The 57,671-nt window shown below is 37.6% G+C and carries 47 protein-coding genes, 13 tRNA genes and 6 rRNA genes (2 of these 66 cut by a window edge); all 66 read left to right on the plus strand.

Annotation, left to right across the window (positions count from 1 at the left end; all coding sequences use genetic code 11):
- Positions 1-168, plus strand: partial view of a sporulation peptidase YabG gene (gene yabG, locus MY490_RS00270; RefSeq protein ID WP_069033952.1) — the 3' end only. The gene continues 711 nt to the left of window position 1, outside the view; only the last 168 of its 879 coding nucleotides appear in the window; its start codon lies beyond the left edge, outside the window; it ends in the stop codon at positions 166-168.
- A gap of 204 nt (positions 169-372) precedes the next feature.
- Entirely contained in the window at positions 373-642 is a 270-nt protein-coding gene (gene veg / locus MY490_RS00275) for a biofilm formation stimulator Veg (protein ID WP_069033953.1), read from the plus strand.
- Positions 643-761: 119 nt separating this feature from the next.
- The gene (locus tag MY490_RS00280) at positions 762-920 is read left to right on the plus strand and encodes a small, acid-soluble spore protein, alpha/beta type (RefSeq protein ID WP_069033981.1); all 159 of its coding nucleotides are present in this window, start codon (positions 762-764) and stop codon (positions 918-920) included.
- A 192-nt stretch (positions 921-1,112) separates the two neighbouring features.
- Entirely contained in the window at positions 1,113-1,973 is an 861-nt protein-coding gene (gene ispE / locus MY490_RS00285; RefSeq protein ID WP_432707056.1) for a 4-(cytidine 5'-diphospho)-2-C-methyl-D-erythritol kinase, read from the plus strand.
- 53 nt (positions 1,974-2,026) lie between these two features.
- On the plus strand, positions 2,027-2,869 hold the full coding sequence (gene purR, locus MY490_RS00290) for a pur operon repressor (RefSeq protein WP_056474490.1): 843 nt from the start codon (positions 2,027-2,029) through the stop codon (positions 2,867-2,869).
- Between the two features lie 51 nt (positions 2,870-2,920).
- Entirely contained in the window at positions 2,921-3,292 is a 372-nt protein-coding gene (locus MY490_RS00295) for a RidA family protein (RefSeq protein ID WP_282439829.1), read from the plus strand.
- A gap of 207 nt (positions 3,293-3,499) precedes the next feature.
- The gene (spoVG, locus tag MY490_RS00300; RefSeq protein ID WP_056474486.1) at positions 3,500-3,790 is read left to right on the plus strand and encodes a septation regulator SpoVG; all 291 of its coding nucleotides are present in this window, start codon (positions 3,500-3,502) and stop codon (positions 3,788-3,790) included.
- A gap of 141 nt (positions 3,791-3,931) precedes the next feature.
- Positions 3,932-5,290: a bifunctional UDP-N-acetylglucosamine diphosphorylase/glucosamine-1-phosphate N-acetyltransferase GlmU gene (glmU, locus tag MY490_RS00305; RefSeq protein ID WP_248267565.1), complete on the plus strand. Its 1,359-nt coding sequence runs from the start codon at positions 3,932-3,934 to the stop codon at positions 5,288-5,290.
- Between the two features lie 44 nt (positions 5,291-5,334).
- On the plus strand, positions 5,335-6,288 hold the full coding sequence (locus MY490_RS00310) for a ribose-phosphate diphosphokinase (RefSeq protein ID WP_069033957.1): 954 nt from the start codon (positions 5,335-5,337) through the stop codon (positions 6,286-6,288).
- Between the two features lie 105 nt (positions 6,289-6,393).
- The gene (pth, locus tag MY490_RS00315; protein WP_088014772.1) at positions 6,394-6,957 is read left to right on the plus strand and encodes an aminoacyl-tRNA hydrolase; all 564 of its coding nucleotides are present in this window, start codon (positions 6,394-6,396) and stop codon (positions 6,955-6,957) included.
- 88 nt (positions 6,958-7,045) lie between these two features.
- Positions 7,046-7,279: an anti-sigma-F factor Fin gene (locus tag MY490_RS00320; protein ID WP_056474476.1), complete on the plus strand. Its 234-nt coding sequence runs from the start codon at positions 7,046-7,048 to the stop codon at positions 7,277-7,279.
- A gap of 175 nt (positions 7,280-7,454) precedes the next feature.
- Complete coding sequence (gene mfd, locus MY490_RS00325) at positions 7,455-10,985, plus strand: transcription-repair coupling factor (protein ID WP_248267566.1); 3,531 nt, start codon at positions 7,455-7,457, stop codon at positions 10,983-10,985.
- Between the two features lie 221 nt (positions 10,986-11,206).
- Positions 11,207-11,743: a stage V sporulation protein T gene (gene spoVT, locus MY490_RS00330; RefSeq protein ID WP_248267567.1), complete on the plus strand. Its 537-nt coding sequence runs from the start codon at positions 11,207-11,209 to the stop codon at positions 11,741-11,743.
- A 215-nt stretch (positions 11,744-11,958) separates the two neighbouring features.
- Entirely contained in the window at positions 11,959-13,548 is a 1,590-nt protein-coding gene (locus MY490_RS00335; protein WP_248267568.1) for a putative polysaccharide biosynthesis protein, read from the plus strand.
- 18 nt (positions 13,549-13,566) lie between these two features.
- Positions 13,567-15,021 carry a bifunctional methyltransferase/pyrophosphohydrolase YabN gene (gene mazG / locus MY490_RS00340; protein WP_248267569.1) on the plus strand — a complete coding sequence of 485 codons (1,455 nt, stop codon included), beginning with the start codon at positions 13,567-13,569 and terminating at the stop codon, positions 15,019-15,021.
- 34 nt (positions 15,022-15,055) lie between these two features.
- Positions 15,056-15,325 carry an RNA-binding S4 domain-containing protein gene (locus MY490_RS00345; protein ID WP_056474461.1) on the plus strand — a complete coding sequence of 90 codons (270 nt, stop codon included), beginning with the start codon at positions 15,056-15,058 and terminating at the stop codon, positions 15,323-15,325.
- A 90-nt stretch (positions 15,326-15,415) separates the two neighbouring features.
- A complete protein-coding gene (yabP, locus tag MY490_RS00350; RefSeq protein ID WP_056474457.1) occupies positions 15,416-15,721 on the plus strand; it encodes a sporulation protein YabP in 306 nt (101 codons plus the stop codon).
- Positions 15,718-16,329, plus strand: coding sequence for a spore cortex biosynthesis protein YabQ (yabQ, locus tag MY490_RS00355; RefSeq protein ID WP_248267570.1), 612 nt, complete (start codon positions 15,718-15,720; stop codon positions 16,327-16,329). The genes yabP and yabQ overlap by 4 nt, the downstream gene beginning before the upstream one ends.
- Positions 16,330-16,707 carry an FtsB family cell division protein gene (locus tag MY490_RS00360; RefSeq protein WP_248267571.1) on the plus strand — a complete coding sequence of 126 codons (378 nt, stop codon included), beginning with the start codon at positions 16,330-16,332 and terminating at the stop codon, positions 16,705-16,707. It begins immediately after the preceding gene.
- 85 nt (positions 16,708-16,792) lie between these two features.
- Positions 16,793-17,263: a S1 domain-containing RNA-binding protein gene (locus tag MY490_RS00365; RefSeq protein WP_248267572.1), complete on the plus strand. Its 471-nt coding sequence runs from the start codon at positions 16,793-16,795 to the stop codon at positions 17,261-17,263.
- A gap of 152 nt (positions 17,264-17,415) precedes the next feature.
- A tRNA-Met gene (locus tag MY490_RS00370) sits at positions 17,416-17,492 on the plus strand.
- Positions 17,493-17,503: 11 nt separating this feature from the next.
- Positions 17,504-17,575 (plus strand) — tRNA-Glu (locus MY490_RS00375).
- 324 nt (positions 17,576-17,899) lie between these two features.
- On the plus strand, positions 17,900-20,374 hold the full coding sequence (gene spoIIE, locus MY490_RS00380) for a stage II sporulation protein E (protein WP_069033965.1): 2,475 nt from the start codon (positions 17,900-17,902) through the stop codon (positions 20,372-20,374).
- Positions 20,375-20,453: 79 nt separating this feature from the next.
- A complete protein-coding gene (locus tag MY490_RS00385) occupies positions 20,454-21,188 on the plus strand; it encodes a VWA domain-containing protein (RefSeq protein WP_248267573.1) in 735 nt (244 codons plus the stop codon).
- A complete protein-coding gene (locus tag MY490_RS00390) occupies positions 21,157-22,278 on the plus strand; it encodes a protein kinase domain-containing protein (protein WP_248267574.1) in 1,122 nt (373 codons plus the stop codon). Before MY490_RS00385 ends, MY490_RS00390 begins: the two co-directional genes overlap by 32 nt.
- 71 nt (positions 22,279-22,349) lie before the next feature.
- Complete coding sequence (gene tilS, locus MY490_RS00395) at positions 22,350-23,738, plus strand: tRNA lysidine(34) synthetase TilS (RefSeq protein ID WP_248267575.1); 1,389 nt, start codon at positions 22,350-22,352, stop codon at positions 23,736-23,738.
- A gap of 9 nt (positions 23,739-23,747) precedes the next feature.
- Positions 23,748-24,287, plus strand: coding sequence for a hypoxanthine phosphoribosyltransferase (gene hpt, locus MY490_RS00400; protein WP_088014785.1), 540 nt, complete (start codon positions 23,748-23,750; stop codon positions 24,285-24,287).
- 81 nt (positions 24,288-24,368) lie between these two features.
- Complete coding sequence (gene ftsH, locus MY490_RS00405; protein WP_248267576.1) at positions 24,369-26,285, plus strand: ATP-dependent zinc metalloprotease FtsH; 1,917 nt, start codon at positions 24,369-24,371, stop codon at positions 26,283-26,285.
- Positions 26,286-26,538: 253 nt separating this feature from the next.
- The gene (locus MY490_RS00410; RefSeq protein WP_056474433.1) at positions 26,539-27,303 is read left to right on the plus strand and encodes a type III pantothenate kinase; all 765 of its coding nucleotides are present in this window, start codon (positions 26,539-26,541) and stop codon (positions 27,301-27,303) included.
- A gap of 13 nt (positions 27,304-27,316) precedes the next feature.
- The gene (hslO, locus tag MY490_RS00415; RefSeq protein ID WP_248267577.1) at positions 27,317-28,192 is read left to right on the plus strand and encodes an Hsp33 family molecular chaperone HslO; all 876 of its coding nucleotides are present in this window, start codon (positions 27,317-27,319) and stop codon (positions 28,190-28,192) included.
- 154 nt (positions 28,193-28,346) lie between these two features.
- A complete protein-coding gene (cysK, locus tag MY490_RS00420; RefSeq protein ID WP_248267578.1) occupies positions 28,347-29,267 on the plus strand; it encodes a cysteine synthase A in 921 nt (306 codons plus the stop codon).
- A 144-nt stretch (positions 29,268-29,411) separates the two neighbouring features.
- Complete coding sequence (locus tag MY490_RS00425) at positions 29,412-30,842, plus strand: anthranilate synthase component I family protein (RefSeq protein WP_248267579.1); 1,431 nt, start codon at positions 29,412-29,414, stop codon at positions 30,840-30,842.
- Positions 30,839-31,426 (plus strand): aminodeoxychorismate/anthranilate synthase component II, encoded by a 588-nt coding sequence (gene pabA / locus MY490_RS00430; RefSeq protein ID WP_248267580.1) that lies wholly within the window; start codon positions 30,839-30,841, stop codon positions 31,424-31,426. Before MY490_RS00425 ends, pabA begins: the two co-directional genes overlap by 4 nt.
- Entirely contained in the window at positions 31,423-32,295 is an 873-nt protein-coding gene (gene pabC / locus MY490_RS00435; protein WP_248267581.1) for an aminodeoxychorismate lyase, read from the plus strand. Before pabA ends, pabC begins: the two co-directional genes overlap by 4 nt.
- Positions 32,296-32,360: 65 nt before the next feature.
- Positions 32,361-33,134, plus strand: coding sequence for a dihydropteroate synthase (gene folP / locus MY490_RS00440; protein ID WP_248269289.1), 774 nt, complete (start codon positions 32,361-32,363; stop codon positions 33,132-33,134).
- Positions 33,127-33,489 carry a dihydroneopterin aldolase gene (folB, locus tag MY490_RS00445; protein ID WP_248267582.1) on the plus strand — a complete coding sequence of 121 codons (363 nt, stop codon included), beginning with the start codon at positions 33,127-33,129 and terminating at the stop codon, positions 33,487-33,489. Before folP ends, folB begins: the two co-directional genes overlap by 8 nt.
- Positions 33,486-33,983, plus strand: coding sequence for a 2-amino-4-hydroxy-6-hydroxymethyldihydropteridine diphosphokinase (gene folK / locus MY490_RS00450; RefSeq protein WP_248267583.1), 498 nt, complete (start codon positions 33,486-33,488; stop codon positions 33,981-33,983). Before folB ends, folK begins: the two co-directional genes overlap by 4 nt.
- Positions 33,935-34,135 (plus strand): helix-turn-helix domain-containing protein, encoded by a 201-nt coding sequence (locus tag MY490_RS00455; RefSeq protein ID WP_056474403.1) that lies wholly within the window; start codon positions 33,935-33,937, stop codon positions 34,133-34,135. The genes folK and MY490_RS00455 overlap by 49 nt, the downstream gene beginning before the upstream one ends.
- Before the next feature lie 30 nt (positions 34,136-34,165).
- Positions 34,166-35,164: a tRNA dihydrouridine synthase DusB gene (gene dusB, locus MY490_RS00460; RefSeq protein WP_248267584.1), complete on the plus strand. Its 999-nt coding sequence runs from the start codon at positions 34,166-34,168 to the stop codon at positions 35,162-35,164.
- 134 nt (positions 35,165-35,298) lie between these two features.
- The gene (lysS, locus tag MY490_RS00465; protein WP_248267585.1) at positions 35,299-36,780 is read left to right on the plus strand and encodes a lysine--tRNA ligase; all 1,482 of its coding nucleotides are present in this window, start codon (positions 35,299-35,301) and stop codon (positions 36,778-36,780) included.
- Positions 36,781-37,138: 358 nt separating this feature from the next.
- Positions 37,139-38,688: ribosomal RNA gene (locus tag MY490_RS00470) — 16S ribosomal RNA — on the plus strand.
- A gap of 152 nt (positions 38,689-38,840) precedes the next feature.
- Positions 38,841-41,778 (plus strand): 23S ribosomal RNA (locus MY490_RS00475).
- Between the two features lie 119 nt (positions 41,779-41,897).
- A 5S ribosomal RNA gene (gene rrf / locus MY490_RS00480) occupies positions 41,898-42,013 on the plus strand.
- Between the two features lie 5 nt (positions 42,014-42,018).
- Positions 42,019-42,094, plus strand: a tRNA-Val gene (locus MY490_RS00485).
- Positions 42,095-42,097: 3 nt separating this feature from the next.
- Positions 42,098-42,170: transfer RNA gene (locus tag MY490_RS00490), tRNA-Thr, on the plus strand.
- A 7-nt stretch (positions 42,171-42,177) separates the two neighbouring features.
- Positions 42,178-42,253 (plus strand) — tRNA-Lys (locus MY490_RS00495).
- Positions 42,254-42,273: 20 nt separating this feature from the next.
- A tRNA-Leu gene (locus MY490_RS00500) sits at positions 42,274-42,356 on the plus strand.
- 29 nt (positions 42,357-42,385) lie between these two features.
- Positions 42,386-42,460: transfer RNA gene (locus tag MY490_RS00505), tRNA-Gly, on the plus strand.
- 8 nt (positions 42,461-42,468) lie between these two features.
- Positions 42,469-42,555: transfer RNA gene (locus MY490_RS00510), tRNA-Leu, on the plus strand.
- Between the two features lie 10 nt (positions 42,556-42,565).
- Positions 42,566-42,642 (plus strand) — tRNA-Arg (locus MY490_RS00515).
- Between the two features lie 5 nt (positions 42,643-42,647).
- Positions 42,648-42,724 (plus strand) — tRNA-Pro (locus MY490_RS00520).
- A 9-nt stretch (positions 42,725-42,733) separates the two neighbouring features.
- Positions 42,734-42,809 (plus strand) — tRNA-Ala (locus MY490_RS00525).
- Between the two features lie 82 nt (positions 42,810-42,891).
- Positions 42,892-44,441: ribosomal RNA gene (locus MY490_RS00530) — 16S ribosomal RNA — on the plus strand.
- Positions 44,442-44,533: 92 nt separating this feature from the next.
- Positions 44,534-44,610 (plus strand) — tRNA-Ile (locus tag MY490_RS00535).
- Between the two features lie 21 nt (positions 44,611-44,631).
- Positions 44,632-44,707 (plus strand) — tRNA-Ala (locus MY490_RS00540).
- A 79-nt stretch (positions 44,708-44,786) separates the two neighbouring features.
- A 23S ribosomal RNA gene (locus MY490_RS00545) occupies positions 44,787-47,724 on the plus strand.
- 55 nt (positions 47,725-47,779) lie between these two features.
- Positions 47,780-47,895: ribosomal RNA gene (rrf, locus tag MY490_RS00550) — 5S ribosomal RNA — on the plus strand.
- Together the 16S, 23S and 5S rRNA genes with 11 tRNA genes alongside form the textbook arrangement of a ribosomal RNA operon.
- Before the next feature lie 406 nt (positions 47,896-48,301).
- Positions 48,302-48,763, plus strand: a complete 462-nt coding sequence (locus MY490_RS00555) for a CtsR family transcriptional regulator (RefSeq protein WP_129692055.1) — start codon at positions 48,302-48,304, stop codon at positions 48,761-48,763.
- Positions 48,764-48,782: 19 nt separating this feature from the next.
- The gene (locus MY490_RS00560) at positions 48,783-49,331 is read left to right on the plus strand and encodes a protein-arginine kinase activator protein McsA (protein WP_248267586.1); all 549 of its coding nucleotides are present in this window, start codon (positions 48,783-48,785) and stop codon (positions 49,329-49,331) included.
- Positions 49,332-49,336: 5 nt separating this feature from the next.
- Complete coding sequence (locus MY490_RS00565) at positions 49,337-50,404, plus strand: protein-arginine kinase McsB (protein WP_248267587.1); 1,068 nt, start codon at positions 49,337-49,339, stop codon at positions 50,402-50,404.
- 20 nt (positions 50,405-50,424) lie between these two features.
- Positions 50,425-52,866, plus strand: coding sequence for an ATP-dependent Clp protease ATP-binding subunit (gene clpC / locus MY490_RS00570; RefSeq protein WP_248267588.1), 2,442 nt, complete (start codon positions 50,425-50,427; stop codon positions 52,864-52,866).
- 179 nt (positions 52,867-53,045) lie between these two features.
- Entirely contained in the window at positions 53,046-54,422 is a 1,377-nt protein-coding gene (gene radA, locus MY490_RS00575) for a DNA repair protein RadA (RefSeq protein ID WP_248267589.1), read from the plus strand.
- 2 nt (positions 54,423-54,424) lie between these two features.
- A complete protein-coding gene (gene disA, locus MY490_RS00580) occupies positions 54,425-55,498 on the plus strand; it encodes a DNA integrity scanning diadenylate cyclase DisA (protein ID WP_129692059.1) in 1,074 nt (357 codons plus the stop codon).
- Between the two features lie 49 nt (positions 55,499-55,547).
- The gene (locus tag MY490_RS00585; RefSeq protein WP_248267590.1) at positions 55,548-56,618 is read left to right on the plus strand and encodes a PIN/TRAM domain-containing protein; all 1,071 of its coding nucleotides are present in this window, start codon (positions 55,548-55,550) and stop codon (positions 56,616-56,618) included.
- A gap of 20 nt (positions 56,619-56,638) precedes the next feature.
- The gene (ispD, locus tag MY490_RS00590) at positions 56,639-57,325 is read left to right on the plus strand and encodes a 2-C-methyl-D-erythritol 4-phosphate cytidylyltransferase (RefSeq protein WP_248267591.1); all 687 of its coding nucleotides are present in this window, start codon (positions 56,639-56,641) and stop codon (positions 57,323-57,325) included.
- A gap of 11 nt (positions 57,326-57,336) precedes the next feature.
- Positions 57,337-57,671, plus strand: the 5' portion of a protein-coding gene (gene ispF, locus MY490_RS00595; RefSeq protein ID WP_056467343.1) for a 2-C-methyl-D-erythritol 2,4-cyclodiphosphate synthase. Its footprint extends 145 nt past the window's final position; 335 of the gene's 480 nt are visible here — the first part of the coding sequence; its start codon is at positions 57,337-57,339; its stop codon lies off the right edge, out of view.

Below are 57,671 nucleotides of genomic sequence, written 5' to 3' on the forward strand. Positions count from 1 at the left end.
GATCCTGTTTATGTTGTTGGGAAGATAAGCTTCACATCATTTATGGATCGAGTAAATGTTTATGAAGTGGTTCGCAATACAATTACAGGTGAGAAGGGATTAGGCGGAGTGGAAACAAAAGGAATTTTAAGAACAGGGCTACCTTTCCAATCAATGGAAGAGGAATAAGGAAAAGATTTTCTACATTAACGAGAAAACTCGTATGTAGAAAATCTTTTTTGTATTCATACATAAATTTTCTGATTTTCACAAATAATAATCGAGTGTTTTTAAAAAAATATTGACAGGTAACCAGTATCGTTGGTATAATTTTATCTTTTTTTGACTTAGTTTACATAAGATGGTATACTTGTCATAGTGAGGTGGTATGAAATGGCAAAAAAATTATCTGAAATAAAGGATACTTTAGATAGTCATGTTGGACAACGACTTACATTGAAAGCAAATAGCGGACGTAGAAAGACTGTGGAACGTTCCGGTGTATTAGCAGAAACATATCCATCCATATTCGTAGTACAATTAGATCAAGAAGAGAACGCATTTGAACGCTTATCTTTTAGTTATGCAGATATTTTAACAGAAACAGTTGAATTGTTTTTCTGTGATGACCATACAAGTGGACTGATGGCGAATGGGCAGTAGAATTTTCTACTGTCCCTTTTCTTTTTGTTATTAATGAAATGAAACAAACTTACACATACTAACAATGTCGAAGTGGAAAAAGGGGGTTGCTTTTTTTGGGTAGAAGAAAAAGAGGTATAATGTCACAGAGCTTTAAAGAGGAACTTGCAAAAGACCTTGGTTTCTATGACGTCGTTCAAAAAGAAGGCTGGGGAGGCATTCGAGCGAAGGATGCCGGCAACATGGTTAAAAGGGCAATCGAATTAGCTGAGTTACAATTATCTAATAAGCAACAATAAACAATCTTCACTTCGACAAGCGAATTTGTCTATACATCAAACCGAAGCTAAATGCTTCGGTTTTTGTGAATCTTCCCAAAGAAAATTTACTGATCTAGCTCACTTTCATTGGGGTACATTTTTCTTATGAGTTAATTATGATACAATAGCAAAAAAGTAAGTGTTCATAAGAAGGTGAGAATAGTGAAATTAATGGTGAAGGCTCCTGCGAAAATAAATCTTTCATTAGATGTAGTAGGCAAAAGAGGCGACGGTTATCATGATGTAAAAATGATCATGACAACGATCGATTTAGCCGATCGAATTGAGTTAGAGCTTATTCAAGAAGACAAGATTGTTGTGACATCACATAATCGTTATGTGCCAGATGATCAACGTAATTTAGCTTACCAAGCTGCGATGATACTAAAAGAAATGTTCGGAGTTAAATTAGGAGCGCATATTTTTATTACAAAAAATATTCCTGTTGCTGCTGGTTTAGCCGGAGGTAGTTCAGATGCTGCGGCAGTATTAAGAGGTCTAAATAAGCTTTGGAATTTAAATTGTTCGTTAGATGAGTTAGCGGTAATTGGTTCTAAAATCGGGTCGGACGTATCATTTTGTGTTTACGGCGGAACAGCTATAGCGACAGGTCGTGGTGAAAAAATTGAACATATCGATACACCACCACCTTGTTGGGTTATTTTAGCAAAACCAACACAGGGCGTTTCAACAGCAACTGTTTATCAAAAGCTTAAATTAGATAATATTCAACATCCTGATGTAGATCGTATGGTTAATGCCATTTCGAATAAAAATTACGACGATATTTGTCTGTCATTAGGAAATGTATTAGAAACAGTTACACTGCAATTACACCCTGAGGTTGCAATGATTAAGGATCAAATGAAACGTTTTGGTGCAGATGCTGTTTTAATGAGCGGAAGTGGTCCTACAGTATTCGGATTAGTTCGCCATGATTCTAGAATGAATCGTGTTTATAATGGATTAAAAGGTTTCTGCGATCAAGTATACGCCGTTCGGATGTTAGGTGAAAGGGAAAAACTTGATTAAAAACGAATATTATTATAAAATTTTTATAAAATATTCGTGATTTGAGGTGCTGCATGAAAATTAGAAGAAGCTCTCGTCTTGTAGGTATGACACACTATTTGTTGCATCATCCACAACAATTAGTATCATTAACTTTTTTTGCTGATTTATATGCGTCTGCTAAATCATCAGTAAGTGAAGATTTAGGTATTATAAAGCAGACGTTCGAACAGCAAGGAATTGGGACACTATTGACTGTGCCAGGAGCAGCTGGTGGTGTAAAGTATATTCCTAGTATTAGTAATCAAGAAGTAAATACAGTTATTGAAGAATTATGCGATCTACTTCAAAAACCAGACCGAGTGTTGCCCGGTGGATACTTATACATGACTGATATCTTAAGCAATCCTAACTATGTTAATAGTGTAGGCCGTATGTTTGCATCTATATTCAGTAATCAAAAAATAGATATCGTTATGACAATCGCAACAAAAGGAATTCCTTTAGCTTATGCTGTTGCAAACTTTTTAAATGTACCAGTTGTAATTGTTCGTCAAGATAACAAGGTTACGGAAGGATCAACAGTAAGTATTAATTACGTATCTGGTTCTTCAAAACGTATACAAACAATGTCATTGGCAAAAAGAAGCATCGAGGCAGGTTCAAATGTTTTAATTATTGATGATTTCATGAAAGCTGGTGGAACGGTTACTGGTATGAAAAATTTGCTTAAGGAATTTCAGGCAAATGTTGCGGGAATAGGTGTATTAGTTGAGGCAGTAAATATTGAAGAAAGATTAGTTGAAGATTATATATCACTTGTAAAGTTATCTGAGGTAAATGAAAGAGAACAGCTTATTCGAGTTGAAAGAGGCAATTTCCAAGAAGAATCATTTATTAAAACTGAAAGCTTATAGTCATTAAATAGATAAGCTAATTGTATATAATGAAGAAGGGGAAGATACATAATGCAATTAATTCATACTGATCATGCACCGAAAGCAATTGGACCATATTCTCAAGCAATAATTGCTAATGGATTATTATACACTTCTGGACAAATTCCTTTAACTGTAGAAGGAAATATTGTAGAAGGCGGAATTGAGGAACAAACAAAGCAAGTGTTTGCTAACCTTAAGGCTGTTCTAGAAGAAGCTGGAACAGACTTATCAAAAGTTATTAAAACAACTGTATTTTTAAAAGATTTAACTACTTTTGTTGACTTTAATGCTATTTATGAAGAGTTTTTCAATGGACACAAGCCTGCAAGAAGCTGTGTCGAAGTTGCAAGACTACCTAAAGACGTCCTAGTAGAGATCGAATGTATCGCATTAGTATAAGAAAAAAACCTGAAATTATTTTCAGGTTTTTTTATTTTCATTAAAATTCAATTAAAATCTACCGATAAATAAGTTAAAGACATTAATTTAGTAAACATTTGTAAAAATTAAATAATTTAAATAAAAAATTTTCCAAAAAGAAGGAAATTATTGATAATTGTTGAAACTTACTAATTATGGTTTAAGTTGATAAAGGTGGTGAACAAGATGGAAGTGACAGACGTAAGACTACGCCGCGTAAACACGGAGGGTCGTATGAGAGCTATCGCATCAATTACATTAGATCATGAATTTGTTGTTCATGATATTCGCGTAATCGATGGTAATAACGGTTTATTTGTAGCAATGCCAAGTAAACGTACTCCGGATGGAGAGTTCCGTGATATCGCTCATCCGATTAACTCTTCAACTCGTAGCAAAATACAGGATTCTGTATTAGCTGAATATCACCGTGTAGGTGAGTTGGAAGAAGACTTTGAAGAAGCAGGTGCTTCTTAAAAATATGACCAAAAAGAACCCATTATTGTATAATGGGTTCTTTTTTTATGGTATAATAAAATGGATGTATTTTGTGGAAAAATATTAAAATTACCAGTTTGAGCTACCAGGTATAGGTATTTAGATTGATGGAGGATGACTATGTCAAATAAATATGCGATTGTTCTAGCTGCAGGAAAAGGTACTAGAATGAAATCAAAATTATATAAAGTACTTCACCCTGTTTGTGGGAAGCCTATGGTTCAACATGTTGTAGACCACGTAATGTCAGTTGGTGTACAAAATATTGTAACTGTTGTAGGTCACGGAGCGGAATTAGTTAAAACACAAATAGGTGATCATAGCGAATATGCTCTACAAGCTGAGCAATTAGGTACTGCACATGCTGTTATTCAAGCGGCGCCAATGTTGAAGGATAAAGAAGGAACTACTTTAGTAATCTGTGGAGACACACCATTAATTTCACCAGAGACAATTCAAGCATTATTCGATGAGCATGAAAAATTACAGGCAAAAGCTACAATTTTAACAGCCCATCTTGAGGATTCAACTGGTTATGGTAGAATAATTAGGGGCGAAAATGGGTCTGTATTAAAAATTGTGGAGCATAAGGATGCAAGTCCAGAAGAGCTAACAGTTCAAGAAATCAATACAGGTACATATTGCTTTGATAATAAAGCATTATTTGAAGCATTAAATGAAGTAAACAATAATAACGCTCAAGGTGAGTACTACTTACCAGATGTTATTGAAATACTAAAAGCAAAAGGTGAAATAGTAGCTGCATATAAAACAGCAAATTTCGATGAAACATTAGGTGTAAATGATCGATATGCATTATCTATTGCAGAATCAGTCATGCGCAAAACTATTAACAAAAAGCATATGTTGAACGGTGTAACAATTATCGATTCAGCTAGCACATATATCTCTGCAGATGCAAAAATTGGTTCGGATACAATTATTTACCCTGGTACAATGGTCTATGGAAATAGTATAATTGGAACGGGTAGTACAATTGGCCCAAACACTGAAATTATCGATAGTGAAATTGGTAATGATACAGTTATTAAGCAATCAGTTGTACATGAAAGTAAAATTGGTGATTCAACTACAGTTGGCCCATTTGCTCACATTCGTCCTGCGTCAACATTAGGTGATGAAGTTCGAATTGGAAATTTTGTTGAAACGAAGAAAGTTACTTTTGGCAACGGAAGTAAAGCATCTCATTTAAGTTATATTGGTGACGCGGAAATTGGTCAAGGTGTTAATCTTGGTTGTGGCTCAATCACTGTGAACTATGATGGTAAAAATAAATTTAAGACAACGATCGAGGACAATGTCTTTGTTGGTTGTAATTCAAATCTGATTGCACCTGTAACTGTGAAAAAAGGTTCATACATTGCAGCTGGTTCAACAATTACTGATGAAGTTCCAGAAGATTCACTAGCAATTGCAAGAGCAAGACAAGTGAACAAAGAAGGTTACTATAAAAATTAATTATAGATAAAAAGAAAAGAAAAAAAGCGGAGGGTACACGAAACATGCCTAATCATTATCCAGACAAGCATTTAAAAGTATTTACTCTAAACTCGAATCCTAAATTGGCTGAAGAAATTGCAAAACACATTGGTGTAGAGCTTGGTAAATGTTCGGTTTCTCGTTTTAGCGATGGAGAAGTGCAAATTAACATTGAGGAAAGTATCCGTGGTTGTGATGTATTTATCATTCAATCAACAAGTTTCCCTGTAAATGAAAGTATTATGGAATTATTAATTATGATTGATGCTTTAAAACGTGCATCGGCAAAAACAATTAACATTGTAATTCCTTACTACGGTTACGCTCGTCAAGATCGTAAAGCTCGTTCACGTGAGCCGATTACATCGAAGTTAGTTGCAAATCTACTTGAAACTGCGGGATCAACTCGAGTGATTACACTTGATTTACATGCTCCACAAATTCAAGGATTCTTTGATATTCCGATTGATCACTTATTAGGTGTACCTATCCTTTCAGATTACTTTAGAAAAAAACAGCTTGAAGATATCGTAATTGTTTCTCCTGACCACGGTGGAGTAACGAGAGCTCGTAAAATGGCAGATCGTCTAAAAGCTCCGATTGCTATCATTGATAAACGTCGTCCAAAACCAAATGTTGCTGAAGTTATGAACATCATCGGTAATATTGATGGTAAAACGGCTATCTTAATTGATGATATTATTGATACAGCGGGTACGATTACACTTGCTGCTAATGCATTAGTAGAGCATGGTGCAAAAGAAGTATATGCATGTTGTACACATCCTGTATTGTCTGGACCGGCAATTGATCGTATTGAAAACTCTTGTATTAAAGAATTAGTTGTAACAAATTCAATTTGTCTTACTGAAGATAAAAAGACTGATAAACTTGTTGAGTTATCAGTTGCTGGCCTATTAGGTGAAGCGATTATCCGTGTATATGAAGAGCAATCAGTAAGTACTTTATTTGATTAATATAAAAATTACATCTTTGCTTTGAAACTTATAAGAGGACGTAACCAGAAGTGGTTACGTCTTTTCGTAATATAAACCAAGTGAATTAGAATGGAGGATAATAAAATGAAGTTGTTTGTAGGATTAGGCAACCCAGGTAGAGAGTATGAAAGAACGCGACATAATATTGGATTCATTGCGATCGATGAATTAGCTCACCGATGGGGCTTTTCATTAACCCAACAAAAATTTAATGGTATTTATACTTCAGGAATTGTGAACGGAGAAAAAGTTTTTTTGCTAAAACCTTTGACATATATGAACTTGTCAGGTGAATGTGTAAGACCATTTATGGATTATTTTAATATTGATATAGAAGATCTTGTCGTTCTATATGATGAAATGGATATTCCAACCGGAAAGCTACGTCTACGTACAAAAGGAAGTGCTGGGGGTCATAATGGTATAAAGTCATTAATTCAGCATTTAGGAACACAAGAATTTCAACGTGTTCGAATTGGTGTAGATCGTCCATCAAATGGAATGAGTGTTGTAAATCATGTGTTATCAAACTTTTTTGAAGAAGAAATTGCTGAAGTAGTTGATGGTGTAAAAAGAGCTGCAGATGCATGTGAATATTTTTTAAAGCATTCTTTCGTGGATGTAATGAATCAATATAATAAAAAATAAAAAACAGGAATTTAAGCTTTCACATTGAATAAGTATAGTTAGTACAATCCATACTGTATATATGAATTTATGTAGTATGGAGGAAGTAATGGAATTATTAGATTGTCAGTGTCGGTATTGTAGTAAACAAATGGGTAGTATTGAAAAACAACAGTTGTTACAAGTTTCATCTTCGTATTGTCATTCTTTCGATGAAGAATTAAGCGATTTTGTAAATTTTATTCAATCTCCTAATCAAGTAATTTATATTGTGTGCGAGGATTGCGAAATGACTCTATCTGAGTTTCCACATTACCATGAATATAAGAATTTCATAAATTAAATTGCCTTTGGTTTATAACTGAGGCGTTTTTCTGTTTTTTTCTAGACTCTGTTAAGATGAAGTGTGTGTAGCTATACAAATGACACTAAAAAGAGCAAATTACAAAAAAACTATAAATATAAACTTCAACTAAGATTATTGTTACTTAGATTGACTGTTAGGGGAGATTGACTTCGTGATTGGTTTAATTGAACAATTTAACCAGTATAAAGATATTAAGAAAGTAATAAATGGCCTGAAAAATGGTCTAAAAGAACAATTGGTTACAAACTTAACGGGATCTGCAAAGACGTTGCTTGCTGGAGCTGTTTTTAAAGAAACTGGACAAACGCAGTTAATCGTAACAAATAATCTTCTCCAAGCACAAAAAGTATCGGAAGACCTAAAATCAGTAGTTGGGGAAGATAAAGTATTTTTATATCCTGCAAATGAATTAATTGCTTCAGAGATTGCAGTATCAAGTCCAGAGCTTAGATCGCAAAGACTAATCGCATTAAATAGTTTGATGTCAAAAAAACCGTCCGTTGTAGTAACACCTGTTTCAGGATTAATTGGCTTTTTGCCATCTCCAGAATTATGGAATAACTATCAGATCAATTTTGAAATTGGTGAAGAAATTAACTTATCGAATTTGATTTCAAAGTTTGTCCAAATGGGCTATGAACGTGTTGGTATGGTCGAAAGTAAGGGAGAGTTTAGCGTACGCGGAGGAATTCTTGATATCTATCCGCTAACTTATGAAGATCCTATTCGAATTGAACTCTTTGATACAGAAATCGACTCAATCCGTTCGTTTTCTCCTGATTCACAAAGGTCTATTACAAAATATGAGAGTGTCCATATTGGTCCAGCGACGGAAAGGATTATTTCCAAGACTGATTTGCAATTAGGAGTTCAACGAATTGAACAAGCATTTAAAACAACTCTATCAAAAATAAGTGATCAACAAGTAAAAGAGTTATTGGTTGAAAAGGTAACCTATGACCTTGAGCAACTAAAGCAAGGGCAATTAATAGATCAAATATACAAATACTTTGGTTTAATCTATGAAAACCAATTTAGTTTACTAGATTACGTTCCAAAGGAAACTGTTGTTGTTATTGATGAAATTTCGAGGGTTCAAGAAATAGTAGAGCAGCTAAAAAAAGATGAAGCAGAGTGGTATACGTCATTACTTGCTGAAGGAAATGCATTACATGGAGTAAGTTTTTCACATGACTTTTTTGAATTACTACATTCGAGAAAGCGTCAACAAATTCATACGAGTCTTTTCCCTAGAAGAGTACCTCATACGCATCCTGAACAAGTAGTTTCGATTCAATGTAAATCGATGCAAGAGTTTCATGGACAAATGAATCTGTTGAAAAATGAATTAGATCGATGGAAGAAAAATAACTATACAATTGTTATGCTCGGTGAAAGTGATGAAAGAACAAATAAAATTGAAAATATATTAGAAGATTACAAAATCGAAGGTAAAATTGTCTCTTCTTTAGAGCAAATAAAAAATGGTGAAGTATACATCTTGAAGGGTGATCTTCGTTCTGGATTCGAACTTCCTTTGGAGAAATTTGTTCTAATAACAGAGCGTGAGTTATTCACTAAAAAAGCTAAGAAGAAAAAAAGAATCAATACAAAATTATCAAATGCAGAACGAATAAAAAATTACTCAGAATTAAAAGTTGGAGATTATGTTGTTCATGTAAATCATGGTATTGGTAAGTTTTTAGGAATTGAAACATTAGAGATTAATGGTATTCATAAAGATTATTTACATATTCGATATCATGGGGACGACAAATTATTCGTACCGATAGAACAAATTGATCAAGTGCAAAAGTATGTTGGATCTGAAGGTAAGGAACCAAAGATTTATAAACTTGGTGGTACTGATTGGAAAAAGGTTAAGAAGAAGGTTGAAGGCTCCGTTCAGGATATTGCTGATGATTTAATTAAGCTTTATGCAGAACGCGAAGCATCGAAAGGCTATGCTTTTTCACCTGATGGCCTCGAACAACAAGAATTCGAATCTTCATTTCCTTATCAGGAAACTGACGATCAACTTAGATCAATTCATGAAATTAAAAAGGATATGGAAAGAGAACGTCCAATGGATCGACTGCTTTGTGGTGACGTAGGATACGGAAAAACTGAAGTAGCTATCCGGGCGGCTTTTAAAGCAATTGTTGAAGGAAAGCAAGTTGCTATTTTAGTTCCTACTACAATTTTGGCACAGCAGCATTTCGAAACATTAAGAGAAAGGTTTCAAGATCATCCAATTAATATCGGTTTGTTAAATCGTTTCCGCTCTCGCAAACAGCAGCTTGAAACGATGAAAGGCTTAAAAGAGGGCTCTGTTGATATAGTAGTTGGAACACACCGCTTATTATCAAAGGATATTCTATATAAAGATTTAGGACTTTTAATTATTGATGAAGAGCAAAGATTTGGTGTATCTCATAAAGAAAAAATAAAACAACTAAAAGCAAATATAGATGTTTTAACTTTAACTGCAACTCCAATCCCTCGTACATTGCATATGTCGATGCTAGGAGTTAGAGATTTATCAGTCATTGAAACGCCACCAGAAAATCGTTTTCCAGTTCAAACTTATGTAGTTGAATATAATGCTGCATTAGTGAGAGAAGCGATTGAAAGAGAGCTTGCTCGAGATGGACAAATATATTTCTTATATAATCGAGTAGAAGATATTGAACGTATGGCTGAACAGATTTCGATGCTTGTACCAGATGCAAAAGTAGCTGTAGCACATGGTCGAATGAATGAAGGGGAACTTGAATCAGTTATGTATGCCTTTTTAGATGGTCAATATGACGTATTAGTAAGTACGACGATTATCGAAACAGGCGTGGATATTCCAAATGTTAATACATTGATTGTATATGATGCAGATCGAATGGGTCTATCAACGCTTTATCAATTACGAGGGCGCGTAGGTCGTTCGAATAGAGTGGCATATGCGTACTTCACATATAAACAGGATAAAGTATTGACTGAGGTTGCCGAGAAGCGTCTGCAAGCAATTAAAGAATTTACAGAACTAGGTTCAGGTTTCAAAATCGCAATGCGTGACTTATCAATACGAGGTGCAGGAAATTTACTTGGAGCACAACAACATGGATTTATTGATTCGGTTGGTTTCGATTTATATTCTCAAATGTTAAAAGATGCAATCGAACAGCGTAGAGGGGTTAAGAAAGAAGATATTATTTCAATTGAAATTGACATTGAAGTAGATGCTTATTTACCTGACACGTACATCCAAGATAGTAAGCAAAAAATTGAGATGTACAAGCAATTTAGACGTGTTGAAACGTTTGAAGAGTTAAACGATTTACAAGATGAATTAATGGATCGTTTTGGTGATTTCCCGTTAGAAGTAGGTTACCTATGTCAGGTTGCTCATATTAAACTTTTAGCTATTGCAGAGAAGATTGAACTGATTAAACAAGTTAAATCAGAAGTGAGTGTTTATTTCTCTGAGAAGGCAAGTGCTAATATTGATGGTGGTAAGTTATTTCAACTATGTAATTCATTCGGTAGAGGCATTGGTCTAGGTATGGATGGATCGAAATTAAAAGTAACGTTTGACGTAAAAGGAAAAAATCCAGCTGATTGGCTTACTACGCTAGAAGGTTTAATTAATGGATTAAAGAACGTGAAAAAAGAGAGTGTAAACGCTTAGGAAATGATTGCTTTAATTAGGCGATAAAGTAATTAAAAGTTACCAAAAAGTGCTTACAGTACTATATTTTTAGTAAAGGTGTTAAAAAATCTCACTTATTTTGTATAGAACTTTCGTTGTGAAGGATACTATCATTAATTAAGGGTGACCCTACCTCATTGTCACTCGGATATCTTTCATCAACGTAGACATGCAAGTAAGTGAGGAGGCGCTTTACAAGTATGAAAGCAACAGGTATAGTTCGTCGAATTGACGATTTAGGTCGAGTAGTAATACCAAAAGAAATTAGGAGAACTTTACGGATTCGTGAGGGTGATCCATTAGAAATATTTGTGGACCGAGATGGAGAAGTCATTTTAAAGAAATATTCACCAATTAGTGAATTAAGTGATTTTGCGAAGGAGTACGCTGATGCACTTTACGACACACTTGGACATACTGTCATTATAAGTGACCGAGATTCAGTTGTAGCAGTTGCGGGGGCTTCCAAAAAAGAATACTTAAACAAAAACATTGGTGATATTATCGAAAAAACTATGGTGGAGCGTAACTCAAAAGTAGTTAGCGAGCCTGGGGAAGCTTCATTTATCGAAAGTGTAATTGAAAAATACCAATCCTATGCAGTAGGAGCAGTCATCGCAAGTGGAGATCCAATTGGAGCTGTTGTTATCTTTTCAAAGGATAAAACAATTTCTGAAGTGGAAAAGAAAGCAATCGATACTGCTACTAACTTCTTAGCTAGACAAATGGAGCAATAATCATATATGAAGTAAACATGGGCCAGTAAAGGAATATTACCTTGACTGGTCTTTGTTTTTCCCTTTGATATAAACTACCGTATTCACATTTGAACAAACCCATTACTTGCTAAAATTGGAAAAGAGAGGTTTTTTCTTTTGGCAACTCTTTACATAAGCCCTATTAATGTAATACATTAAAGGGTGAACCGTCTATCAAAGGAGTTGTTATCCTTTTGCAAAAAGCTAAGCAAAAAGCAGCCCTACAAGGGGCTTTGTTCATAACAATAGCATCATTATTATCGAAAGTACTAAGTGCGTTTTATAAAATTCCTTATCAAAATATTGCCGGCGATTTAGGTTACTATATTTACCAACAGGTTTATCCTGTCTACGCAATTGCTTTAGCTTTTTCTACATATGGCTTTCCTTTAGTTTTATCATCTTATGTTGCTGAAAGATTGGCGAAAAAAGACGACAAAGGGGCTAAAGATTTGGTGTATGCAACATTTATGATGTTGTTGGTCATTGGTATATTGTGTTTCTTTACTTTATACATAGGAAGTAATAGTATAGCGAAGTTTATGCGTGATGATCATCTAGCGATGTTAATTCGTGTTGTTAGTGTTGGCTTTTTATTTGTTCCAATTACTTCAGCATTTCGAGGATATTATCAAGGTTTAGGGGATATGGGACCAACTTCAGTCAGTCAGGTGATTGAGCAATTAATTCGAGTTATTACGATTTTAGTGCTGTCACTTTATTTAATTCAAACGACCGACAATCTTTATATTGTCGGTGCAGGGGCTGTTTCAGGTTCAATACTTGGTAGTATAGCAGCGATACTGTACTTCTTTTATTGGGTTTCTTTTCGTGGATCTGGTTTGACCATACCCTCATTTGGTTTACTTAAAACCTATCGATTAGAATTAAAAACAATTTTGTATCAAGGTATCCTACTGAGCTTAAGTAGTTTAGTACTTGTATTCATTCAGTTTATCGATTCACTCTCTTTTTATCCGTTATTAGTACAGTATGGATATCATGTTGAAGGTGCTAAGCTAGTAAAGGGTATTTATGATCGTGGATTTCCGCTCATTCAATTAGGCTCTGTCATTGCTTCATCATTTTCACTGGCCTTAATTCCGTACTTATCAAGTGAATTAGTTCGTAAAGAACATCATTCTATTAATAATCGAATCTCAGGTGCCATTAGAGTAAGTATTGTAGTAGGAGCAGCAGCAACAATTGGTTTAATTTCAATTATCCATCCGACCAATATCATGCTTTATCGAAATGATTTAGGAACGGATGTCTTAACTGTTTTATGTATATCGATCTTCTTTGCTGGGGTATCGATTACGACATCTTCAATCGCACAAGGATTAGGTAAAAGTTTAATTCCAGCTTTAAATGTAATTGCTGGAGGTTGTGTTAAATTTATTGGAAATGTTATTTTAATGGAGCAAATCGGATCTAAGGGAGCAGCTTATTCAACGGTATCTGCTTTAATTATTGTTACGATTTTGAACTTAGCTTATATATATAAATTGTCAAAAGTAACATTTTTTGACTTTAAGTTTATTGTGAAATTACTAGTATCTGTAGCCATTTTGTATGGTTGTGTATATGGTTATGAATATGTATTTGAAAAATATGCGATGTTTATTAACCCACTTCGTTTGAGAATGTTAGTTGAGGCACTATCTTCAGCGGTTGTAGGTGCAATCGTATTCGCGATTGTATTAATAAAAATTAAGTTATTTACAGTAGAAGAGCTAAGCTCAATCGTTAAAAGTGAAAAATTAAGAAAATGGCTTTCTTAAAAGAACAGGAGGATCAAAATGAACAAGATTACAGTTTTAGGTTTAGGAGCAGGTGACCTTAATCAGCTTCCATTTGGTATCTATAAAGAGTTACAAAAAACTGACAATCTTTATTTACGTACAAAAGACCACCCTGTTATAAGTGAATTAGAAACAGAAGGATTAACGTTCCAATCATTCGATGCAATTTATGAAAAACATGATCGTTTTGAAGAGGTATATGAAGAAATTGTTCAACTACTGGTGAAAGCTTCTGAAGCAGGTGCAATTACATATGCTGTACCAGGCCATCCTCTTGTAGCGGAAAAAACTGTTCAGCTATTAATAGAGCTTGCAGATAAAGGAAATATCCAGCTAGACATCAAAGGTGGACAAAGCTTCTTAGATGCGATGTTCACAAGTTTAAAAATTGATCCGATCGAAGGCTTCCAGTTTGTAGATGCAACAGATTTAGAGGCAGAGTCGATTACGTTTAGACAGCATTTGATCATCTGCCAGGTTTACGATCAAATGACTGCCTCTCATGCGAAATTAATGCTAATGGAGCAGCTACCCGATGATTATGAAGTCGTAATAGTCACGGCAGCGGGTAGTTCAAGTGAGCAAATAAGAAGGGTACCATTATTTGAATTAGATCGCGATACATCAATTAATAATTTGACAAGTGTTTATGTACCTCCAGTTAAAAATGAAGAGGATCTGTATCATCAATTTGAAACACTTCGTTCTGTCATTGCTACTTTAAGAGGCCCTAATGGATGTCCGTGGGATCAAAAGCAAACCCATGAATCATTAAAGAAGTACTTATTAGAAGAGGCTTATGAGCTACTTGAAGCAATCGATGAAGAAGATGACGATCATATTATTGAAGAGCTAGGAGATGTATTACTTCAAGTCATGTTACACGCCCAAATTGGAGAAGATGAAGGATATTTCTCAATCCAAGATGTAATTCAAGGATTAGTAAGTAAGCTAATTTATCGTCACCCACATGTATTTTCAACCGTTCATGTGAATGATGAGGAAGACGTATTAAAAAATTGGCAAGAATTAAAACAAGCTGAAAAAGGACATGTCGTTGAATCTGTTCTTTCAGGAATACCAAAGGATCTTTCAGGAATATTAAAAGCAGAGAAACTTCAAAGTAAGGCCGCGAAAGTAGGGTTTGATTGGAAGGAACTACCGCCAGTGGTAGATAAGGTTAACGAAGAGTTAGCTGAAGTGCTTGATGCCATCAAATTGAATGATCAGTCTAAAGTTGAAGCGGAACTTGGTGATCTGTTATTTAGTATTGTTAATTTAGCACGTTTTATTGATGTAAATCCTGAAGAAGCTATTTTAAAAACAAATATGAAATTTACAAAACGTTTTCAATATATTGAATCAAGACTTCGTGAAATAAATAAGACATTTTCTGATGTATCTCTTGAAGAAATGGATGAGATATGGAATGAAGCTAAAAAATACGAATAATGTCTAATTGAATGAAAATTAAGGAGAATAAATGATGAGACTTGATAAATTTTTAAAAGTATCGAGAATTATTAAGCGTCGTACACTTGCAAAAGAAGTAGCTGATCAAGGAAGAATAACGATCAATGGAACAGTTGCAAAAGCATCTACAGAAGTCAAAGTAAATGACGAGTTAAAAATTCGATTCGGGCAAAAAATTGTTACAGCAAAAATTAATTTACTTAAAGAAACCGTTCGAAAAGAAGAAGCAGATGCAATGTATACAATCATTAGCGAGGAAAAACTGTCAGATAGCTTGTTCTAAAAAAGTTGTCCCTTCATATACTTGTACAAATAACACTGTATTAGGAATCGATTTACAAGCGGTACAGTTTATGTAAATGGAGGGACTAGTATGAATAATCCGTATGAGTTAAATGCGAAAAATACAAGCCAAATAATCGAGCAGGATTTATCGTTAAAAAGTAGAAGATATCTTGAGATTACTGGAGTAAAACAGGTTGAGAGCTTTGATAGTGAAGAGTTCCTATTAGAAACAGCTTTAGGCTTTTTGCATATTAAAGGTCATAATTTACAAATGAAAAACCTCGATGTAGAAAAAGGTCATGTAGCAATCAAGGGAAAGATTAATGAACTTTGTTATATTGACGAGTACAATTCGGGGAAAGCTAAAGGAATCTTTAGCAAGCTATTTAAATGAGCTTAAACGTTCAGTTCTACTCAATGATAGCGATGGTCGGTATGGGTGCATATCTTGGTATGGCACTAGATACATACCATCGTTTTTTATATCGAGGTACTCGTAATCGATTGATTGTATTTGCAACTGATATATTATTTTGGATTTTTCAAGCTCTACTAGTTTTTTATGTATTATACTTAGTTAATGAAGGTGCACTTAGGTTTTATTTACTATTAGCTTTACTATGTGGTTATGCGGCATATCAAAGTCTTTTTCGAACTATTTATAAAAAAATACTAGAACTTGTTATTCAACTAGTTATTAGCATTTATCGCATTATAGTAAAGTTGATCGTAATATTTATTGTAAAACCTATAAAGTGGATTATTCAGGTAATAATTATCATTCTTTTGTTTATTTATGGACTTCTTATTCGACTAATCCGTTTAGTTTACAACGTTGTACTATCAATTCTTTTGTTTTTCGGCAGAGTATGTTGGTTTTTTGTGCCAAAACGAGTCAAAAACTATTTCATACAATTTAAAGGAGTTTTCGGAAAATTCAAGAATATCTTCCTTACTACTATTAAAAAAGTAAAGGACCTTTTAGATAGGAGGAAGAAATAGGTGGAACATGCGAGAAAATTGGATTTAACTAGACAAGTTCAAGATAAACAAAATATTACTTTAGTTGAGGAACATGGTGTTAAGCCTAGGAGAAGGAGTTTTAAAAAGTTTTTAGTACGAATTTCATTATTCTGCTTTTTAACTGTCCCCCTATTCTTTTTATTACAATCTCATTATGTAACACAACAACATGTGTATTCATCTAAAGTAAAGCAGTTAAGGCTAGCAAAGGTTGATCTAAAGAAAACAAAGAGTACGGTAGAGGATTCAAAGCGCATGATTGACCAATTGAACGATGATCAATATATTATTGAGTTAGCTAGAAAAAACTTATTTTTTTCTAAAAAGGGAGAAATAATTTTTCCTAATATCAAGTAATTATCGTTTCATTGACACTTGTTTTTATTATTTTATATAATATAGTAAATCCAGTTAAACATTTTTAAGGAGGAGCATTTTTTTTATGTCAATTGAGGTAGGCAGCAAAGTTAGTGGGAAAGTTACAGGGATTACAAATTTTGGTGCTTTTGTAGAGTTACCAGAAGGAGTAACTGGACTTGTTCACATTAGTGAAGTAGCTGACAACTATGTTAAAGATATTAACGAACATTTAAAAGTTGGCGATGAAGTAGAAGTAAAAGTAATCAATGTTGAAAAGGACGGTAAAATCGGTCTTTCAATCAAAAAAGCGAAAGAACGTCCACCAGTAAAAGAGGGAGAGCGTGAGCAAAGACCTCGTCAAAGCAGACCTTCATATGGAGGCGGCGGTGGTGGAAACCGTGGCAAAAATCAAAACCGTTCGGAACAACGTCCGGTTAAAGAAACATTTGATCAAAAAATGAGTAAATTTTTAAAAGACAGTGAAGACCGTCTAGCTTCATTAAAACGTAACACGGAATCTAAACGTGGTGGCCGTGGAGCTCGTCGAGGCTAATCCTACCTTGTCAGGACATAAATAGGTATATAGAACACGCACTCTTTAATGGGTGCGTTTTTGTATGGAAAAAATAATTAAATAAGATTCTAAAAAACTGTTGACGGTTAATTGGTACCATGATAATATAAATCTTGTCGTTTAAAGATAATGGCGGTGTAGCTCAGCTGGCTAGAGCGTACGGTTCATACCCGTGAGGTCGTGGGTTCGACTCCCTCCGCCGCTACCATTTCCTTTAACGGCCCGTTGGTCAAGTGGTTAAGACACCGCCCTTTCACGGCGGTAACACGGGTTCGAATCCCGTACGGGTCATACAACAACAAAAACGTTTGGTCTCTATAAGAGAGGCTAGGCGTTTTTTTTAAGGAACATGCATCCCCATCTCTTAAATCCATTCTTCTTCCATACTTTTTCTCTTTATTCTGAATTTCGATTGACATAAAATTTAATAATTGCGTTTCTTTTACCCTATTAGAGAAATTATGCTGCTAGCTTTTCTCATATTTTGTAAAACAGTTGTACGTAAAAGCTTTTTCCGTCGAAGAAAACTTTTATTTGCCTTTGTCATTTTGACATAATCCTTCAATTGGACAAGTTAAAATATGTTCAATAAACCAATTCGGATGAGGTGGAAATATGACGAAACTGCAAAGAGGGTCATCTAATTCTTCAGCAAGCTTGGTCCCTACTAATGGATTTCAATCAGTATTTCGGCAATCTTCTAAATCAATTAAATCCAAATTAGAGAGAGCATTCTTTGATTGGGGGTTACTAATCTTTTTAACGGGATTTTTATTAGGACGAGCGTTGATACTATCACATATTCTCCCGTTTGTATTACCGTTTTTTGCCTCAGTTTATATGATGAAACGTGAGCGTACTGGAATAGCTTTTGTTGCTCTTATGATTGGTTCATTAACTGTGTCAATTGAAACAGTTAGTTACGCGTTTGCCACAATTATCCTATTTTTTATCCTTAATATTTTCTTCGCTAGAGTTAAACGACACTATATAGGTTTAGTACCTTTTCAAGTTTTTTTATCAGTATTTATTAGTCATCTTTTAATTACTTATGCTTTTCAACAAGAAGTTCTAATGTATGATGTTTTGATGGCCTCAGTTGAAGCGGGATTAAGTTTTATTTTAACGATGATCTTTTTCCAAAGTGTACCTCTACTCGCGATTCCTAAAAGAAAACAGCTTTTAGGTGTTGAAGAAATCGTATGTTTAGTTATTCTTTTAGCTTCGGTTGTGACGGGGACAACTGATTGGTATATTCAAGATTTATCTATTCAGCATATTGTTACTAGATACATTGTCTTACTATTTGCCTTCGTAGCCGGAGGAACGGTCGGTTGTACAGTAGGGGTTGTAACAGGCCTTATACTAAGTTTAGCGAGTGTTTCGAGTCTATATCAAATGAGCTTATTAGCATTCTCTGGATTACTTGGTGGCCTCCTTAAAGAGGGAAAAAGATTAGGTGCGGCAGCTGGCTTATTAATTGGGACATGCCTCATTAGCTTTTATGCTGAAAAACAATCAGATATTATTTTTTCAATCATTGAATCAGTAATTGCGATTGTCTTATTCTTAATAACACCATCTTTCCTACTAAAACAATTAGCTAAACTAGTACCAGGAACAGAAGAACATTCTACAGATCAACAACAATACTTGCGTAAAATAAGAGATTTGACGGCTAATCGGATTACTCAATTTTCAAACGTGTTTGAAGCATTATCTGCAAGTTTTTCACAGCCTAGCCAGTTTGCACATATTGAGGACGAACTAACTGATGAAGAACTGTTTATTTGTAGTATTTCAAATAAGTGCTGTAATAGTTGTATGAAAAAGGATCATTGTTGGTCAAACAATGGTGATCGAACATATCAATACATGGAAAATATGATGCATTTAGTTGAAAAGGATCAGCTCATTAAGAATGGCCAATTTATGAGAGAGTGGGAGAAATATTGCCAACGTTCTTCAAAAATGGCAGATTTAATGAAGCAAGAGGTTTTCTACTTCCGTGCCAATCAAAGGCTAAAAAAACAAGTTCAAGAAAGTAGAAGATTAGTGGCAGAGCAATTACGCGGGGTTTCAAAAGTAATGGTCGATTTTGCAAAAGAGATTCAACGAGAAAAAGAAAATCATCAATTGCAGGAAGACCAAATCTTACAAGCTTTATTAAACTTTGGAATTGATGTTAGCCAAGTTGAAATTTATAACTTAGAGCAAGGTAATATTGATATAGATATATTAATTCCGTTTGAAAACGAGTACGGTGAATGCCAAAAATTAATTGCGCCAATTCTATCAGATATTTTAAAAGAGACGATTGTCGTATTAAAAGAAGAGGCAGCGACAATACCCAATGGAGGTAATTACTTAGTTACATTTGGATCAGATAAGGCATTTGTTATTGAAACCGGGGTTGCGACTGCAGCTAAAGGTGGAGGCTTTATTTCTGGTGATGCATTTAAAATAATGGATGTTGGAGCAGGGAAGCACGCTATTGCGATTAGTGATGGCATGGGAAATGGTGAGCGAGCTCATATTGAAAGTAATGAAACACTAAAACTACTTCAAAAAATATTAAATTCGGGTATTGAAGAAACCGTCGCTATTAAATCGATTAATTCGATATTATCTTTACGTACTACGGAAGAGGTCTTTGCTACACTAGATTTAGCGATGGTCGATTTACACGATGCATCAGCAAAATTCTTAAAAATTGGTTCATCACCAAGTTTTGTGAAACGAGGTAAGCAAGTTATTAAAATTGAAGGTAGTAATCTACCAATCGGGATCATTGATGAATTTGATGTAGAAGTCGTAAGTGAGCAGTTAAAAGCTGGAGACTTATTAATTATGATGAGTGATGGAATTTTTGAAGGTCCTAAACATGTTGAAAATTACGAAATGTGGATGAAACGAAAAATAAGTGAATTTGAAACGGATGATCCACAATCAGTAGCAGAGTTGTTACTCGAGGAAGTAATTCGTTCGAATACAGGTGATATTAATGATGATATGACGGTTGTGGTTGCTGTTGTTAAACGAAACTTGCCAGAGTGGTCATCTATCTCATCATATAGTGCAATGGCATAGTAAAATAAAATAAATAAAGGTTTATCCCCTCCCGCAATTGGACAAAATGGTAACAACTTTTACGCGGAGGGGATTTTGTATGTATAAGGGAAAGTTAAAACAAATTCTATTAATAACTGATGGTTATTCAAACCATGGCGAAGATCCGTTAGCTGTTTCAAGTCTGGCACAAGAATACGGTATTACAGTAAATGTAATTGGAATACTAGATGAAAATGTGCAAAGTGGTGACGGTTTAAAGGAAATCGAGGAAATTGCTAGAGCAGGTGGAGGGATTAGTCAAGTCGTTTACACAAAGCAACTTTCTCAAACTGTTCAAATGGTTACTAGAAAAGCGATGACTCAAACAATTCAAGGATTTGTAAATAAAGAATTAAAACAAATTTTAGGCGATAGCAATTCGATTGAATCACTTCCTCCCTCAAAGCGAGAAGAAGTATATGAGGTTGTAGAGGATATCGGCGAAACTGTAGGTTTAGAAGTTATTATTTTAGTAGATACGAGTGCTAGTATGAAAGACAAACTAGAAACTGTTAAGGAATCATTATTTGATTTGCAAATTAGTTTAAACTCAAGGACAGGAGAAAATGCCTACTCGTTATTTATATTTCCCGGGAAACATGATGATGTAGACAAATTACTAGATTGGACACCTAAGTTAGAAAAACTAAACACAATTTTTCCTAAGTTAACGATGGGCGGCATGACGCCAACCGGTCCTGCTATACGTGAGGCTTTAAACTATTTTAACGAACAAAACTACAATAGAGGTAATAATGGTGATGATGAACAATCAATTGAATGGGCAGATTAATTTAGCGCCTGGGACTCTCATTACTGGAAAGTGGAATAAAAACAAATACGAAATTAAGAGTTTACTTGGAAATGGGGCAAATGGAACAGTTTATCTAGCTTCTGGAAAAACTGGAGATGTTGCTATTAAGCTGAGTAAAGATTCTACTAATATAACGAACGAAGTAAATGTTTTAAAAAAAATCACACAGGTCCAGGATTCAATCCTTGGGCCTTCTTTTATCGATGTAGATGACTATTTAAATCCAGGAACAAATGAATGCTGCTATTACTATGTTATGGAATACGTAAATGGTGTAAGTTTACCAAATTTTATTGAAAGAAATGGAATGGAATGGACTAGTATTTTTATCATACAAGTTTTATCATTGTTAGATAAATTACACCATAAAGGCTTTATTTTTGGAGATTTAAAAACAGATAATCTACTTGTTACAAAAGAACCAAATAAAATCCAGTGGATTGATTTTGGAGGAGTTACTCAAATTGGACGTGCAGTTAAAGAGTTTACGGAGTTCTTTGATCGTGGATACTGGGGCTTAGGTTCTAGGAAAGCGGAAGTTTCCTATGACTTATTTGCTGTTACGATGATTTTTATCCACTTGCATTGTAAAAAGCAATTTTTAAAAAACGGATTGGGAATAAATCAAATTGAACAAGTAATAACGGAAACACAAACCCTTAATCCATATAAAGAATTTCTAATGAAAGGATTAAAAGGGGAGTATGTTAATGCAAGTGCTATGAAACAAGCTCTATTAATGTATGAACAAAAAATAAATGCTACTAAAAAGAGGAAGAATAAGAAGGATCAAGCTACTGCTGCACAAACGATGAACCAAACAAGGCAATCGAAAAAGCAAAATCAGAATACGAATCAATCCACACAATCAAAAAAACATAGTCAGCCTACAAATCAACCTAGACATTCAGCTAGTCAGAATCAAAAACCTAACCAATCAACACAGACAAGAGCAGGGAACAATGTCCAGGTGAAGCAAAAGAAAAAAAGAATTCACTGGTTCGAAACATCGACCATCCTCTTGTTAATGGGCTTGGCCTATGCATTATATTTTTATTATCAGCTGTAAATTATAGTACTCCAAGTGTGTGAATGGTAACATATAGATATGAATTTTACTTTCATTAGGAGTATAGGTAAATGGTAATTAATCAATTAAAGGAATTTATAAAACAAAACGATATTAACAGAAATAGTGTAATTGTGATTGGTGTTTCTGGAGGTCCAGATTCAATGGCGTTAGCCCATTCTTTTTTATCAATTAGAGAAGAATATGCGTTCTCGATTATTATTGCACATGTAGATCATATGTTTAGAGGACAAGAATCTTTAGATGATTTAGAATATGTCAAGAACTGGAGCCTCCAAAATAACGTTCAATATGAAGGTAAGAGCATAAATGTGAATCAGTATATCGAGGAAACGGGTTTAAGTAGTCAATTGGCGGCAAGGGAATGTCGATATCGTTTCTTTGATGAAACGATGAAGAAATATGAAGCGAATTATTTAGCGTTAGGTCACCATGGAGAGGACCAAGTTGAAACGATATTGATGCGGTTAGTAAGAGGTAGCTCGCAGGTCGGTTACGCTGGCATTAGGGAAAAGAGATCTTTTAGTACAGGCGAAATTATTCGTCCATTTTTAGATTTAAGAAAACAAGCATTAACTACATATTGTCACGAACAAGGTATTATCCCTCGAAAAGATCCAAGTAATGATAAAGATGTTTACACAAGAAATCGATTTAGACATCATATTCTACCTTTTATTTTTGAAGAAAATCCAACTGCACATAAAAGATTCCAGCAGTTTAGCAGACAGCAATTGGAAGATGATCTATATTTAATGGAATTAACTGAAGACGCAATGAATACAGTTATAAAAAATAAAAAAAAGCAAGCAGTCACTATTGACGTTAGACAGTTTTTAAATGTGCCTATATCTTTACAAAGAAGATGTATTCAACTAATATTAGATTATGTCTACCTATCTATCCCTAAAGGCTTGACACAAGGGCATCTTAATTCAATTCTGACTTTATTACGAAATGAAAAATCTACGTGGGAGCAGCATTTACCCGGAGGACTTTTTGTCACACGTTCATATAATGAATGCATCTTTACATTCGAACAAACGAATGTGAAGGATTATACTATTTCTATTAATGAGCCTGGCGAATACGAACTACCAAATGGTTTTTCAATTAAAGTTGAATTAAACAATCAATGTTTTGAGCAAAAAAACGACATATTTATGTGTTCTGTCAAGGATGTTTCTTTTCCACTCATTGTTCGGAATCGAAAGAATGGTGATCGAATGTCATTAAAGGGTATGAATGGGTCAAAAAAGTTAAAAGATATATTTATTGATGAAAAAATGAAACAATCATTACGTGATGAATGGCCAATAATTACGGATAGTCAAAATAATATATTATGGGTACCTTTCGTAAAGAAATCTGCTTTTGAAAGAAATTTTTCGACAGATGAGTCACTCATCGCAATACAGGTGGTTTCTAAGAGTTTCTAGGAGGAAAAAATGAAACAAGACATTCAACAAGTATTAGTAAGTGAAGAGGCAATTCAACAAAAAGTAGTAGAATTAGGTGCAGTACTAACTGAAGAGTACAAAGACCGCTTTCCACTAGTAGTGGGTGTTTTAAAAGGAGCTCTTCCGTTCATGTCTGACCTTATCAAGCATATTGATACATATATCGAAATTGATTTTATGGATGTTTCTAGTTATGGACATAGTACAGTTTCTTCTGGTGAAGTAAAAATTGTAAAAGATTTAAATACTTCAGTAGAAGGAAGAGATGTAATCATTCTAGAAGATATTATTGATAGTGGTCTAACTTTAAATTATTTAGTTGAACTATTTAAACATCGCAAAGCTAATACAGTTAAAATCGTTACTTTATTAGATAAGCCAAGCGGACGTAAAGCAAATATTGAGGCTGATTTAGTTGGTTTCGAAGTACCAGATGCTTTCGTAGTAGGATATGGTTTAGATTATATTGAACGTTATCGAAATCTGCCATATGTTGGCGTTTTAAAGCCTGAAGTTTACACGAAATAAGTCAAGTTTTATTCGTTTGTTTACATGGTATAACTATGCTACTATATAAAGTAATTAAATTGAAAGAGAGGAGGTTTGGAATTGAATCGAATTTTCCGTAATACAGTCTTTTACATATTAATCTTCTTAGTTGTGATTGGTGTTGTTACATATTTCAATGGGCCAGAATCTCAAGTTAAGAAAGTAAGTTACGATACATTTTATACTAAGTTACAAAAAGGTGATGTTAGCAGCTTAACATCTATCCAACCTAAAAATGGAGTGTACATAGTAAGAGGTCACTTTACAGATGTAAAAAAAGGCGAATCTTTCCAAACTCAAGTACCAATTAGTGACGAAACGACAAAAATAGTTAACAAAGCAGTTGCTGACTATAAAATAAAGGCTAATTGGAATCCAGCTGAAACAACAAGTGCATGGGTGCAAATCTTCACTTCACTCATTCCATTTGTTATTATTTTCATTCTGTTCTTCTTCTTAATGAATCAAGCACAAGGTGGCGGAAGCCGTGTTATGAACTTTGGGAAGAGCAAAGCTCGTCTTTATAATGACGAGAAAAAGAAAGTACGATTTAAAGATGTTGCAGGTGCAGATGAAGAAAAGCAAGAGCTTGTTGAAGTTGTAGAGTTCTTGAAGGATCCTCGTAAGTTTTCTGAATTAGGTGCAAGAATTCCTAAAGGGGTACTATTAGTAGGACCTCCTGGAACAGGTAAAACATTATTAGCAAGAGCTGTTGCAGGAGAAGCTGGAGTTCCATTCTTCTCAATCAGTGGTTCTGATTTTGTTGAAATGTTTGTAGGGGTTGGTGCTTCTCGTGTTCGTGATTTATTTGAAAATGCGAAGAAAAACGCTCCTTGTATCATATTTATAGATGAGATCGATGCTGTAGGTCGTCAACGTGGTGCTGGATTAGGTGGAGGTCACGATGAGCGTGAACAAACATTAAACCAGTTACTTGTTGAGATGGATGGTTTCGGTGCTAACGAAGGTATTATCATCATCGCTGCAACAAACCGTGCAGATGTTCTTGACCCAGCGTTATTACGTCCAGGTCGATTTGACAGACAGATTACGGTAGATCGTCCAGATGTAATAGGACGTGAAGCAGTATTAAAAGTTCATTCAAGAAATAAACCATTGTCACCAGAAGTAGACTTAAAAGCTATTGCTCAAAGAACACCTGGTTTCTCTGGTGCAGATTTAGAGAATTTATTAAACGAAGCAGCATTAGTTGCAGCTCGTCGTGATAAAAAGAAAATTGATATGCTTGATATTGACGAAGCAACTGACCGTGTAATTGCGGGACCTGCTAAGAAAAATAAAGTTATATCTGAAAAAGAGCGTAAAATTGTTGCGTTCCATGAAGCTGGACATACGGTTATTGGTCAAGTATTAGATGATGCTGAAGTGGTGCACAAAGTAACAATCGTACCGCGTGGTCAAGCAGGTGGTTATGCAGTAATGCTTCCAAAAGAAGATCGTTACTTTATGACAAAACCAGAATTACTTGATAAAATTACAGGTCTACTTGGTGGACGTGTTGCTGAAGAAGTGGTATTTGGTGAAGTAAGTACAGGAGCTCATAATGACTTCCAACGTGCAACAGGTATTGCTCGTCGTATGGTTACTGAGTTCGGTATGAGCGATAAACTAGGCCCATTACAGTTTGGTCAATCTCAAGGAGGAAATGTATTCCTTGGTAGAGACTTTAATAATGAACAAAATTATAGTGATAAAATTGCTTATGAAATCGACGTAGAGATTCAAACAATCATTAAAGAATGTTATGCAAAAGCAACTGATATTATTAAGAAGCATCGCGATAAATTAGACTTGCTTGCAAACACATTATTAGAAGTGGAAACGTTAGATGCAAAAGGAATTAAGAGTCTTTGGGAACAAGGCACACTTCCTACATCTCCAACTTCAAAAGATGAGGTAAAAGTCAACATTTCTAAAAAGAATGATGAACCAACTGAGCCTAAAATCACTGAATAAAAATGAAGAGTGTCTTTCTAGACACTCTTTCTTTTTTTTTTTGGTGAAAAGTAAAGTATACCAATACCTTTGGAGAAATGGTTTTATTGAAGCGTTTTAATAATTACGAACCTATATCCATAGCAGAAAGCATCTATTTTTAAACTACTATCAACTTGTGTTATCATTATTTTTATAGTGATTAAAAAATGTACTTGCGACAAAAAATATAAAATAAAAGTTTTATTTTTGAAATGGAGAGACGGTGGATTATATGTTATTTGTAATCGATGTAGGAAATACAAATACTGTTTTAGGTGTTTACCAAGAAGATGAGTTAATACATCATTGGAGAATTGAGACGAATCGTTATAAAACAGAAGATGAGTACGGTATGGTCATTGGTTCTTTACTTGAATATGCAGGTATTGGGTTTGATGAGTTTCATGCAGTTATTATTTCATCAGTTGTCCCACCGATTATGTTCTCACTAGAAAGAATGGCTACAAAATATTTTAAACAAAAGCCACTAATCGTTGGTCCTGGTATAAAAACAGGTTTAAACATAAAATATGATAATCCGAAAGAAGTTGGCGCGGATCGAATTGTTAATGCGGTTGCTGGAATTGCACAATACGGAAGTCCGCTAATTATTGTAGATTTCGGAACAGCTACTACATATTGTTATATAGATGAAAATAAAAATTACATCGGTGGAGCAATTGCCCCAGGCATCAATATATCAACAGAAGCACTCTATACAAAGGCTTCAAAATTGCCTCGTATAGAGCTTTCAAGACCTTCTAATATTGTTGGTCGTACAACTGTAGAAGCAATGCAGGTTGGAATTCTATATGGTTATGTAGGTCAAGTTGAAGGGATTGTAAAACGAATGAAAGCTCAAGCAAAGGTAGAACCTACTGTTATAGCAACAGGTGGACTTGCTTCATTAATATCTAAGGAATCAGATATCATTGATGTCATGGATCCGTATTTAACATTAAAAGGTCTACATTTAATTTATAAACGAAATTCTTAAAAAGGGGTACATCATGAAAGATTATTTAGTAAAAGCATTAGCTTTTAACGGTGAAGTCCGTGCATATAGCGTTAGAACAACAAATATTGTAAAAGAAGCTCAAGAACGTCATGACACTTGGTCAAACGCTTCTGCTGCATTAGGTCGTACATTAACAGCTGCTACGATGATGGGTGCTATGTTAAAAGGCGATGAAAAGTTAACTTTAAAGGTTGAAGGTAATGGCCCAATTGGCCATATTTTAGTCGATAGTAATGCAAAAGGTGAAGTCCGAGGATATGTACAAAATCCACATGTACAAACTGAACTGAACAAACATGGGAAAATTGATGTAGCAAAAGCTGTTGGAACTGTAGGTACAATCTCAGTTGTTAAAGATATTGGTATGAGAGAACCTTTCACAGGATCAGTGCCGATTGTATCAGGTGAACTTGGTGAAGACTTTACTTACTATTTTGCTGTATCTGAACAAACACCTTCATCTGTAGGTGTGGGCGTATTAGTAAACCCAGATCATACGATTTTAGCAAGTGGAGGATTTATTATTCAAATCTTACCTGGCGCTAGTGAAGAATGTATCACGCAAATTGAAAATCGTTTAAAAACGATTAAACCAGTTTCTAAACTAATTGAAGAAGGCCTGACTCCAGAAGAAATTTTATATGAAGTGTTAGGAAAAGAAGAAGTTAAAGTTTTAGAAACGATGGATGTAAAATTCCAATGTCAATGCTCAAGAGAGAGAATTGAAGGTGCACTTTTAAGTATTGGTAAACAAGAATTGGAACTAATATTAGAAGAGGATGGAGAAGCAGAAGTAACATGTCATTTCTGTAATCAACCTTATCATTATTCTGGTGAACAATTAAAAGAATTAATTAACAAATTGTAGGTGGAAATTAAAGGGATTTGTCGAGCTTTCTTTTCATAATTTATTATGAATTTCATACAAGTTATGTATAGGAGAAAGTAATTGACAGATTCTTTTGTTTTTTACATAATGTATATTAAACAGGTCAATATACTAGGAATTAGGAGTGGATGAAATGAAAGTTGCAAATTCAGTTTATGAATTAATCGGTAGAACTCCAATTGTAAAACTTAACAGATTAGTAGACGAGGACAGCGCGGAAATTTACTTAAAACTAGAATTTATGAATCCTGGTAGCAGTGTTAAAGATCGTATTGCTCTTGCGATGATTGAGGATTCAGAGAAAAAAGGTTTAATTAAACCAGGTGATACAATTATTGAACCAACTAGTGGAAATACTGGTATCGGATTAGCAATGGTAGCAGCTGCTAAAGGCTATAAATCAATTCTAGTAATGCCAGAAACAATGAGTATTGAGAGACGAAACTTATTAAGAGCATATGGCGCGGAATTAGTTCTAACTCCAGGTCCTGAAGGAATGGGAGGAGCAATTCGTAAAGCGGATGAATTAGCAAAAGAAAACGGGTATTTCGTTCCACAACAATTTAATAATATTGCAAATCCAGAAGTTCACCGTTTAACAACTGGTCCTGAAATTGTTGAACAAATGGGAGACCAACTTGATGCATTTATTTCGGGAGTAGGTACAGGAGGAACAATCTCTGGTGCAGGAGCTGTTTTAAAAGAAGCTTACCCTGGAATTAATATTGTCGCAGTTGAACCTGAAGACTCTCCAGTTTTATCAGGTGGTAAACCAGGTCCCCATAAAATCCAAGGTATTGGAGCAGGTTTCATCCCTGGAACATTGAATACGGATATTTATGATGAAATCGTTAAAATCAAAAATGACGATGCAATGGAGACGGCTAGAAAAGTAGCCAAAGAAGAAGGTATACTTGTAGGTATCTCTTCTGGTGCTGCAATTAGTGCTGCATTACAAGTTGCAAAAAAACTTGGAAAAGGTAAAAAAGTACTTGCGATCATTCCAAGTAATGGAGAGCGTTATTTAAGTACAGCATTATTCCAATTTGAGTAATTTTTCGGTTGATTACATGATAAATTTAAAACCCCTTTGCTAGTTGCAAAGGGGTTTTTTGTTTTTCCATAAAATGCTTTGATGTATACTTCTTACTTTTTGTGTAAAATGAAAAAAGAAGCGCTATCAGAGGGGGATATTCACATGAATTATGAAATTTTTTCAAAAGTTATCAATTATACTGAACCTTTCTTTAAATACTTTGTAGAAACGGCAAAAGAGAAAAAGAATGCCGTACTTCTTGAAAGTGGTCGTGACGGAAGATATTCATTTATGGCATCTAATCCTGTTGCAAAGCTATATGGGAAGGATAATAAATTAACAGTCGAAGTAGGGATTGAAGGATGCACCGAGAAAGTGGAGTATGAAGGAAATCCAATTGATTTAGCTAAGGAATATCTATCTAAATACACAGCGGTAAAAAGAGATGACCTACCACCATTTCAAGGTGGAGCAATCGGTTATTTCACATATGACTGTAACCATTATATCGAAGACCTACCAACGATGGCTGAGGATGTCTACAGTATTCCAGATGTTTATTTATTAATCTTCCATGAAGTGGTTGTTTTTGATCATCAAGAAAACCAATTATATTTTATTGTTATAGATGAAATGAATAATGCTGATAAGGCACAAAAACGAATAGACTCTTTAGAAGAGTTCTTCATTAATGAAATAGAGCAAATCGATTTATCTAGAAGAACTTCTACCGAAGAGATTGAAAAAACAATTTATATGTCTGAACAAAAATTTACAGATGCTGTTGGAAATGTTAAAGAATATATCAGTGCTGGGGATGTATTCCAGGTGAATTTATCCGTGCTACAATCTGAGACACTTGTAACAGATCCACTATATATATATGAGCAGCTTAGAGAAATAAATCCTTCACCATATATGTCCTATTTAGATTTTGACGAGTTTCAAATTGTTAGTTGCTCACCAGAGCTATTAGTAGCAAAACGTGATCAAGAAGTTTGGACAAGACCAATAGCAGGTACAAGGTCCCGTGGTAAAACAGTAGAAGAAGAACAGCAACTGATGGAAGAACTACGTTCAAATGAAAAAGAACAAGCAGAGCATATTATGCTAGTTGATTTAGAGCGCAATGATTTAGGAAGAGTATGTGAATATGGAACTGTAGAAGTAGACGAACTATTAGTAATCGAAAAGTATTCGCATGTAATGCACCTTGTTTCAAATGTTAGAGGTGAGCTACAAAAGGGTAAAGATTCATTTGACTTATTAAAAGCAGTATTTCCCGGGGGAACAATAACAGGAGCTCCAAAAATCCGTACGATGGAAATTATTGAAGAACTAGAACCAACCAAGCGTGGCATTTATACAGGTTCTGTTGGATGGATTAGCTTCACAGGGGATATGGAGTTGAACATTACGATTCGAACAATGATTACAAAAGATCAGCAAGCATTTGTACAAGCTGGTGCTGGCATTGTTATTGATTCTAATCCAAGACATGAGTATTTAGAAAGTCTTAAGAAAGCTCAAGCTTTATGGACAGCTAAGAAAGTAAGTGAAGAAAAAGCACAGTTGGGTGGGAATGTAAAATGATATTAATGATTGATAATTATGATTCATTTACCTATAATCTAGTTCAATATTTAGGGGAATTAGGTGAAGAGTTAATTGTAAAACGAAATGATGAAATTTCTTTAGAAGAAATCGAAGCATTATCGCCGTCTTATTTGATGATTTCACCAGGTCCTTGTACACCAAACGAAGCTGGAATCAGTTTAAAAGCAATTGAACACTTTGCTGGGAAAATACCAATTTTAGGCGTATGCTTAGGACACCAATCAATCGCTCAAGTATTTGGAGGGGACGTAGTACGTGCAGAACGCTTAATGCACGGAAAAACATCGGCAATTACACATGAAGGTTTGGGATTATTTAATGATCTACCATCACCTATTGATGTTACGCGATATCACTCATTAATAGTTAAAAAAGAAACTTTCCCTGAGGAGCTTGAAATAACAGCTTGGACAAATGAAGGAGAGATTATGGCGTTAAAACATAAGACATTACCGATTGAAGGAGTACAATTTCACCCTGAATCGATTATGTCACAATTCGGTAAAGAAATGCTTAGAAACTTTTTACAAGCATATAAACCATCCAGGAGTACAGTATGAAATTATATTTTAATGGAGAATACTTGAACGATTATGAAGTGAAAATATCTCCATTTGATCATGGTTTTTTATATGGCTTAGGAGTATTTGAAACATTTCGGATCTATAATGGGCATCCGTTTTTATTGTTTGATCATTTAAAGCGTTTAAGAAAGTCGTTATTGAACCTGAATATTGAGTGGAATTTGCTAGATGAGGAAATACAAACGATTTTAAATAGGTTAATTGAATTAAATGGGTTACAAGATGCGTATATACGTTTGAATGTTTCAGCAGGTGAAGGTGAAATAGGTTTATACACTGGTCAGTATTCAAATCCAAATACGATAATGTTTATTAAACCTATGCATGAAAGTAATATCTTAGAGAAAGAAGGGGTAATACTAAATACCCCTCGAAACTCTCCTGAAGGAAAAGAGCGTTTAAAATCTCATCATTATTTAAATAATATTATCGGGAAAAAAGAGATCGGTAACTCACCAAATATAGAAGGAATCTTTTTAAACAAAGATGGGTTTCTTTCAGAAGGTATCGTTTCAAATCTTTTTTTTATTAACCGAGATCGAATATATACACCACACGTTGATACGGGAATCTTGAATGGGATAACGAGACAGTTCGTGATTCATTGGGCTAAATTAAAAGGCATTACAGTTGAAGAAGGCTTCTACACAGAGCAAGAACTGTTAAAAGCGGATGAAATATTTATTTCAAACTCAATTCAAGAAATTATCCCGGTTACAGTAATTGGCGAGCGGCGTTTTAATGTAAGTGAAAGTAGTGTAATAAAGGATTTGCAAAAGGATTATAGACTTCACCGAAAATCCTTATTAAGCATGAATGAAATGGAAAGAAGTGAACAAGTGTGAGAAGAGCAACAAAACCCTTGATTTGTGGAAATTACTCACTACCAATTCAGAATGAAACAATTGTAATGGGGATTTTAAATGTAACCCCGGACTCCTTTTCTGATGGTGGCCGATACAATGAAATTGAATTAGCGATACAACATGCAAAGAAGTTAATTGCTGATGGAGCAAAAATTATTGATGTAGGTGGGGAATCGACAAGACCTGGAGCTGCCATAGTTGACGAAGACGAAGAGTTAAGAAGAGTAGTTCCGATTATTAAAGCATTATCTAAAGAAATTGATGTCCCAATTTCCATTGATACATATAAATCTGAAGTAGCAAAACAAGCTGTTGAAGCTGGCGCAACAATCATTAATGATGTTTGGGGAGCAAAGAAAGACCCTAAAATTGCTGAAGTGGCTGCTGCGTACAATGTTCCAATTTGTTTAATGCACAATCGAACAGATGAAAACTATTATAGTTTAATGAGTGATCTTGTCTGTGATTTAGTTGAAAGTATTAATATAGCAAAACGTGCAGGCGTAAAGGATGAAATGATTATTTTGGATCCAGGTGTTGGTTTTGCAAAATCAGCTGAGCAGAATTTAGAAGTTTTAAACCAAATGGAGCAAATCAAAGCGCTAGATTATCCAGTGTTACTTGGTACTTCTAGAAAAAGGTTTATAGGGGAGGTTCTTGGTACTGAAGTACATGAGCGAATGGAAGGTACAGGGGCTACAGTCTGTTTAGGTATTACGAAAGGCTGCGAAATTGTTCGAGTACATGATGTATTAGCGATTTCCCGTATGGCTAAAATGATGGACGCTATGTTAAAGATTGGAGTAAAAAATGGATAAAATATATGTAACAGGTATGAGATTTTATGGATACCACGGTGTATTTAAAGAGGAGAAAACATTAGGGCAACGATTTAATGTTGATTTAATTGTCGAATTAGATACAAAAAAAGCAGGAGAAACAGATGATTTGGCGTATTCAGTAAGTTATGCAGACTTATTTAAAACCTGCGAAGAAGTAGTTCAAGGTCAGTCTTATGATTTAGTTGAATCAGTAGCTGAAGAGATTGCTAAACAACTATTAAATACATATGATTTAATTCAACAATGTACTGTAAAAGTCATAAAACCAGATCCACCAATACCAGGACATTATGATTTTGTAGCAGTTGAAATATCAAGAGGTCGCATATGAAAAATGAATCATATTTAAGTTTAGGAACGAATATAGGCGATCGAGAAGGTTTTCTTACAAAGGCTATTAGGGAATTAGTGAGTCATCCGGACATTCAAGTAGAACAAATCTCTTCTATTTATGAAACAGACCCAGTTGGATACGTAGACCAAGATCCATTTTTAAATCTCGTTATTAAAATTTCTACCAAATTAACACCACTTCAATTACTTGATGTTACGCAAGGAATTGAAAAAAATCTTGGTAGAAAAAGGGAATTGCGTTGGGGTCCAAGAACAATTGACCTTGACATATTACTCTATAATCACGAAGATATAGAAGTTGAGCACCTAAGAATACCGCACCCGAGAATGTTTGAAAGAAGCTTTGTGTTAATCCCCTTAAAAGAAATTAACCAATCAATTAAGGTTGAAACTAAATTTTTAGAGGATAAAGGAGTTCGATTATGGAAGCTGAAAAGTGGGGTAGACGGATTAGGGCTTTTAGAAAATTAAAAGGTTTTACCCAAGAAGGCTTTGCAAAAAACCTTGGAGTTTCTGTTTCGGTGTTAGGTGAAGTTGAGCGAGGGAATCGTATGCCGACTGAACAGTTTTTGCATGATTGTGCAAAACAATTAAAAGTAAGTGTAGAGGAATTATCAATATAGAGTTTTATTGAAATAGAAGGAGGATGGGATGTGCTGAAAATTGGTGACATCGAGATGAAAAATCCCGTCGTATTAGCGCCGATGGCTGGAGTTTGTAACTCAGCTTTCCGCTTAACCGTAAAAGAATTTGGTGCAGGTTTAGTTTGCGCAGAAATGGTAAGTGATAAAGCGATTCTTCACAATAATAAAAGAACATTAGATATGCTTTATATGGATGAACGTGAAAAGCCATTAAGCTTACAAATTTTTGGTGGTGAAAAATCAACATTAGTTGAAGCTGCTAAGTATGTTGATGAAAATACGAATGCAGATATTATCGATATTAATATGGGGTGTCCTGTTCCTAAGATTACAAAAGTAGACGCAGGAGCTAAATGGCTTTTAGACCCAAACAAAATTCATGAAATGGTTTACGCTGTAGCAAAGAATGTAAGTAAACCAGTTACAGTTAAAATGCGTCTTGCGTGGGATGACGATCACATTTATGTAGTAGATAATGCAAAAGCAGTTGAAGCAGCGGGTGGAAAAGCAGTTGCGGTCCATGGGCGAACTCGTTATCAAATGTATGAAGGGAAATCTGATTGGAGCTGGATTAAAGAAGTTAAAAGTCAGGTTTCGATTCCTGTAATTGGTAATGGGGATGTGGAGACCCCTCAAGATGCCAAGCGCATGTTAGATGAAACAGGCTGTGATGGCGTAATGATTGGTCGTGCTGCATTAGGAAATCCATGGATGATTTACCGTACAGTTAAATACTTAGAATCTGGTGTATTAATGCCTGAGCCAGAAGCACGTGAAAAAATTGATGTATGTTTATTGCATTTAGACCGTTTAATTGATTTGAAAAATGAACATGTAGCTGTAATGGAAATGAGAAAGCATGCAGCATGGTATTTAAAAGGTTTGAAAGGCAATGCATTAGTTCGAAATCAAATTAACGAGGTTAATACTCGTGCTCAAATGGTGGAAGTATTAACAGCATACGTTAATGAAGTGGAAGAAAAAATGAAAGCTACTCAAGCTTTGTAAGTTTGACAGGTTTCGCTTGACAAAATATAATAAGTTATAGTAAACAAAACTGCCAGATCGAAATACTGGCAGTTTTTCTATTAAAATCATATTGTATTTAAATATTTATTGAATAATTACGTGGAGTTGAGAAAATGAGTCACGAAGAATTAAATGATCAAGCCCTTATACGTAGGGAGAAATTAAAAACACTTGAAGGAAAAGGTATCGATCCATTCGGTAAAAAGTTTGTGCGCACACATTCTTCAAATGATTTATTAGCACAATTTGACCAGTTTTCCAAGGAAGAATTAGAAGAAAAAGCGATTGTTGTTTCATTTGCAGGTCGTGTAATGACTAAACGTGGTAAAGGTAAAGCTGGATTTGCACATGTTCAAGATTTAAATGGACAAGTTCAAATCTACGTTCGTAAAGATGCTGTAGGCGAAGAACAATATGAAATCTTTGATATTACTGATTTAGGTGACATTGTAGGTGTTACTGGTGTGGTATTTAAAACGAATGTAGGGGAATTATCTATTAAAGTTAAAGAATATACATTCCTTTCAAAAGCGTTATTACCACTACCTGATAAATTCCATGGTTTACAAGATGTTGAACAACGTTACCGTCAAAGATATTTAGATTTAATGAATATGGATAGCAGACAAACATTTATTGCTCGTAGTAAAATTATCCAATCTATGAGACGTTATTTAGATAGCCAAGGTTATTTAGAAGTTGAAACTCCTATGTTACATGCTATTGCAGGTGGAGCTTCTGCAAGACCTTTTATTACTCATCATAACGCGCTTGATATGGAATTATATATGCGTATTGCAATTGAGCTACACTTAAAACGACTAATTGTAGGTGGACTTGAAAAAGTTTATGAAATTGGTCGCGTATTCCGTAATGAAGGTATTTCTACTCGTCATAACCCAGAGTTTACGATGATTGAATTATATGAAGCTTATGCTGATTATGCTGACATCATGGAACTTACTGAAAATCTAATTGCTCATATCGCTAAAGAAGTTTTAGGTACTACTACTATTCCTTACGGTGAGTACACAGTAAATCTAGAGCCAAAATGGACTAGACTTCATATGGTAGATGCGATTAAGAAAGCTTGTGGAGTAGATTTCTGGCCAGAGATGTCAGTTGAGCAAGCAAGAACATATGCTAAAGAACATAAAGTTGAAGTTAATGAGAATATGTCTGTTGGTCATATTATTAACGAATTCTTTGAACAAAAAGTTGAAGAAACATTAATTCAACCTACATTTATTTATGGTCACCCTGTAGAAATTTCACCGCTTGCGAAAAAGAATGCTGACGATCCGCGTTTTACTGATCGTTTTGAGTTATTTATTGTGGCACGTGAACATGCTAACGCATTTACAGAGTTAAATGATCCAATTGACCAAAAAGAGCGTTTTGAAGCACAGCTTAAAGAACGTGAGCTTGGTAATGACGAAGCGCATATGATGGATGATGATTACATTGAAGCATTAGAGCATGGTATGCCACCAACTGGTGGTCTTGGAATAGGTATTGATCGATTAGTTATGTTGTTAACTAATTCTCCTTCAATCCGTGATGTGCTATTGTTCCCATTAATGAGACATAAATAAGATTTAACTAACTGGCTAAAGTATTCCTTTAGCCAGTTTTTTATGGTTGGATGTATCTTTTTAAAGGAATAAGGACATCATTTATTTATTGGAATCTGGTAGAAACTATCTGAATAAAAAGAATTTAAAATTAGGTATTGTATTTTGTTTTTATAGGTGTTATAGTATTAAACGTTGTCACATTAATACGAAATGACAACGAAAAAAACTTTCAAAAAAAACATTGACAACATTCGATAGAAAATGTTAAGATGTTTAAGTCGCCTCAGAGCGACAAGGTGAACTTTGAAAACTAAACAAAACATGAAGTAAACGTCAATTATTAGTTTTTTGAGCAATACAAGATTTAAACTTAACTTTTATGGAGAGTTTGATCCTGGCTCAGGACGAACGCTGGCGGCGTGCCTAATACATGCAAGTCGAGCGGACTAATGGGAGCTTGCTCCCATTAGTTAGCGGCGGACGGGTGAGTAACACGTGGGCAACCTACCTGTAAGACTGGGATAACTTCGGGAAACCGGAGCTAATACCGGATGACATAAAGGAACTCCTGTTCCTTTATTGAAAGATGGCTTCGGCTATCACTTACAGATGGGCCCGCGGCGCATTAGCTAGTTGGTGAGGTAACGGCTCACCAAGGCGACGATGCGTAGCCGACCTGAGAGGGTGATCGGCCACACTGGGACTGAGACACGGCCCAGACTCCTACGGGAGGCAGCAGTAGGGAATCTTCCGCAATGGACGAAAGTCTGACGGAGCAACGCCGCGTGAGCGATGAAGGCCTTCGGGTCGTAAAGCTCTGTTGTTAGGGAAGAATAAGTGCTAGTTGAATAAGCTGGCACCTTGACGGTACCTAACCAGAAAGCCACGGCTAACTACGTGCCAGCAGCCGCGGTAATACGTAGGTGGCAAGCGTTGTCCGGAATTATTGGGCGTAAAGCGCGCGCAGGCGGTTTCTTAAGTCTGATGTGAAAGCCCCCGGCTCAACCGGGGAGGGTCATTGGAAACTGGGAAACTTGAGTGCAGAAGAGGAAAGTGGAATTCCAAGTGTAGCGGTGAAATGCGTAGAGATTTGGAGGAACACCAGTGGCGAAGGCGACTTTCTGGTCTGTAACTGACGCTGAGGCGCGAAAGCGTGGGGAGCAAACAGGATTAGATACCCTGGTAGTCCACGCTGTAAACGATGAGTGCTAAGTGTTAGAGGGTTTCCGCCCTTTAGTGCTGAAGTTAACGCATTAAGCACTCCGCCTGGGGAGTACGGTCGCAAGACTGAAACTCAAAGGAATTGACGGGGGCCCGCACAAGTGGTGGAGCATGTGGTTTAATTCGAAGCAACGCGAAGAACCTTACCAGGTCTTGACATCCTCTGACAACCCTAGAGATAGGGCTTTCCCTTCGGGGACAGAGTGACAGGTGGTGCATGGTTGTCGTCAGCTCGTGTCGTGAGATGTTGGGTTAAGTCCCGCAACGAGCGCAACCCTTGATCTTAGTTGCCAGCATTTAGTTGGGCACTCTAAGGTGACTGCCGGTGACAAACCGGAGGAAGGTGGGGATGACGTCAAATCATCATGCCCCTTATGACCTGGGCTACACACGTGCTACAATGGATAGTACAAAGGGTTGCAAGACCGCGAGGTGGAGCTAATCCCATAAAACTATTCTCAGTTCGGATTGTAGGCTGCAACTCGCCTACATGAAGCCGGAATCACTAGTAATCGCGGATCAGCATGCCGCGGTGAATACGTTCCCGGGCCTTGTACACACCGCCCGTCACACCACGAGAGTTTGTAACACCCGAAGTCGGTGGGGTAACCTTTTAGGGGCCAGCCGCCTAAGGTGGGACAGATGATTGGGGTGAAGTCGTAACAAGGTAGCCGTATCGGAAGGTGCGGCTGGATCACCTCCTTTCTATGGAGACATCATGAACCGATGGTTCATGTATGAAATGTTTCTTCATTGTTTTGTTTAGTTTTGAGAGTTCACTCTCAACTTTGTACCTTGAAAACTAGATAATGTCATTCATTAAACTGCGTAAGTTTAATTCAATTAGTTTTAAAATTAGTTAAGTTAGAAAGGGCGCACGGTGGATGCCTTGGCACTAGGAGTCGATGAAGGACGGGACTAACACCGATATGCTTCGGGGAGCTGTAAGTAAGCTTTGATCCGGAGATTTCCGAATGGGGAAACCCACTACTCGTAATGGAGTAGTATCTTTACCTGAATACATAGGGTACTGAGGACAGACCCAGGGAACTGAAACATCTAAGTACCTGGAGGAATAGAAAGCAATAGCGATTTCCTGAGTAGCGGCGAGCGAAACGGAAGATAGCCCAAACCAAGAGGCTTGCCTCTTGGGGTTGTAGGACACTCTATACGGAGTTACAAAGGAACGGGGTAAATGAAGCGACCTGGAAAGGTCCGTCAAAGAAGGTAAAAACCCTGTAGTTGAAACCTCGTTCCCTCTTGAGTGGATCCTGAGTACGGCGGAACACGTGAAATTCCGTCGGAATCTGGGAGGACCATCTCCCAAGGCTAAATACTACCTAGTGACCGATAGTGAACCAGTACCGTGAGGGAAAGGTGAAAAGCACCCCGGAAGGGGAGTGAAAGAGAACCTGAAACCGTGTGCTTACAAATAGTCAGAGCTCGTTAACGAGTGATGGCGTGCCTTTTGTAGAATGAACCGGCGAGTTACGATCCCGTGCAAGGTTAAGTTGAAGAGACGGAGCCGCAGCGAAAGCGAGTCTGAATAGGGCGATATAGTACGTGGTCGTAGACCCGAAACCGAGTGATCTACCCATGTCCAGGATGAAGTTCAGGTAACACTGAATGGAGGTCCGAACCCACGCACGTTGAAAAGTGCGGGGATGAGGTGTGGGTAGCGGAGAAATTCCAATCGAACTCGGAGATAGCTGGTTCTCCCCGAAATAGCTTTAGGGCTAGCCTTATGTGTTAGAGTCTTGGAGGTAGAGCACTGATTGGACTAGGGGCCCCCAACGGGTTACCGAATTCAGTCAAACTCCGAATGCCAATGACTTATCCATAGGAGTCAGACTACGAGTGATAAGATCCGTGGTCAAGAGGGAAACAGCCCAGACCGCCAGCTAAGGTCCCAAAGTATACGTTAAGTGGAAAAGGATGTGGAGTTGCTTAGACAACCAGGATGTTGGCTTAGAAGCAGCCACCATTTAAAGAGTGCGTAATAGCTCACTGGTCGAGTGACTCTGCGCCGAAAATGTAACGGGGCTAAACGTATCACCGAAGCTGCGGATTGATACCGTATGGTATCAGTGGTAGGGGAGCGTTCTAAGGGCGTTGAAGCTAGATCGTAAGGACTGGTGGAGCGCTTAGAAGTGAGAATGCCGGTATGAGTAGCGAAAGACGGGTGAGAATCCCGTCCACCGTATGCCTAAGGTTTCCTGGGGAAGGCTCGTCCTCCCAGGGTTAGTCAGGACCTAAGCCGAGGCCGAAAGGCGTAGGCGATGGACAACAGGTTGATATTCCTGTACCACCTCATTTCCGTTTGAGCGATGGAGGGACGCAGAAAGATAGGGTAAGCGCGCTGCTGGATATGCGCGTCCAAGCAATTAGGCTGATGTGTAGGCAAATCCGCACATCATAAGGCTGAGTTGTGATGGCGAGGGAAATATAGTACCGAAGTTCCTGATTCTACGCTGCCAAGAAAAGCTTCTAGCGAGGAAATAGGTGCCTGTACCGCAAACCGACACAGGTAGGCGAGGAGAGAATCCTAAGGTGAGCGAGAGAACTATGGTTAAGGAACTCGGCAAAATGACCCCGTAACTTCGGGAGAAGGGGTGCTCTTTTGGGTGTATGCCCGGGAGAGCCGCAGTGAAAAGGCCCAAGCGACTGTTTAGCAAAAACACAGGTCTCTGCGAAGCCGCAAGGCGAAGTATAGGGGCTGACGCCTGCCCGGTGCTGGAAGGTTAAGAGGAGGGGTTATCCCTTACGGGAGAAGCTCTGAATTGAAGCCCCAGTAAACGGCGGCCGTAACTATAACGGTCCTAAGGTAGCGAAATTCCTTGTCGGGTAAGTTCCGACCCGCACGAAAGGCGTAACGATTTGGGCACTGTCTCAACCATAGACTCGGTGAAATTATAGTACCTGTGAAGATGCAGGTTACCCGCGACAGGACGGAAAGACCCCGTGGAGCTTTACTGCAGCTTGATATTGAATTTTGGTACAGCTTGTACAGGATAGGTAGGAGCCTGAGAAGCCGGAGCGCTAGCTTCGGTGGAGGCGTCGGTGGGATACTACCCTGGCTGTATTGAAATTCTAACCTAGAGCCGTGATCCGGCTCGGAGACAGTGTCAGGTGGGCAGTTTGACTGGGGCGGTCGCCTCCTAAAGAGTAACGGAGGCGCCCAAAGGTTCCCTCAGAATGGTTGGAAATCATTCGAAGAGTGTAAAGGCATAAGGGAGCTTGACTGCGAGACCTACAAGTCGAGCAGGGACGAAAGTCGGGCTTAGTGATCCGGTGGTTCCGCATGGAAGGGCCATCGCTCAACGGATAAAAGCTACCCCGGGGATAACAGGCTTATCTCCCCCAAGAGTCCACATCGACGGGGAGGTTTGGCACCTCGATGTCGGCTCATCGCATCCTGGGGCTGTAGTCGGTCCCAAGGGTTGGGCTGTTCGCCCATTAAAGCGGTACGCGAGCTGGGTTCAGAACGTCGTGAGACAGTTCGGTCCCTATCCGTCGTGGGCGCAGGAAATTTGAGAGGAGCTGTCCTTAGTACGAGAGGACCGGGATGGACACACCGCTGGTGTACCAGTTGTTCTGCCAAGAGCATGGCTGGGTAGCTATGTGTGGAAGGGATAAGTGCTGAAAGCATCTAAGCATGAAGCCCCCCTCAAGATGAGATTTCCCATAGCGTTAAGCTAGTAAGACCCCTGAGAGACGATCAGGTTGATAGGTCAGAGGTGGAAGCGTGGTGACACGTGGAGCTGACTGATACTAATCGGTCGAGGACTTAACTAACAAGTTTGATGATGACATTATCTAGTTTTGAGGGTGTAAATTTTATAAAAAATATTAAAAAAAGTTATTGACTTTGATTGATATTTTGATATAATAATTAATGTCCTAAAGAAAATGAATCAAGTGATGATAGCGAAGAGGTCACACCCGTTCCCATACCGAACACGGCAGTTAAGCTCTTCAGCGTCGATGGTAGTTGGGGGTTTCCCCCTGTGAGAGTAGAACGTCGCTTGGTTTGATGGAGGATTAGCTCAGCTGGGAGAGCACCTGCCTTACAAGCAGGGGGTCGGCGGTTCGAGCCCGTCATCCTCCACCATATGCCGACTTAGCTCAATTGGTAGAGCAACTGACTTGTAATCAGTAGGTTGGGGGTTCAAGTCCTCTAGTCGGCACTCTTTTGAGCCATTAGCTCAGTAGGTAGAGCATCTGACTTTTAATCAGAGGGTCGAAGGTTCGAATCCTTCATGGCTCACCATTTTCTCAAAAGAGAATATTGCGGGTGTGGCGGAATTGGCAGACGCGCTAGACTTAGGATCTAGTACTTCGGTGTGGGGGTTCGAGTCCCTTCACCCGCACCATTTAAATTTATAAGTTATAAGCAGTATACGCGGAAGTAGTTCAGTGGTAGAATACAACCTTGCCAAGGTTGGGGTCGCGGGTTCGAGCCCCGTCTTCCGCTCCACATATGCTGCCGGGGTGGTGGAATGGCAGACACACAGGACTTAAAATCCTGCGGGGGTTGACCCCGTGCCGGTTCGAGTCCGGCCCTCGGTACCATTTATAATATGCGCCCGTAGCTCAATTGGATAGAGCGTTTGACTACGGATCAAAAGGTTATGGGTTCGAGTCCTTTCGGGCGCGCCATATTACGGGAAGTGGCTCAGCTTGGTAGAGCACCTGGTTTGGGACCAGGGGGTCGCAGGTTCAAATCCTGTCTTCCCGACCATTTCAATAAGGGGCCTTAGCTCAGCTGGGAGAGCGCCTGCCTTGCACGCAGGAGGTCAGCGGTTCGATCCCGCTAGGCTCCACCAAGATGATCTTTGAAAACTAAACAAAACATGAAGTAAACGTCAATTATTAGTTTTTTGAGCAATACAAGATTTAAACTTAACTTTTATGGAGAGTTTGATCCTGGCTCAGGACGAACGCTGGCGGCGTGCCTAATACATGCAAGTCGAGCGGACTAATGGGAGCTTGCTCCCATTAGTTAGCGGCGGACGGGTGAGTAACACGTGGGCAACCTACCTGTAAGACTGGGATAACTTCGGGAAACCGGAGCTAATACCGGATGACATAAAGGAACTCCTGTTCCTTTATTGAAAGATGGCTTCGGCTATCACTTACAGATGGGCCCGCGGCGCATTAGCTAGTTGGTGAGGTAACGGCTCACCAAGGCGACGATGCGTAGCCGACCTGAGAGGGTGATCGGCCACACTGGGACTGAGACACGGCCCAGACTCCTACGGGAGGCAGCAGTAGGGAATCTTCCGCAATGGACGAAAGTCTGACGGAGCAACGCCGCGTGAGCGATGAAGGCCTTCGGGTCGTAAAGCTCTGTTGTTAGGGAAGAATAAGTGCTAGTTGAATAAGCTGGCACCTTGACGGTACCTAACCAGAAAGCCACGGCTAACTACGTGCCAGCAGCCGCGGTAATACGTAGGTGGCAAGCGTTGTCCGGAATTATTGGGCGTAAAGCGCGCGCAGGCGGTTTCTTAAGTCTGATGTGAAAGCCCCCGGCTCAACCGGGGAGGGTCATTGGAAACTGGGAAACTTGAGTGCAGAAGAGGAAAGTGGAATTCCAAGTGTAGCGGTGAAATGCGTAGAGATTTGGAGGAACACCAGTGGCGAAGGCGACTTTCTGGTCTGTAACTGACGCTGAGGCGCGAAAGCGTGGGGAGCAAACAGGATTAGATACCCTGGTAGTCCACGCTGTAAACGATGAGTGCTAAGTGTTAGAGGGTTTCCGCCCTTTAGTGCTGAAGTTAACGCATTAAGCACTCCGCCTGGGGAGTACGGTCGCAAGACTGAAACTCAAAGGAATTGACGGGGGCCCGCACAAGTGGTGGAGCATGTGGTTTAATTCGAAGCAACGCGAAGAACCTTACCAGGTCTTGACATCCTCTGACAACCCTAGAGATAGGGCTTTCCCTTCGGGGACAGAGTGACAGGTGGTGCATGGTTGTCGTCAGCTCGTGTCGTGAGATGTTGGGTTAAGTCCCGCAACGAGCGCAACCCTTGATCTTAGTTGCCAGCATTTAGTTGGGCACTCTAAGGTGACTGCCGGTGACAAACCGGAGGAAGGTGGGGATGACGTCAAATCATCATGCCCCTTATGACCTGGGCTACACACGTGCTACAATGGATAGTACAAAGGGTTGCAAGACCGCGAGGTGGAGCTAATCCCATAAAACTATTCTCAGTTCGGATTGTAGGCTGCAACTCGCCTACATGAAGCCGGAATCACTAGTAATCGCGGATCAGCATGCCGCGGTGAATACGTTCCCGGGCCTTGTACACACCGCCCGTCACACCACGAGAGTTTGTAACACCCGAAGTCGGTGGGGTAACCTTTTAGGGGCCAGCCGCCTAAGGTGGGACAGATGATTGGGGTGAAGTCGTAACAAGGTAGCCGTATCGGAAGGTGCGGCTGGATCACCTCCTTTCTATGGAGACATCATGAACCGATGGTTCATGTATGAAATGTTTCTTCATTGTTTTGTTTAGTTTTGAAGGATTATCCTTCTATTATAGATATGGGCCTATAGCTCAGCTGGTTAGAGCGCACGCCTGATAAGCGTGAGGTCGATGGTTCGAGTCCATTTAGGCCCACCATATCTTTTGTAATATCATAATGGGGCCTTAGCTCAGCTGGGAGAGCGCCTGCCTTGCACGCAGGAGGTCAGCGGTTCGATCCCGCTAGGCTCCACCATTTTTTTATTTTGTACCTTGAAAACTAGATAATGTCATTCATTAAACTGCGTAAGTTTAATTCAATTAGTTTTAAAATTAGTTAAGTTAGAAAGGGCGCACGGTGGATGCCTTGGCACTAGGAGTCGATGAAGGACGGGACTAACACCGATATGCTTCGGGGAGCTGTAAGTAAGCTTTGATCCGGAGATTTCCGAATGGGGAAACCCACTACTCGTAATGGAGTAGTATCTTTACCTGAATACATAGGGTACTGAGGACAGACCCAGGGAACTGAAACATCTAAGTACCTGGAGGAATAGAAAGCAATAGCGATTTCCTGAGTAGCGGCGAGCGAAACGGAAGATAGCCCAAACCAAGAGGCTTGCCTCTTGGGGTTGTAGGACACTCTATACGGAGTTACAAAGGAACGGGGTAAATGAAGCGACCTGGAAAGGTCCGTCAAAGAAGGTAAAAACCCTGTAGTTGAAACCTCGTTCCCTCTTGAGTGGATCCTGAGTACGGCGGAACACGTGAAATTCCGTCGGAATCTGGGAGGACCATCTCCCAAGGCTAAATACTACCTAGTGACCGATAGTGAACCAGTACCGTGAGGGAAAGGTGAAAAGCACCCCGGAAGGGGAGTGAAAGAGAACCTGAAACCGTGTGCTTACAAATAGTCAGAGCTCGTTAACGAGTGATGGCGTGCCTTTTGTAGAATGAACCGGCGAGTTACGATCCCGTGCAAGGTTAAGTTGAAGAGACGGAGCCGCAGCGAAAGCGAGTCTGAATAGGGCGATATAGTACGTGGTCGTAGACCCGAAACCGAGTGATCTACCCATGTCCAGGATGAAGTTCAGGTAACACTGAATGGAGGTCCGAACCCACGCACGTTGAAAAGTGCGGGGATGAGGTGTGGGTAGCGGAGAAATTCCAATCGAACTCGGAGATAGCTGGTTCTCCCCGAAATAGCTTTAGGGCTAGCCTTATGTGTTAGAGTCTTGGAGGTAGAGCACTGATTGGACTAGGGGCCCCCAACGGGTTACCGAATTCAGTCAAACTCCGAATGCCAATGACTTATCCATAGGAGTCAGACTACGAGTGATAAGATCCGTGGTCAAGAGGGAAACAGCCCAGACCGCCAGCTAAGGTCCCAAAGTATACGTTAAGTGGAAAAGGATGTGGAGTTGCTTAGACAACCAGGATGTTGGCTTAGAAGCAGCCACCATTTAAAGAGTGCGTAATAGCTCACTGGTCGAGTGACTCTGCGCCGAAAATGTAACGGGGCTAAACGTATCACCGAAGCTGCGGATTGATACCGTATGGTATCAGTGGTAGGGGAGCGTTCTAAGGGCGTTGAAGCTAGATCGTAAGGACTGGTGGAGCGCTTAGAAGTGAGAATGCCGGTATGAGTAGCGAAAGACGGGTGAGAATCCCGTCCACCGTATGCCTAAGGTTTCCTGGGGAAGGCTCGTCCTCCCAGGGTTAGTCAGGACCTAAGCCGAGGCCGAAAGGCGTAGGCGATGGACAACAGGTTGATATTCCTGTACCACCTCATTTCCGTTTGAGCGATGGAGGGACGCAGAAAGATAGGGTAAGCGCGCTGCTGGATATGCGCGTCCAAGCAATTAGGCTGATGTGTAGGCAAATCCGCACATCATAAGGCTGAGTTGTGATGGCGAGGGAAATATAGTACCGAAGTTCCTGATTCTACGCTGCCAAGAAAAGCTTCTAGCGAGGAAATAGGTGCCTGTACCGCAAACCGACACAGGTAGGCGAGGAGAGAATCCTAAGGTGAGCGAGAGAACTATGGTTAAGGAACTCGGCAAAATGACCCCGTAACTTCGGGAGAAGGGGTGCTCTTTTGGGTGTATGCCCGGGAGAGCCGCAGTGAAAAGGCCCAAGCGACTGTTTAGCAAAAACACAGGTCTCTGCGAAGCCGCAAGGCGAAGTATAGGGGCTGACGCCTGCCCGGTGCTGGAAGGTTAAGAGGAGGGGTTATCCCTTACGGGAGAAGCTCTGAATTGAAGCCCCAGTAAACGGCGGCCGTAACTATAACGGTCCTAAGGTAGCGAAATTCCTTGTCGGGTAAGTTCCGACCCGCACGAAAGGCGTAACGATTTGGGCACTGTCTCAACCATAGACTCGGTGAAATTATAGTACCTGTGAAGATGCAGGTTACCCGCGACAGGACGGAAAGACCCCGTGGAGCTTTACTGCAGCTTGATATTGAATTTTGGTACAGCTTGTACAGGATAGGTAGGAGCCTGAGAAGCCGGAGCGCTAGCTTCGGTGGAGGCGTCGGTGGGATACTACCCTGGCTGTATTGAAATTCTAACCTAGAGCCGTGATCCGGCTCGGAGACAGTGTCAGGTGGGCAGTTTGACTGGGGCGGTCGCCTCCTAAAGAGTAACGGAGGCGCCCAAAGGTTCCCTCAGAATGGTTGGAAATCATTCGAAGAGTGTAAAGGCATAAGGGAGCTTGACTGCGAGACCTACAAGTCGAGCAGGGACGAAAGTCGGGCTTAGTGATCCGGTGGTTCCGCATGGAAGGGCCATCGCTCAACGGATAAAAGCTACCCCGGGGATAACAGGCTTATCTCCCCCAAGAGTCCACATCGACGGGGAGGTTTGGCACCTCGATGTCGGCTCATCGCATCCTGGGGCTGTAGTCGGTCCCAAGGGTTGGGCTGTTCGCCCATTAAAGCGGTACGCGAGCTGGGTTCAGAACGTCGTGAGACAGTTCGGTCCCTATCCGTCGTGGGCGCAGGAAATTTGAGAGGAGCTGTCCTTAGTACGAGAGGACCGGGATGGACACACCGCTGGTGTACCAGTTGTTCTGCCAAGAGCATGGCTGGGTAGCTATGTGTGGAAGGGATAAGTGCTGAAAGCATCTAAGCATGAAGCCCCCCTCAAGATGAGATTTCCCATAGCGTTAAGCTAGTAAGACCCCTGAGAGACGATCAGGTTGATAGGTCAGAGGTGGAAGCGTGGTGACACGTGGAGCTGACTGATACTAATCGGTCGAGGACTTAACTAACAAGTTTGATGATGACATTATCTAGTTTTGAGGGTACGAAGTACAACTCTATAAATCAGGTGATTAGTGCGAAGAGGTCACACCCGTTCCCATACCGAACACGGCAGTTAAGCTCTTCAGCGTCGATGGTAGTTGGGGGTTTCCCCCTGTGAGAGTAGAACGTCGCCTGGTAACCAAAACATCAGCTAGTAGGCTGATGTTTTTTTGTTATCTAAAAATGCTCAAATGATCAAAGGAAATAGATCAACTTAATAATTTTTTTATAAAAGTAAAAAAGGAAAAAAAGCTTCTTAAAAGAATTGTATAACATATATATATATATGTTGATAAAGAAAAATCGCCAGTTGGCGAGCCTTTAGTAAAGACAGAGAGATATAGCACTTATATTTAATATCCAAAATTGAAAAATATGTCGATTTTTCTTCTAGGCTACCAATTTATACAATTCTTAATAGTAAAAAAAGATTAAGAGCTGTATCGTTTGGAAAAAATGGTAAAGAGATAATAGTTGAAATTTTTCATGAAAGGAATATAATAATAGTCAAAGATAGTCAAAGTCAGTAAAGGTGGTAAATAGATGAAGAATATATCAGATATTATTGAACAATATCTAATGCACTACTTTGACATATCTGATAAAGATTATGTCGAGATAAAAAGAAGTGAAATAGCGAATAAATTTGATTGTGTACCTTCTCAAATAAATTATGTAATTAATACTAGATTCACATTAGAAAGAGGATATGTAGTAGAAAGTAAACGCGGTGGTGGAGGGTATATTCGAATTATTAAAGTGCAATTTCATGATAAAGCGAGCGTAATTGATCAAATATTAAGTAGCTTTACTAATAATATTGCACAGTCTAGTTCAGAGGATTATATTCGTCTACTACTTGAAAAAAATGTAATTACTCAGCGAGAAGCAAAAATGATGTTAAGTGTATTAGATCGTTCAGTAATAATGGTTAATTTACCTTATCGAGACGAGTTAAGAGCAAGAATGTTCAAGGCAATGCTAAGAAGTTTAAAGTATAAATAGAATATGGAGGTTGCCCATAATGATTTGTCAAGAATGTCAAGAACGTCCGGCAACATTACACTATTCTAAAATTATTAATGGTGAGAAAACAGATATTCACTTATGTGAGAAATGCGCAAATGAATCGAACAATAAACATATTTTTTCTGAAATAGGTGGCTATTCTGTAAATGATTTGTTAGCTGGATTGTTTAAAGGTAATACTGGTATTTATGAAATGAAGAAAAATAAACTTCATCAAGATTCCCAAATTGAATGTCCTAGATGTAAGATGACTTTTCAAAAGTTTACTAAAATTGGACGTTTAGGTTGTTCTACTTGTTATGAAACATTTATGGATCAGATGAAACCAATTGTTAAAAGAATTCATAGCGGTAATGTATCGCATACAGGGAAAATACCTCAAAAGATTAATGGGGCGATTTCTTTGAAAAGAAAGTTACAAGACTTGAAATCTCAAATGCAAAATTTTATTGATAAGGAAGATTTTGAGCAAGCAATTAAGATTCGGGATGAAATTCGTGAAATTGAAAAAGATTTACAAGCCCTTCAAAAGGAGGTGGAGTAAGTTACATGTCTATTAATCGAATTATTAATGAAGCTATCAGTCCATGGATGAAACAAGAAGGTCCAGATGATGATATCGTTTTAAGTAGTCGTATTAGGTTAGCTAGAAATTTCAGTGCATATTTGTATCCAACTTTACTTAGTCAAGACAAGGCTAAAGAAATTTGTCATTTAGTTAAACATTATTTTGAAGGTAGTACAGCTTTACCAAACGGACCTTTTGAATATATTGAAATTAACCAGTTAGAGCCAGTAGAGAAAAGAGTATTAATTGAAAAACACTTAATAAGTCCTAATTTAGTTCAAGAGTCGGTACATGGTGCATGTATATTATCTCAGGATGAACAAATTAGCATTATGATCAATGAAGAAGACCATTTAAGAATTCAAGCTCTATTTCCAGGTTTACAACTTAGAGAGGCACTTACTCAAGCGAATCATATTGATAATTATATAGAGAGTCAGCTTGAATATGCTTTTGATGAAACAATTGGTTATTTAACCAGTTGTCCTACTAATGTTGGTACCGGATTAAGGGCCTCAGTGATGATGCATCTTCCAGCACTGGTCATCACGAAACAATTTAACCGTTTAATTCCTACTATTAATCAACTTGGTTTAGTAGTAAGAGGAATTTATGGTGAGGGTAGTGAAGCATTAGGTAATATCTTTCAGATTTCGAATCAAATTACATTAGGGAAATCGGAAGAAGAAATAATAGAAGACTTAACGACAATTGTACAACAACTGATCAAACACGAGAAATCAGCAAGAGATGCACTTGCCAGAACTTCTTTAATTCTTTTAGAAGATCGAGTCTTTCGCTCTCTAGGTACACTGAAATACGGAAGAATAATAGAAACAAAGGAAAGTGCTAAGTGTTTATCGGATGTACAATTAGGGATTGATTTAGGTTTAATTGATGGTTTATCTAAAAACTTTTTACATGAATTAATGATATTAACTCAACCAGGTATTTTACAACAGTATGTAGGTGATCAGCTTACTCCCGAAGAAAGGGATATTAAAAGAGCATCACTAATACGCGAAAGACTATCTAACAAAAATAACTAATTATATGGGAGGAACCAATTATGATGTTTGGTCGATTTACAGAACGTGCTCAAAAAGTATTAGCTCTTTCTCAAGAAGAGGCAATCCGAATTGGACACTCAAATATAGGTACAGAACATATTTTACTAGGACTTGTTCGAGAGGGAGAAGGTATTGCTGCTAAGGCATTACTTGCACTTGGATTAAGTCCAGAGAAGGTACAACAAGAAGTAGAAACATTAATAGGACGTGGCCAAGGAGTTGCTCAAACAGTACATTACACTCCTAGAGCTAAAAAAGTGATTGAATTATCAATGGATGAAGCTCGTAAATTAGGTCATTCATATGTAGGAACAGAACATATCCTTTTAGGATTAATTCGAGAAGGAGAAGGCGTAGCAGCAAGAGTATTAAATAATCTTGGTGTTAGCTTAAATAAAGCTCGTCAACAAGTTCTTCAATTATTAGGTAGTAATGAAAGTTCGTCTAATCATCAAAATGGATCTGCTAATCAAGCAAACACACCGACATTAGACAGCTTAGCTCGTGATTTAACTGTATCAGCTAGAGAGGGTCGTTTAGATCCAGTAATCGGACGTGGTAAAGAAATTCAGCGAGTAATTGAAGTGTTAAGCCGACGCACTAAGAATAATCCAGTATTAATTGGTGAGCCTGGTGTAGGTAAAACAGCTATTGCAGAAGGATTAGCTCAACAAATTGTTAATAATGAAGTACCAGAAATTTTAAGGGATAAACGAGTAATGACACTTGATATGGGTACTGTCGTAGCCGGAACTAAGTACCGTGGTGAATTTGAAGATCGTCTGAAAAAAGTAATGGACGAAATTCGTCAAGCTGGAAATATTATTCTTTTCATTGATGAACTTCATACATTAATTGGTGCAGGTGGAGCAGAAGGTGCAATTGATGCATCTAACATCTTAAAACCATCATTGGCACGTGGTGAACTTCAATGCATCGGTGCAACAACAATTGATGAATACCGTAAATATATCGAAAAAGATGCTGCATTAGAGCGTCGTTTCCAACCAATTCAAGTTGATCAGCCGAGTGTAGATGAGTCAATTCAAATTCTTCAAGGTTTACGTGACCGTTATGAGGCACATCATAGAGTATCAATTTCTGATCAGGCAATTATTGAAGCTGTAAAACTATCTGATCGATACATCACAGACCGTTTCTTACCGGATAAAGCAATTGATGTTATTGATGAGGCAGGCTCAAAAGTACGACTACGTAGCTTTACAACACCGCCAAATTTAAAAGAATTAGAATTAAAATTAGAGGAAGTTCGTAAAGAGAAGGATGCAGCTGTTCAAAGTCAAGAATTTGAAAAAGCAGCATCATTAAGAGACTCAGAACAAAGATTACGTGAACAATTAGAAGATACGAAACGTCAATGGAAAGAGAAACAAGGTAAAGAAAATTCTGAGGTAACTGTAGAGGATATAGCGAATGTCGTATCATCTTGGACGAATATTCCAGTTACAAAACTTGCTCAAACAGAGGCAGATAAACTGTTAAATATGGAAAGTGTTCTTCATAAACGAGTAATTGGTCAAGAAGAAGCAGTAGTAGCAGTTTCTAAAGCTGTAAGACGTGCAAGAGCTGGATTAAAAGATCCAAAACGTCCAATTGGTTCATTTATTTTCTTAGGTCCTACAGGGGTAGGTAAAACAGAGTTGGCTCGAGCATTAGCTGAAACAATTTTCGGCGATGAAGATGCGATGATTCGTATTGATATGTCAGAGTATATGGAAAAGCATGCAACATCTCGTTTAGTAGGAGCACCTCCAGGATATGTAGGATATGATGAAGGTGGTCAATTGACTGAGAAAGTTAGACGTAAACCTTACTCAGTAATTCTATTAGATGAAATTGAGAAAGCTCATCCAGACGTATTTAATATCCTACTTCAAGTATTAGAAGACGGTCGATTAACTGATTCAAAAGGCCGCACAGTTGACTTTAGAAATACACTTGTTATCATGACATCAAACGTTGGAGCAAGTGCTTTAAAAGCAAATAAATATGTTGGATTCAATATTAACGATGGAGAAAAAGATTACAAAGATATGAAAGGAAAAGTATTAGAGGAATTGAAAAAAGCATTCCGTCCTGAATTCCTAAACCGTATCGATGAAACAATCGTCTTCCATTCATTAGAGAAGAAACATATTAAAGAAATTGTTCACTTAATGGTTAATAGCTTAACGAAGCGTTTAAAAGAACAAGAAATTGAACTAGAATTATCAGATGCAGCAATTGATAAAATTTCAGATGAAGGATTCGATGCTGAATACGGAGCACGTCCATTAAGAAGAGCAATTCAAAAACAAGTAGAGGATCGTTTATCCGAAGAATTATTAAAAGGTAATGTTGAAAAAGGCCGAAAAGTTATTCTTGATGTAAAGGATAATGAATATTTGATTAGATCAGCGGCTGAAACTGTAAATCAATAAGCAATTACGAAGTTCATACCTTTTATGAAGGATAATTGAACAAATAAATTGTAAAGTTATCTAATTTGTGAAAAAGGGCGTGAAGCCCTTTTTCTTATATCAAAAAAGCGTTAGGATAGACTTAGAATACATACTCTATTAATATAGAAAATCATAGTAACAAAAGAGGTACTATACATATGGCTAAAAAGAAAACGAAATTCGTTTGTCAATCTTGTGGATATGAATCAGTTAAGTGGATTGGAAAGTGTCCCGCATGTAACGAGTGGAACACAATGGTTGAGTTTATAGAACAGCCTGCTAGTTCAAGAAGGCTAACATTCAATACAAACGCTACAGTAGAAGGAACGAAACCAATTTCGATCATGGAAGTGGAAATAGGTACTGAAACTCGTATCGAAACCTCCTTCGATGAGTTTAACCGAGTTTTAGGTGGCGGTATCGTTTTAGGTTCATTAGTATTAATTGGTGGTGACCCGGGAATTGGCAAGTCGACGATGCTTTTACAGGTTTCCTCACAATTGGCTAAAAAGGATTATAAAGTTTTATATGTTTCAGGTGAAGAATCTCAGAAGCAAATAAAATTAAGAGCAGAACGACTAGGCGTCGCTACACAAAACTTATATGTTTTATCCGAGACAGATTTGTCTTATATTGCTCGATATATGGATGAGATGTCTCCTGATTTTGTTGTAATTGATTCGATTCAAACAATCTATTTACAAGAAGTAACATCTGCTCCTGGTAGTGTTTCACAAGTAAGAGAGTGTACTTCAGAATTAATGAAAATCGCTAAGACAAAAGGTATCCCAATCTTTATAGTAGGGCATGTGACAAAAGAGGGATCAATTGCTGGCCCACGTTTACTGGAACATATGGTTGATGCAGTGTTATATTTTGAGGGGGAGAGACATCATACATATCGAATATTAAGGGCAGTTAAAAATCGTTTTGGTTCTACTAATGAAACGGGTATTTTTGAAATGAAAGAGTTAGGATTAGTGGAAGTGCTGAATCCATCGGAAATTTTCTTAGAAGAGAGACCTTTTGGAGTAGCAGGTTCAACAGTTGTTGCTTCTATGGAAGGTACTAGACCTGTATTAGTTGAACTACAAGCACTTGTCTCTCCAACGAGCTTTGGAAATGCAAGGCGAATGGCAACTGGTATAGATCATAATAGAGTATCGTTAATTATGGCTGTATTAGAAAAGAGAATGGGCCTCTTATTACAAAATCAAGATGCTTATTTAAAGGTTGCTGGAGGACTGAAGTTAGATGAGCCAGCTGTAGACTTAGCTGTTGCAGTAAGTATAGCATCAAGCTTTCAAGATAAACCTACTAATCCAACAGATGTAGTAATTGGTGAGATCGGTTTAACAGGAGAAGTTCGAAGGGTATCTAGAATAGAGCAAAGAGTACAAGAAGCAGCTAAACTTGGATTTAAAAGAGCAATAATTCCATCAAAAAATATTGGAGGATGGAGTTTTCCTGAAGGAATGGAAATAATAGGTATTAATACGGTACATGAAGCATTAAAATACGTGTTAGGAGGGTAGAGATGGAGGATCAAAAACAAAAAGCTAAATCAATGTTGCCAGTTTTAGAAATGATCGCTCCAGGTACACCATTGCGTGATGGCATTGATAATGTACTTAGAGCACAGACTGGTGGACTAATTGTACTTGGCTTTAATGATGAAACAAAAGAAATGGTCGATGGAGGTTTTCATATTAATGACCCTTTCTCTCCAGCTAGCTTATATGAATTAGCAAAAATGGATGGAGCACTCATTTTAAATGAAACAGGAACAAAAATCCTGTTGGCGAATGCACAATTGATACCAGATCAATCAATCTTTACAAAAGAAACTGGTATGCGTCATCGGACTGCAGAACGAGTATCAAGACAAACAGGAAATTTAGTAATTGCTATTTCGCAAAGACGTAATGTTATTACCTTATATAAAGGTAATTTGCGCTATACACTGCGAGATATTGGCGTAATTTTAACAAAAGCTAATCAGGCGATTCAAACTCTTGAAAAATATAAAATTGTGTGGAATCAAGGAATTACGTCACTTAGTATTTTAGAATTTGAAGAGCTAGTTACATTATTTGAAGTTGTAAATGTTTTACATAGTGTTGAAATGGTTCTTCGAATTAAAAATGAAATTAATAACTATGTAATTGAGCTTGGTGATGAAGGAAGACTGATTGAATTACAGTTAATTGAGATCATTTCGGACCTTGAGGAGGAGGCATTACTTTTAATAAAGGATTATCATTATAGTAAGGAACAAGATCCTAAAAGTATTTTGCAAAAACTCCAAGAACTGGCAAACGAAGAATTGTTAGAGGATCATGCCATTATTAAATTGCTAGGTTATCCGAATAACACAAATCTTGAGGAAATGGTTGAGCCTAGAGGGTATCGTATGTTGATGAAAATTTCTAGACTGCCGCCGCTAGTGATTGAAAATTTAACACAGAGATTTAAGCACCTTAAAGGGATCTACAAAGCTACTCTTGCTGAGCTAGATGATGTTGATGGAATTGGTGAAATTCGAGCAAAAAAAATCAAAGAAGGATTAAAACGAATTCAGGAGCAACTGTATATCAATAGACATAACTAAGTTATTTCGTCTAAGATAGAGTTAAATATTTTTTAAAGGAGGTGGCGAATTGATAAAGAGGATCGTTCAAGTTATTTATATTTTTGTCGGAAGTACATTAGGTTTAGTACTTTTTCCACTATTAGATAAACTGTTGAAAACAGAGTTACCTAATATATTGCATAATTCTTATGTGCAGGCTTTAAGTGGGGCAGTGATCTTTTTTATTTTATCGCTTTGGTTAGTTGATCCAACAGTAACGTTTATAAAGTATATTGAGGAGAAATTATTAAAAGCTCCTATTTCAATGATTTTGTTTGGTAGTTTAGGACTTGTTTTTGGACTTATTCTGGCATTTCTTATTTCATTGCCAATTGACTCAATTAGATTACAGTATGTTTCATCTATTATTCAAATAGTAGTTACAATTTTATTAGGATATTTAGGTTTTCAAGTTGGGATTAAAAAGAGAGAGGAATTATTGAGTTTATTTACTTTATCTTCAAAGGCTAAGAAAAAGGCTGCTGAAGAACAAGATTCATCATTCGATATCCCAGTTAAAATTTTAGATACTAGTGTAATCATTGACGGCCGTATTGCTGATATTTGTCAAACTGGATTCATAGAAGGAACAATTGTGATTCCGCAATTTGTATTAGCAGAATTACAATATATAGCTGATTCGTCAGATACGTTAAAACGAAATAGAGGACGAAGAGGATTAGATATTCTAAATAGAATCCAAAAAGAGCTTGCTATGAAAGTTGAAATCTACGAAGGGGATTTTGAAGATGTTCCCGAAGTAGATGCAAAATTAGTAAAGCTTGCTAAATTAAAAAATGGTATTTTAGTGACAAATGACTTTAATTTAAACAAAGTAAGTGAACTTCAGCAAATTAAAGTTTGGAATATTAACGATTTAGCAAATGCAATTAAACCAGTAGTATTACCAGGGGAAGTATTAACTGCTTTTGTAGTAAAAGAAGGTAAAGAAAAATTACAAGGTGTTGCATATTTAGACGATGGGACAATGATCGTTGTAGAAGACGGTAAAGAATCAATTGGAAAACGAGTAGAAACAGTCGTTACGAGCGTACTACAAACTTCTGCAGGTCGTATGATTTTTGCAAAAGTAAAGTAAGTTAGAGGGGTATACGTAAAATGCAATATAAGGTCATCATTCCAGCAGCGGGTTCTGGCTCACGAATGGGTGCAGGCTATAATAAATTATTTCTTAAAATAGTTAGCTCGCCAATTATTGAATTAACTCTAAAAGTATTTGGCGAAGATGATCGTTGCAATGAGATTATCTTACCGATTAAAGAATCTGAAAAAAAGTTCTTTGAAACTTTAAATTTGCCAAGCTTTATTCAAAATAAAATAACCTATGTAAATGGTGGAGCAGAAAGGCAAGAAAGTGTTTATAATGGTTTAGTTTCAATTGAGGATACTGAAAGTTTTATTTTAGTACACGATGGGGCGAGACCTTTTGTAACAAATGCAGTGATTGAGCGGATTCTTGAAAAGATGAATGAACATGAGGCAGTCATCTGTGCTGTTCCAATGAAAGATACAATAAAGAAAGTTATTAATCAAGAAGTCGTTGAAACAATCGATCGTTCAACACTTTGGGGAGTACAGACTCCCCAAGCCTTTACATACAAATGTTTAATAGAAGCTCACCAAAAAGCAATCGAAAATGGTTATTTAGGAACTGATGATGCAAGCTTAGTTGAATGGAACGGAAGTAAGGTTTTTGTAGTAAGTGGAGACTATAACAATATAAAAGTAACAACTAAAGAAGATTTGTTTTTTGCAAAAACAATCTATGAACAATATAGAGGTTAGAAGGTGTTTACATGTTTAGAATTGGACAAGGGTTTGATGTTCACGCTTTTGCAGAAAATCGCCCATTAATTATTGGTGGAATTGAGATCCCATACGAATTAGGTTTATTAGGTCATTCTGATGCCGATGTTCTTCTTCATACAATATCGGATGCATTGCTAGGGGCTATTGGTGAAGGAGATATAGGTAGACATTTCCCGGATACAGATCCAGCTTTTAAAGATGCTGATTCAGCAAAACTACTTCAACACGTATTTCATATTGTTAAGGATAAAGGCTATGAGTTAGTTAACGCGGATTGTACGATTATTGCTCAAGCGCCAAAAATGGCACCATATATCCAATT

The sequence above is a fragment of the Gottfriedia acidiceleris genome (assembly GCF_023115465.1).
Classification (GTDB): Bacteria; Bacillota; Bacilli; order Bacillales; family Bacillaceae_G; genus Gottfriedia; species Gottfriedia acidiceleris_B.

Coding starts and splice junctions, on each gene's coding strand:
- veg (WP_069033953.1), top strand. CDS start 373: ATGGCAAAAAAATTATCTGAAATAAAGGATACTTTAGATAGTCATGTT.
- MY490_RS00280 (WP_069033981.1), top strand. CDS start 762: ATGTCACAGAGCTTTAAAGAGGAACTTGCAAAAGACCTTGGTTTCTAT.
- ispE (WP_432707056.1), top strand. CDS start 1,113: ATGGTGAAGGCTCCTGCGAAAATAAATCTTTCATTAGATGTAGTAGGC.
- purR (WP_056474490.1), top strand. CDS start 2,027: ATGAAAATTAGAAGAAGCTCTCGTCTTGTAGGTATGACACACTATTTG.
- MY490_RS00295 (WP_282439829.1), top strand. CDS start 2,921: ATGCAATTAATTCATACTGATCATGCACCGAAAGCAATTGGACCATAT.
- spoVG (WP_056474486.1), top strand. CDS start 3,500: ATGGAAGTGACAGACGTAAGACTACGCCGCGTAAACACGGAGGGTCGT.
- glmU (WP_248267565.1), top strand. CDS start 3,932: ATGTCAAATAAATATGCGATTGTTCTAGCTGCAGGAAAAGGTACTAGA.
- MY490_RS00310 (WP_069033957.1), top strand. CDS start 5,335: ATGCCTAATCATTATCCAGACAAGCATTTAAAAGTATTTACTCTAAAC.
- pth (WP_088014772.1), top strand. CDS start 6,394: ATGAAGTTGTTTGTAGGATTAGGCAACCCAGGTAGAGAGTATGAAAGA.
- MY490_RS00320 (WP_056474476.1), top strand. CDS start 7,046: ATGGAATTATTAGATTGTCAGTGTCGGTATTGTAGTAAACAAATGGGT.
- spoVT (WP_248267567.1), top strand. CDS start 11,207: ATGAAAGCAACAGGTATAGTTCGTCGAATTGACGATTTAGGTCGAGTA.
- mazG (WP_248267569.1), top strand. CDS start 13,567: ATGAACAAGATTACAGTTTTAGGTTTAGGAGCAGGTGACCTTAATCAG.
- MY490_RS00345 (WP_056474461.1), top strand. CDS start 15,056: ATGAGACTTGATAAATTTTTAAAAGTATCGAGAATTATTAAGCGTCGT.
- yabP (WP_056474457.1), top strand. CDS start 15,416: ATGAATAATCCGTATGAGTTAAATGCGAAAAATACAAGCCAAATAATC.
- yabQ (WP_248267570.1), top strand. CDS start 15,718: ATGAGCTTAAACGTTCAGTTCTACTCAATGATAGCGATGGTCGGTATG.
- MY490_RS00365 (WP_248267572.1), top strand. CDS start 16,793: ATGTCAATTGAGGTAGGCAGCAAAGTTAGTGGGAAAGTTACAGGGATT.
- spoIIE (WP_069033965.1), top strand. CDS start 17,900: ATGACGAAACTGCAAAGAGGGTCATCTAATTCTTCAGCAAGCTTGGTC.
- MY490_RS00385 (WP_248267573.1), top strand. CDS start 20,454: ATGTATAAGGGAAAGTTAAAACAAATTCTATTAATAACTGATGGTTAT.
- MY490_RS00390 (WP_248267574.1), top strand. CDS start 21,157: ATGATGAACAATCAATTGAATGGGCAGATTAATTTAGCGCCTGGGACT.
- tilS (WP_248267575.1), top strand. CDS start 22,350: ATGGTAATTAATCAATTAAAGGAATTTATAAAACAAAACGATATTAAC.
- hpt (WP_088014785.1), top strand. CDS start 23,748: ATGAAACAAGACATTCAACAAGTATTAGTAAGTGAAGAGGCAATTCAA.
- MY490_RS00410 (WP_056474433.1), top strand. CDS start 26,539: ATGTTATTTGTAATCGATGTAGGAAATACAAATACTGTTTTAGGTGTT.
- hslO (WP_248267577.1), top strand. CDS start 27,317: ATGAAAGATTATTTAGTAAAAGCATTAGCTTTTAACGGTGAAGTCCGT.
- cysK (WP_248267578.1), top strand. CDS start 28,347: ATGAAAGTTGCAAATTCAGTTTATGAATTAATCGGTAGAACTCCAATT.
- MY490_RS00425 (WP_248267579.1), top strand. CDS start 29,412: ATGAATTATGAAATTTTTTCAAAAGTTATCAATTATACTGAACCTTTC.
- pabA (WP_248267580.1), top strand. CDS start 30,839: ATGATATTAATGATTGATAATTATGATTCATTTACCTATAATCTAGTT.
- pabC (WP_248267581.1), top strand. CDS start 31,423: ATGAAATTATATTTTAATGGAGAATACTTGAACGATTATGAAGTGAAA.
- folP (WP_248269289.1), top strand. CDS start 32,361: ATGGGGATTTTAAATGTAACCCCGGACTCCTTTTCTGATGGTGGCCGA.
- folB (WP_248267582.1), top strand. CDS start 33,127: ATGGATAAAATATATGTAACAGGTATGAGATTTTATGGATACCACGGT.
- folK (WP_248267583.1), top strand. CDS start 33,486: ATGAAAAATGAATCATATTTAAGTTTAGGAACGAATATAGGCGATCGA.
- MY490_RS00455 (WP_056474403.1), top strand. CDS start 33,935: ATGGAAGCTGAAAAGTGGGGTAGACGGATTAGGGCTTTTAGAAAATTA.
- lysS (WP_248267585.1), top strand. CDS start 35,299: ATGAGTCACGAAGAATTAAATGATCAAGCCCTTATACGTAGGGAGAAA.
- MY490_RS00555 (WP_129692055.1), top strand. CDS start 48,302: ATGAAGAATATATCAGATATTATTGAACAATATCTAATGCACTACTTT.
- MY490_RS00560 (WP_248267586.1), top strand. CDS start 48,783: ATGATTTGTCAAGAATGTCAAGAACGTCCGGCAACATTACACTATTCT.
- MY490_RS00565 (WP_248267587.1), top strand. CDS start 49,337: ATGTCTATTAATCGAATTATTAATGAAGCTATCAGTCCATGGATGAAA.
- clpC (WP_248267588.1), top strand. CDS start 50,425: ATGATGTTTGGTCGATTTACAGAACGTGCTCAAAAAGTATTAGCTCTT.
- radA (WP_248267589.1), top strand. CDS start 53,046: ATGGCTAAAAAGAAAACGAAATTCGTTTGTCAATCTTGTGGATATGAA.
- disA (WP_129692059.1), top strand. CDS start 54,425: ATGGAGGATCAAAAACAAAAAGCTAAATCAATGTTGCCAGTTTTAGAA.
- ispD (WP_248267591.1), top strand. CDS start 56,639: ATGCAATATAAGGTCATCATTCCAGCAGCGGGTTCTGGCTCACGAATG.